Genomic DNA, 57,671 nt, shown 5'->3' with positions numbered 1-57,671 from the left:
ATTGGACGGGCCGTATTGTTTTCCGATTTGGCTGTTGCTTTGTCCTCTGTATTATTATTTGGACCGCAAATTGGCATGTACGCATTCTTCGGTGTCATTTTAAATGGATTAATGATCGATTATACGCTTCAGCAATTTAATGCAAATAAAGAAGTGGTTATCATCAGCCGGGAAAGTGACCTCATCCGTGCCTTTATTGTAGGGGAACTTGGATGCGGTGCAACGATTCATACTGCTAAGGGTGCATTTAATTATGAACAAAAAGAAGTTATCACAACGATTCTTGGCAGAAAAGACTTATCCAAATTAAAAAATTATGTAGGCAGACAAGATGAAAAAGCTTTTATTACTGTCCATAATATGAATGAAATCCTTGGCCAGAATTTCAAACGATTAGCATGACCGTGTTGTCAAAAGACAATACGGTTTTTTTATTTTTTTAATACTCCCTATAGATGATCCGAATAATATATTGTGTTTTATGGGAATATTCATTATAATGAGATCATATTTTAGATGGAACGGAAAGGGAGGTGAAAAGAGATGAGTAATGAGTTGATGTTATTCACAGCATTTTTAACATTTATTACAATTTGCTGTGGGATTTTTCATGCATTTACGCTTAAAGGGATAAGTATGCCCTTTTTTAGCCAATGTACGAATTCAACTTCATTCAGAGATCTCTTATCACCTCAGGAAAGATCAAAATAGTGCAGCAGTATGTCCGAAGCATACTAATTTGCTTGCTCTATTTAAGTAGCTGTAGGGATAATGATTCCCTGCGGCTATTTTTATTGCTGTAAAACAAGAGATCTCTCAACTTATGATTGGGAGGAAAACAATATGATTATTTGTCAATTAAACCAAGTGAAAAAAGAATATAGCGATACAACAATTTTTGATAATATTTCATTTACTATCAAAGAGAATGCACGGATCGGATTAGTAGGAAGAAACGGGAGTGGAAAAACGACTTTATTTAACCTTATCTCCGGTATGGAAGAGCCAACAGAAGGAAACGTTACAAAGCAAAAAAATTGTCAGATTGGTTCACTGGCTCAAATTCCAACGGCAGCAGGACAAACAGCAGGAAAAGAATATTTGGAATCGGCATTTCGCGATCTTTTAGCCATACAGGAAAAGCTCCATTCCATTGAAATAGAGCTGACTAATGAGAAAAATGAATCTGCCCTGTCCCGTTTAGCCGAGGAGTATGGTTTGCTTCAAGAAACATTTGCACAAAGGGGAGGCTATGAAGTTGAGTCAAAGATTAACGCAGTTGTTAACGGCCTTCAAATCGAACATTTGAAAAACCGTACCTTCGAGCAAATGAGCGGAGGAGAGAAAACAAAGCTTGGTCTGGCGCTGCTGCTCTTGCAAAAGCCTTCTTTATTGCTGCTGGATGAGCCAACAAACCATCTTGATTTAGAGTCGATTGAATGGCTGGAACAGTTTATAAAAAACTATTCTGGGGCCCTTGTGGTCATCTCCCATGACCGCTATTTTTTAGATGAGGTTGTTACTGATATCGCAGATTTAGAGGATGGGGAATTAACTGTCTATCCCTGCAGTTACACCGAATATCTCACCAAAAAAGAAGAAAAGCTGATGCAGGAGTTTCATGCATACGAAGAACAGCAGAAAAAAATCAAAAAAATGAAGGAAGCCATCAAACGCTTGAGACAATGGGCAAACGAGGCAAATCCTCCTAATGAAAAGCTATTCCGAAAGGCAAAAAGTATGGAAAAGGCTTTAGCCAGAATTGAAAGATTAAAAAAACCTGTTTTGGAAGCTAAAAAAATGAATCTAGCTTTTGATACAGGCGGCAGAAGCGGGAAAGACGTCGTTGAGTTCAAAGAAGTATCCCAAGGTTTCGAAGATAAATTCCTTTTTCATAATGTTAATTTTCAAGTTTACCATCAGGATCGTTATGCCATAGTAGGAAGCAACGGCTCAGGCAAGACCACTCTTCTTCGGATGATTGTAAAAGAAGTGCTGCCGGATACAGGCACTGTAAAAATTGGCAGCAGCTGCCGGATCGGATATTTAGCTCAGCATGCTCTTGTTTTTAAAGAGGAAGACCGGGTGATTGATTTATTCAGAGATGAAATCGATATGAGTGAAGCAGAAGCAAGATATATATTAGCTAAATTTTTATTTTATGGTGCAAATGTCTTTAATAAAGTTTCAGGACTAAGCGGAGGAGAACGGATGAGACTTCGTCTGGCCGTACTGATGCACCAGACCTGCAATCTGCTTTTGCTGGATGAGCCGACAAACCATTTGGATATAGAAAGTCAGGAAGTGCTGGAAGAAGCATTAGCAGAATTTGAAGGCACCATCCTGGCTATATCGCATGATCGGTATTTTCTAAACAAGCTTTTTAACCGGATCGGCTGGCTCGAAAATGGGTCTATTACAACTTATGAAGGAACATTTAATTGGGCCAATGAAAAAAGACAGCAGCAACAGGTCAAACGTACTTCTGAGTCGGCGAAACCTGACCCTGTAAGAAACAAAAGTAAAAAAACATCAGACCAGAGAAGCACTATTTCCGAGGAAATAAATGAGGAAATATGGCTGGGAAAAGTTGAAGAAATTGAAAGAGAATTGGCTAAAGTAGAGAGGGAACTTTTAGAAGAAAAGAGTGCGGAACACCTGCAGCAGCTGTACAATCAAAAAGTAGCGCTGGAAAGCGAGTACGAAAAAGTATACCGTCTATATTCATAATTGATTTCACATTCTTGTGCCGTCTATATTCATATTAATTGTCGAATCGTGTTATTATATACCCAGAGTCATAATACGCATAAGGAAAAGGACAATTTATATGACACAAGACATATTAATTGAAAAAGCAGAAGAATTTATTCGCCAATTTTATAATGAAACGGGTCTTGATCAAACGTCCTGTGAAAGAAGGATACAGGAAGTAAAACAAAGTATTACTGAACTTGGCAGCTATAATCATACAACAGAAGAGCTTCAATACGGCGCCCGGGCAGCCTGGCGTAACAGCAACCGGTGCATTGGGCGATTGTTCTGGAATAGCCTGCATGTGTTTGACGCGAGAGAGGCGAAAACAGAAAGCAGCGTTGAAGAAGCACTTATAAATCACATAGAATATGCAACAAATGGCGGGAAGATTAGATCAGCGATAACCATCTTTGCTCCTCGCCAGAATAACAGAGATCCGGTGCGAATCTATAATCATCAATTAATCAGGTATGCCGGATACACGGCGGATAATGAAGAAATAATAGGGGATCCACATTCCGTACCTTTTACCCATTATTGCAGGTCATTAGGATGGGAAGGGAAGGGGACAAAATATGATATTCTTCCGCTCGTAGTACAGTTAGAGGGAAAAACGCCATACTATTTTGAACTGCCATCTTCAATTATTAAGGAAGTGCAAATTACCCACCCTGTTTATCCAATAAGCGAGCTGGAATTAAAATGGTATGCAGTGCCAATTATTTCAGAAATGAAGCTTGAAATTGGCGGTATTGAGTATATTGCTGCACCTTTTAATGGCTGGTATATGGAAACAGAGATAGGTGCGCGAAATTTTGCTGATGAAAACCGCTATAATGAGCTTTCAAAGGTAGCAGAAAAGATGGGGTTATCCACTGAGTACCAGTCAACTTTATGGAAGGACCGTGCTTTAATTGAGCTTAATTATGCGGTATTAACTTCATTTAAAGAAGCTGGGGTCAGTATGGTGGATCATCATACAGCAAGTAATCAGTTCTCGTTATTTGAAGAAAAAGAAAAAGTGGAGGGGAGAGAAGTAACCGGAGACTGGACGTGGCTTATCCCGCCATTATCTCCTGCTTCTTCCCATATTTTTCATAACACCTATAACAATACCTGGAAATCACCAAACTTTTTTTATCAGCCTTCATTTTTTCAGAATAATCCAGTGCAATTAAAGGAAGGATCCTGTCCTTTTTTATCTCAGTATTAATAAAAAATCTCTGTGGGAACTGTTAATTGGAAAGAGATCAACAGCCACGTTTAACAAAGCCAATAAAAAAGAAGAACTCAAATTTGAGTTCTTCTTTTTTGTTTAGAGTTCAGAGCTTAACACTACACTTCCTTCAGGTGTCTCACTCGATGCGTCCGGTTCATGGGAAACAGCAATTTGGTTCCATTGATCAGGATTAAAGTTATCGAGAGTAAATACTACGGTGCCTTCACCTGTTTCACTGGATTTAAAGGTACCTGCCCTCTGAGGAGTTTCACCTTCAATTAACCAGACCTGATATACTTCATCTTCATTAAGAGGCCCTAGGGAGGATGCATTAATAACCACATTTACTTCAGAGCCGTTTCGTACAATTGAAGCTGTGCCGGCAGCGTTGCCGCCTTCATCTGCAGGGGTTAATGTGACGAATTGGAGCAGTTCATCAATCGTATCCTGAGACTGTCCTAATTGGGCTGATTGCTCCTGCAATTCATTATATAAAAAGAAGTTGCCACCAAGTGAAAGAAGAAGAGCAGCAGCTGCTGGAACCATCCATTTTGAAGGCCGGCTTTTTTTCTTTACTGTCTTTTTATCCGATTGGATGGGAGCGATCGGTAAAACTGGTTTTTCATTTTTATCGCTATCCTGATCAGAGTCTTCAAATAGATTGCCTAAAATGCGTTCTTTCATGCCTTCTGGCGGGCTTACTGGTTCGGAATCATAAGGAAGTTCATCAATTAATGCATTCCATTCTGCCAGTTCAGCCTGGCATTCTGAACAATTAGCCAGATGCAGCTCAAATGAATCTTTTTCTTCCTCTGTTAAATGACCATTAAAATAATCAATAATTTTATCGCACTGATCCGTATGGTTAGCCACTGACATTTCCTCCTTCCTCATGAATGTGGGTCTTAAGATGCTTGAGTGCCAATCGTATCCTTCCTTTAACCGTTCCGAGAGGAAGCCCGGTCCGATCAGCGATCTTTTCGTGGGTAAGCCCCTGGAAGTAAAATAATTCGATTATATGCTGCTGATCCTTTTTTAGTTTCGTAACAGCTCGCCGAACAAGCCTGGTTTGCTCTTTTTCTTCAAGCATTACTTCAGGCGTTTCAGATGCCTCCTGCAAAGAATCACGCTCTTCATACTCGACTGTAGGCCGCTTTGATTGCTTTCTAATCAAATCCAGGGCCATATTGCGAGTCATTGTCAAAAGCCATGAAGAGAATTTGCCTTTTTCTTCTGAATATACAGCATGGGTTTTCCAGAGCTTCATAAATACTTCCTGGACTACCTCTTCAGCAAGCTTTGGATCTTTTGTCATTCGGTATGAGAAGGAGTAAATCAGTTTTTCATATCGATTATAAAGAGTCTCTAAAGCCATTTTGTCCTGTTGGACCAGTCGTTTATACAATTCGATATCATGAGGTTCCGACATAGCAAACTCCTTTACTGAAAATAAGATACCTCAATCATACTTTACCAAAAGGGCGTTGACAATTTACTTACTTAGTAAACGGAAAAGAAGTGCAGTTAGATCACTTTTTAATTAAAAAATAAACTGTTATACCCTTTGAGAAACTGTGCCAAACTAAAAATAACAGTAAAATTGGTTTTTTTTAGTATCAAATGCCCATCAAGGACTGATTGCTGCAAAGAGTTAACTTCTGACTGATATTCAGAACTGCTTGGCAGGTAACTTTAGCATAAGTAAAGCACTGCCAGCGGCAGTGCTTTGCGTAATCCATTCACATTAATTATCTAGCAGCTTTTTGAAGCTTATTAATAAATGATAATGATTTTCCTGTTCCGATTGCTACAGACTCAAGCGGGTTTGGTGCAATATGCACAGGTACGACGATTTCTTCACTTAACCACTGCTGTAATCCGTTAAGCAGAGCGCCGCCGCCTGTTAGAATAACTCCACGGTCAACAATGTCTCCGCTTAATTCTGGCGGACAATTTTCAAGCGTAGCACGAATCGCTTCTAAAACGCTAAGCAGTGATTCTTGTATGGCAGCTTGAACCTCAGTTGATGTAAGGCTGATGGTTTTTGGCAGACCGGTAACCAAATCACGACCGCGAATATCCATTTCAATGCTTTTGTGTTCAATCGGAGCGTAGCCAACTTCCATTTTGATCTGTTCAGCTGTTCTTTCCCCAATTAGAAGATTATAAGATTTACGGATATATTGAATAATATCTTCATCCATTTTGTCTCCAGCTACACGGATGGTATTGCAAGAAACAACCCCTCCGTAAGAAATGATGGCTACTTCAGTTGTGCCGCCGCCGATGTCCACGATTACGTTTGCAACCGGCTCACCGACAGGAAGATCTGCTCCTATAGCAGCTGCAACCGGCTCTTCAATAAGGTGGACAGTTTTTGCACCGCTGTTTTTAACCGCATCATGAATAGCCCGACGCTCTACAGAAGTAGCTCCCGAAGGAGTGCAGACAACTACACTGGGTTTGCGAAGCGAGAAACCAAGCTTTTTGCCGATTGTTGCCATAATGTGCTTCAGCATATCTGTTGTTACGTCAAAATCTGCAATAACACCGTCTTTAAGAGGTCTGACAGCAATGATATTCCCTGGTGTTTTTCCGATCATATTTTTCGCATCAGTTCCTACAGCCAGGACTTTTTTTGTATTAATGTCAATTGCTACAACAGATGGTTCATTCATAATAATGCCCTTGCTTTTACTGTACACAAGTATATTTGCAGTACCCAAGTCGATACCAATTTCAGCATTTGATAGCATAAGTAATTCCTCCGTTATCATCATATAGTCTGGTAGAGTAAGTATTACAAGCAAGCATGTTTTCCTAAAAATCTAATATTTCAAGTGATAACCAGCCAATTTTGGAATGGCATAGAGAATCAGCAACTATTTTTTGTGATATTTTACATGTTGTTATGCGGTTTCACTTTTAGATTTCAGGGCGAATTAATTGCCCAGTATACTCTTCCGTGTAGTATAGACTATTTTTAAGTAGAGTTGGAGGGGCGAATGTTGGAGTTTTTGTATATTACAGTTAAAAAAGGAATGAAATGAAATCGTAATAATTTTAAAACCCTGCCAGATAAGCAGGTAAGCGCTATCTTGAAAAAATAGTAAACTGTAATTGTAATAAAATAATAATCCTTCTGTAACGTAAATATTGCTCATTGCGTCTGGAGTCGCAGGGGAGTTTACCTAAAAAAGGTTTTATATAAATTTAAATATAAACCTTTTTGTATATGAACGCGTACATCACATAGGAAAAAAGAATTGATTTTGCTCATAAAAAAAATCCTCTAAGCATGTCACTTGAGGATCAAAAATGATTAAAAGTTGGCTTTTGAAAAAAATGCAGCCAATTCCTGGCTATGCAATTTTCTTGCTTTCCGATGGGAGGCTCTGTTACCTGCTGTTTCATTTAACCATTTTTCTTCTTCGGTTTCTGCAACTACTTGAGGCACTTGAGCGGGCCTGTTGTTTTCATCAAGGGCAACAAATGTCAAAAAAGAGATAGCTGCAACGGTTTGTTCTCCGGTTAACAGGTTTTCTGATGTAACGCGCACAAAAACTTCCATTGAACTTTTTCCGGTGTAGGTTACGAAAGATTCTAGCGTTACGGCATCACCTACACGGATTGGCTGCAGGAAGTCTACTGAATCTGTTGATGCTGTTACTACGGATGAGCGGGCTAATTTAGTTGCAGAGATGGAAGCAACATTATCAATGTACCCCATTAATTTTCCTCCAAATAATGTCCCGTGATGATTGGCATCCGGGGGGAGAACATGACTTGTTTGAATGGTACGGGTTTCTTTCATGAATTTTGAAGTCGTCATCTGCTGATGCTCCTTTTTATAAGTGCCTGATGTTTGTTTCTGCTGATCTTTGATAAAAAAACATTGGCACAGGGCCAATGTCTTAAGGTTTTGGATCGATTTTTTCAGCGTCTTTCGAATTTAACGGAATGCGCAGAAAATACATAAACGCTCCGCCCAAAAGTCCGATTAGTGCTACGAATCCTAGCAGGGTCACTGTCATTACTCCCATTAGTCATAGCCCCCTTTCAATAAAATACTCTATTTCTTCTTTTTAGTATAAAGGATTATGAGCGCAATAGTAAAATGTTTTTCAGCCTGCAGTCATTTTTGGTCTAAAAGAGAGCATATTCTGCTCTTTCTGGGTGTGCGTCTCGATCCGTCTTATCGGTGAGCGACCGATAAAGTCAGAAATATGAACGATAAATTTGTAAAAGTGATCGATAAAAAGGAAGATGTGATCGATAAAATCAGTATTTGTTCCAGAATGTTAGTTAAAAGCTAAAAGTTGAACGATAAAATATAAAAAATGTTTGATAAATACTTAAAAGTGATCGATAAAACAAAATTGTTGATCGATAAATGCCCGCGGGACCAAAGACTTTCCAAAGGATAAAAATAGGCGGTGACAGAAGGCTGAATTCAGCCTTCTGTCACCGCCTTGTGCTAGTCGCCCCTAAACGCCAGTTTCCGCTTTTAGTTTATCCAGCTGCAGCGGGCAGCTCCTCGGATCGTAAGTCACGCTGGCATTTAGGCAAAGAGCGCCTAATTGCCACCGCGCCTTACGTCTGTCGGAGCTAAACGCCCGCTTCCGCTTTTAGTTTATCCAGCACCAGGCGCTAGCCCCTCGAGGTCATAAGTCACGCTGCCCCAGTGGACAAAGGGCGTCCACTTGGCCACCGCGCCTTATGCTTGTCGGGGCTGAACGAGCGCCTTCCGCTTTTAGTTTATCCAGCTGCAACTGGCAGGGGCTCGAGGTCACAAGTCAAGCGCTGCCAGAAGGCAAAGGGCAGCCTTCTGGCAGCACTCGCCTTGTGCTAGTCGCCCCTAAACGCCAGTCTCCGCTTTTAGTATTAAAACGCCCAGTCTCCATCTCTGAAGATGGGTTCTTTTGTGCCGTCTGGTGCGATGCCGTCGATGTTCATTTTGTTTGATCCGATCATGAAGTCGACGTGGGTGATGCTGTTGTTCAGTCCGTTTTCTGCGAGCTCGTCTTCTGACATGGTTTTACCGCCTTCGATACAGAAAGCATAGGCGCTTCCGATCGCCAGGTGATTAGATGCATTTTCATCAAATAGTGTGTTAAAAAACAGCACATTTGATTGGGAGATAGGTGATTTATGCGGAACAAGGGCAACTTCTCCAAGACGGTGGGAGCCTTCATCCGTTTCGATCAGCTTTTTAAGGATTTCTTCCCCTTGTTCTGCTTTAACCTCAACAATTCTTCCATTGCTGAATGTTAGGGTAAAGTTATCGATAATGTTTCCGCCATAGCTTAATGGCTTTGTATTGGTCACGTAACCTTCTACACCATTTTTATGTGGAACAGTGAAAACTTCCTCTGTTGGCATATTTGCCATGAAGGTGTGTCCTTTTTCATTAATGCTGCCGGCGCCAGCCCAAAGGTGACCATTAGGCAATTCAATCGTCAAATCTGTTCCAGGTGCAGTGTAATGCAATTTTTGGTAGCGTTTATTGTTGAGGTAATCCGCTTTAACATGAAGTGTTTCATCATGTTCTTTCCATGCAGCGACCGGGTCAGCCTGATCCACTCGAACAGCTTTAAATATAGCATTCCACAATGCATCCACCGCTTCTTCCTCAGCGTGATCTGGAAATACTTTTTTTGCCCACGCTGCAGAAGGAGCCGCAATAACTGTCCAGCTTACTTTATCTGATTGAATGTATTTACGGTATTGAGCAAGCGCTTTACCGGCGGCTTGTTGAAATGCTGAAATTTTTTCCGGGTTTACTCCCTGCAGAAGGTCAGGACTTGCAGAAACAATATTCATGAAGGCAGCGCCTTCTTTCGCCATTTCTTCCCGCTCCATGCGCTTCCAGCTGGGGAATTCGTTAAATGAATCTTCGGGAGCCATATCGTAGCGCATTCTTCCAATTTCATCATCGGACCAGTCAACAAATACTTGTCTTGCGCCATTTTCATATGCTTTTTTAGCAACTAAACGAACGAATGGTGCGTTTTCAATACTCGCGCCGATATAAAGCCATTGATCTGGCTGGATATTAACGCCTACTTTTACAGCTAGATCTGCATACTTTTCTAAAAGCTGTTGATGATTCATTTTTTGGTCTCCTTTGTATGTAGTTTCCTTCTTATTTTATCAATTGATTGGCTAAAATCAAAAAAATAAGAAAACATTTTAAAGCCCTTTCTGATAAATGGCTAAAGGGCTTTTACAATAGACCGATAAACTAGAGGTAAAAGAAAATTTGAATGTAGGTGAAGGCAGTTGGATAAATCCACAGTATTCGGGATTGTTTTTGGATTTTTAGCAATTGGAATAGGAATTGTTTTAAAGGGGGTTGACCCTGCTGCACTGGTAAACGGTCCGGCACTATTGATTATCATATTAGGAACAGCTGCTTCTGTAACGATTGCTTTTCCAACATCTGAGTTAAAAAGGGTACCGCAGCTTTTCGGCATCTTATTTAAGGAAGGTAAAACCATAAATATTAAAGAAACGATACTGTTGTTTAGTGAGTGGGCTGACTTGGCAAGGCGGGAAGGGCTGCTTTCTTTGGAGACTAAAACAAATGAAATAGAAGATCCTTTTTTGCGAAATGGATTTGGGCTTGCGATTGATGGACAAAACGCAGAGTACATAAGGGATGTATTGGGTGAAGAAATCGAGGCAATGGAAGACCGCCATATATCCGGTGCCTCCATTTTTACACAAGCAGGCACTTACGCCCCGACTCTTGGGGTACTGGGGGCGGTTGTTGGTCTTATTGCAGCGCTTGGGGATATGAACGATACGGATGCATTGGGCCATGCTATTTCAGCGGCATTTATTGCAACGCTTCTTGGAATTTTTACGGGGTATGTGCTGTGGCATCCATTTGCCAACAAACTTAAGCGCAAATCAATTCAGGAAGTAAGGGTGAAAAATATGATGATTGAAGGGATAGTAGCCGTACTTGAAGGAGAAGCACCAAGGGTAATTGAACAAAAGCTTGCCGCTTATTTACCAGCTAAAGAGCGCGAGATGCTGAGAGATGAAGGCGGGGAGCTTAAAAATGCCGAGGCGTAGGAAAAAGCATAAACATAAAACGGAGGAACATGTGGATGAATCGTGGCTACTTCCTTATGCTGATCTGCTCACACTGCTGCTGGCAATGTTTATCGTATTATTTGCCAGCAGCAGTGTAAATGATTTTAAATTTCAGCAAATGTCTCAGGTTTTTAACGAAATTTTTTCAGGAGGAGAACAAATTTTGGACTTCCCAGGTTTGATTGAGCAGGACAAACCTGGCAGTCAAATAACTCCCTTGATCAATGAAAAGGAGGCTGAGGAAACAAGGGTGATGCAGGAACTGATGGAGGTTCAAAAGGCCAGGAAAACAGCTGCTGCGGCAGACTTGGAGGAATTGAAAAAAATTCAATCTGCTATTAATTTGTACATTGCAGATAATGGACTGTCTGCACAGTTTGCCACGGAATTGCGCGACGAGGGACTGCTGCTTACGATTAGGGACAGCGCTTTGTTCGATTCTGGCTCTGCATCTGTCAAAGAATCATACAGGGAAATGGCAGATGAAGTCGCTCAACTGCTCAAGTTTGATCCGCCAAGGAGTGTGGTTATTACCGGACATACTGATGATGTACCTATCAGTAATTCAAATTTTAGCTCAAACTGGGAATTAAGCGTGATGAGAGCTGTTAACTTCATGAAAATCGTTATTGATAACCCAGATCTTGATCCCAGATGGTTCAGTGCAAAAGGGTTTGGGGAGTATCAGCCTATTTCTCCAAATGAATCAGTACAGGGAAGAGCCAAAAATAGACGAGTGGAAGTAATGATATTGCCGCGCGTGACAAGTGAAGGGGTGCTGGATGCCTCTGCTGAAAGTCATGAATAAATAAACAGCTGCCTGGAAATGGAAGGCAGCTGTTTTTGTTTACTGATGCGAGTTTACATATCAGTTTAGAAGAAGTCTGCGATTCTAGTATTCTTCCAAAAAAGTGAAAGAATTAGGAAGTTCACCGTTTAGTTTCCATGTTCAAGGGAAAAGGAGGTAATGATATTATACATATTTATTCAGAGGGGGACGATTTAGTTGGATACATTTTTAGAGAGAGTTGCGGTATTTTCCGAGCAGCTTTGGGGTTATCCCTTAATTGCGGTATTGCTATTTGCTGGAATATTTATGACTGTAAAGCTTGGCTTTTTCCAGTTCCGCTATCCGGTATACATATTTAAACAGACTTTTGGCAGCATAAATAAAAAACCAAAAGGAGAAGGAACGGTTACCCCGTTTCAGGCGCTGACATCTGCCCTTTCTTCAACAATCGGTGCGGCAAATATCGTTGGTGTGCCAGCGGCTATTATGTTTGGCGGGCCGGGAGCTGTATTTTGGATGTGGGTTATCGCTTTAATCGGGATGTCACTTAAATTTTCAGAGAGTGCACTGGCTGTTCATTACAGAGAAAAAAATGAGAAGGGTGAGTTTGTCGGCGGACCAATGTACTACATGACAAAGGGTCTTGGCATGAAATGGCTCGGCATTTGGTTTTCATTCGCTTTAATGATTGAATTGATCCCAAGTGTAATGGTACAGGGTAATTCAGTTGCCAACACAGTTGAAGAGTCATTTAATATTCCTGCGCTTTGGACTGGAATTGTCATTGCCGTGCTGATTGGAATTATTGTTTTTGGCGGAATTAAACGGATTGGTAAAGTAACAGAGGTAATCGTACCGTTTATGGCACTGATCTATGTTGGCGGAGCAATTGTCATCCTTGTAATGAATTTAGATTTACTTCCTGATTTCTTCTATTTAATTTTTTCTAATGCGTTTTCTCCTGCTCCTGTTATTGGTGGATTTGCAGGCGCTGCAATTGTCGATGTCATCCGATGGGGATTTGCCAGAGGGCTTTATTCAAATGAAGCAGGTCTTGGTACCGCTCCAATGGCGCATGCAGCAGCACAAACAGATCACCCTGTACGCCAAGCATTCTGGGCAATCGTGGGGATTGTTGTCGATACCCTCGTTATTTGTACAGCAACTGCATTTGTTGTACTCTCATCAGGTGTTTGGACCGGAGAAAATGCAATGGATAATAGCAGTGCGTTAACAACCATTGCTTTTTCAAGTTATTTTGGGGAATTCGGCAGCATTTTAGTAACCGTCTCCTTAATCTTCTTTGTATTATCGACGATTCTGGTTGTTATTTTTTACGGTGCTAAACAAGCAGAGTTTTTATTTGGTTTAAAAGCATCATATATTATTCAATTTGTCTACTTGATCGCCATCGTTTTGGGCGCGGTTGGAGCAGCAGAAGTTATCTGGGGCTTCCTTGACATTATGCTCGCAGCCATACTGATCCCGAATCTTATTGCGATTCTCCTGCTGAGCAATAAAGTTAAAGAATTGAAAACTGAATTTTTCACCTCGGAGGACTATTATTTAAAAGATATACGCAAAAAAAAGAAATAATATCAAAACGTGAGTGCCAATAGGGTTCTCACGTTTTTTTTATGGCTGCAAACGGATTATATACTTTATATTACAAAATTGTTACAATAAATAAAATAGATGAAATGAGAGAGGGTGGGGGCAAATATGAATCTACTTCCTATTCAATATGAAACGTTCGTTCAGCAAACCCCGGCACCGGTTGTAGTGATTGATGAAAGCATGCGCATTGTTGAAATGAATCCAACCTTTTCAGTTTTGTTTAATATTGTTCAGGGGGACCAGGATCATTATTTAACAGATTTTATTTTTTTTCGAAACATTCATTTCTTGTCAATTGTTTCAAATGGATTTAATGAAGATAAACCAGTTGAAAAAAATTGTTCCTTTGAGCTTAAAGAACAATTCATTACTTTGAGCGTCAAGGTCTTTCCATCAGGGTCAGATGAACAAACCAAATTAGCTGGATTAGTTTTTCACGAACAGGTCCCCGAGAACAACAGCAAAGATAAAACCTCAACCCTCGAATCTGAAGAGAACATTGTTACTCAAAATGTCATGATCTTAAAAATCGTTCATAACGGTATTGGCTTTGAAATCGTACACGCGGTGGGGAGCCTGCTATCCAAATTAGGAATCCCCGTTTTTGATATAGAAAATAAGATGATTCATGAGCTCTATTTGCTGGATGACACGGACAAGTATCTATTGATGCTGAATAGGGTCTGGAATTTGCAGCGTGAAGAAACGTATGAAGGAAAGGTATTTGGTCTTGATTTTATCGCCTCGGTAGTTCCAATTTTAAAACGGGGACTAACAATTGAAATTATTTGTACTGTTACCGATATCTCTTTGATGAAGAAAACAAAAAGAGAGCTGTTCAGAAACCAGCAGAAATATCAATCATTAATGTATGATAACTCAGATAATATTTTTCTGATTGACCGCAATTGCAAAATTGCTGAAATAAATCCTGCTGCGGAGAAAAGGATGAAAATGAAACCTAATTCCCTAATTGGCAGAGACTATCGGGATTTTATAAAACCAGAGAGTTTGGAATTGACCAACGCTCACTTTAAAAAAGCAATGAACGGGGAGTCGCAGTATCACGAAACGATTATTTTGAATGAGGATCTTAGTGAAAGTCATATTAGCTGTGCAATGTTTCCGATTTTTATTGATGGAAAAGTAGAAGGAGTTTACGGGGTAGGCAGGGACGTAACTGCATTGGTACGAATGGATAGGAAATTGAAAAAAACCACTACTTTATTGCAAGCCTATTTTAACCATACCAATGATGGTGCATCTTTAGTTGCACAAAATGGGATGCTGCTGACTGTCAATCACCGCTTTGCTGATATGTTCGGATGGGAAAAAGATGACTTGGAAGGTCAGCATATTAATAGTCTGCTTCATCATGAACAGCCGCTAAGCCATAAGCAGCAGATTGAACAAGCGTTAAAAGGAAATGACATAAAACAATTTGAAAGCGTTTTATCTCACAAGGATGGAAGGGAGCTCTCTGTATTAATAAATCTAAGCGCTATCCGTTCTGAACAGGATGTAATTATCGGTATTGCGTTAATCATTCAGGATTTATCAAACAGAAAATTGACTGAAAATCTGTTGAAAAAATCAGAGCAGCTGGCATTAATCGGCCAGCTGGCAGCAGGTGTGGCGCACGAAATCAGAAACCCTCTTACTACATTAAAAGGATTTTTGCAGCTAATGGCAGAGGAGCAGCGGGATTCTCCTTATATTGAAATCCTGCAAAAAGAATTAAACCGAATTGAATTTATAACGGGAGAATTATTAACACTGGCAAAACCTCAGGTTACAGCATTTAAGCAAATGTCACTGGACGAGATCATTTATGACTCTGTTCAATTCATCAGTATGGAGGCAGTCAAACATGCAGTGGACATCGAGCTTGTAACCGAAAAAATAGATATTAGCTGTGAAGGTCATCAGCTAAAACAGGTGTTTTTAAATTTATTTATGAATGCCATCGAAGCCATGCCAAATGGAGGGAACTTGACTGTTGTCCTTAAAAAGGTGAATCAGACAGCCCGTATATTAATTACTGATACTGGAATTGGAATAGAGGAATCCCGCTTAAGAAAATTGGGCGAACCTTTCTACAGCACAAAAGAAAAAGGCACTGGATTAGGACTGATGATATGCAGAAATATCATTGAAAGTCATGAAGGCACATTTGAAATTCAAAGTGGGGTTGGGGTCGGTACAAGCGTTTCCATAACCCTTCCAATTTTAAATAGATGAAGACCCCGCTTGCTGCCAAAGGGTTTTCATTAGTTTGAGAGGACCGGAAATAATAGACGTTTTAAGCACTCTGCACATCGCAGGTGCTTTTTTTTTGGATTTTGCCTATTAATTTGTTTTCTTTTTTGCTGGAAGGGATAGACAGTAGTAAAGGTGGTGTTCACCACAATAAAGCAAAAAGACTGCTACATAAAAATTATCCTTAAAAAGGAGAGGAACTACTATGTTAAACGATTTAAAAAACATGTGGAAAGCAAGAACGTGGATGAAGACGAATGTTCCTTTCCTATATAGCTGGCATGCGTATGTTGGATTTGATTTAGATCTTTTTGAGGCATTTAAACGGCCTGTGAGAGTGTCTGATGTAGCGGATGCCTATGATTTAGAACCAATGCTGTTAGAGCAGTGGGTGGAAGTAGGGATTTCTCTTAAACACTTAAAACGTGATTCTAAGGACCGGATTCAAATCGCACGCTCCTGGAAACTTCCCGGTTCACGCAAAGACAGCCCTTCCTCCGGCGACCTATTAAAAGAGATGATGGAGCTGCATATTCCTTCTCTTTTAACTTATCCCGAATTGATGAAAGAGAAAAAACGCAATCATTTTGATTCTGAGGAACATGGTTCAACAGTTGCCAGAACCTCAACGCTGCTTGAACTGCTGGCTTTCCACCTGATCGACCGGAATGTAAAAAAGCATAAAGTAAAGTCAGTTTTAGATATTGGCTGCGGGGAAGCAGGGTATTTAATCAAATTGGCAAAAAAACATCCGGAATTAGACTTAATTGGAGTTGAGATCAATGAAGAAGTAGCGGAGGCAGCCAAAAAAGCTGCACAGGCTTTTGAGAAAATTGAAATCGTTCATTCTGACATGAACGACTATGAACCGAAAGATCCCGTTGATTATGTCATGATTAATAATCTGCTTCATTATGTTGATCCGGATGATCGCTATGAATTCTTTAAGCGATTATATGAACTGATGGCAGAAAAAGGAGTGGCAACGATTATCAGTCCGCTTCAAAAAGCAAAGCACGGCAAGCAGTTTTCCAGCGCTTTTAACAGCTTTTTTCTTACCTTTGATAATTTATATCCGATTCCTTCAGAGGATGAACTCAGGGATATCACAGAGCAAATAGGGTTCACAATGGAGAAGCCGACAGCCATCATTCGTGAGGGCGGATGGTTCATTTTGAAGCTCCAAAAAAATCCTGCCAATTAGGTTTAATGAAATAGAAAACAGGAAAAATACTGGATATAGCACTTTATAAAAGGAGATGTTTTCATTGGCTAAAATCGCAACGCTTATTACAGATTTATTTGAGGATGTTGAATATACAGATCCGGCTAAATCCTTCAAAGAAGCAGGTCACGAGGTAGTGACGATTGAGAAGGAAGCAGGAACTCAAGTAACCGGTAAACAGGGAAATGAAACCATCACCATTGATAAATCGATTGATGATGTATCACCGGGAGAATTTGACGCGTTATTTATTCCGGGAGGATTCTCACCGGATCAGCTAAGAGGCGATGAACGTTTTGTAGCATTTGCAAAATCCTTTATGGATGATAAAAAACCGGTTTTTGCAATCTGCCACGGTCCCCAGCTGCTTATTACAGCTAAAACGCTCGAAGGACGCACTGCAACCGGCTTTAAATCCATTCAGGTGGATATGGAATATGCCGGCGTAAACTATAAGGATGAAGCAGTGGTAGTATGCGGAGATCAATTAGTGACAAGCCGTACACCGGATGATCTTCCGGCATTTACCCGTGAATCCTTAAACCTGTTATCTTAATAAAAAAAGAAGTCCGATTCGATTGAATCGGACTTCTTTTTTTAATCTATCCTTTTCTCAGGTTTCCTAATTCTTCGGCAATTGCCTGCATTTCACTAGGGCTGAAATTTTCCCGTTTCATCACCATTGTGTAGAGGTCATGAAGCTCTTCGTACATCTCTTCATCAAAATGTGATGCCTTAATTGCACCAGCATTTACGATGCGCAGACGGTCTTTAATTTCGCCAATCATATATTCGGCATTTTCAGTTGATTTTACGGACAAGTTCATCGTTGTTTTCAGTCCCTTCCATGATTCTAATTTATCTTTCCATGATTTGAACATTCTGTCAACCTGAACTTGCCGTTTCGCAGCCTGCTTATGCTGTCGTTCTTTTTGCTTCTTCTTTTTCTTCTTTAATCTTTGCTTTGATTCGTTTTGTTTCATAGATAACAACACCTGATAATCCCAACAGACCTATTAAGTTAGGGAAAGCCATTAAACCATTCATAACATCTGAAAACAGCCAGACAACATCAAGTGAAGCAATTGAGCCGATCATTACGGCAATAACAAATAACGAGCGATAAAGAATGTTTAACTTCTTTGTCCCCACAAGATACTGGAAACATTTTTCTCCGTAATAAGACCAGCCGATAATCGTAGAAGATGCAAAGAAAACTAGTCCAATCGTTACGATAATTGGTCCAACGCCCCCAAGAAAGTGTTCAAATGAGGCTGATGTTAACGCACCGCCCTCTAAAGTGCCGCCGTCGTAAAGACCGGCCATAACAATAACAACACCTGTGATCGAACAAACAATGAGCGTATCCAGAAACACCTGTGTCATTGACACAAGACCCTGGCGTCCAGGCAAGTCAGTTTTAGCTGCTGCAGCAGCAATAGGGGCAGAACCCAGACCAGCTTCATTGGAAAAGACGCCCCGTGCTACTCCGTACCTGATAATGGCACCAATTACACCACCGGCAATGGCCTCATTTCCAAAAGCCAGTGAAAAAATAGTTCCGAAAGCTTCAGGAATCATACCGATGTTTAACACCATAATAATTAATCCGGCAAGCAGATAAAATACGACCATAATGGGAACAAATAGAGCTGTTACTTTACCAATGCTCTTAATGCCGCCTAAAATGACAAGAGCTGTAAATATAGTAAGCACAATTCCAGTGAGCCATGCTGGCACGCCAAAGGTATCATTCATAACACCTGAAACGGAATTTGACTGGACCATGTTGCCGATGCCAAAGGCGGCAATCGCCCCAAATAATGCAAAAAGTATCCCAAGCCATTTTTGCTTTAAGCCTCTCTCCAAATAGTACATAGGTCCGCCGGACATCTCTCCATCTGCGTCCTGCACCCGGTATTTGACGGCCAGTACGGCTTCAGCGTATTTTGTTGCCATGCCGAATACTGCGGACAGCCACATCCAGAAGATGGCGCCTGGCCCCCCAAGAACGACTGCCGTGGCTACCCCGACGATGTTACCGGTTCCCACTGTGGCTGCCATGGCTGTCATGAGTGATTGGAAATGAGAAATATCTCCTTTTGATTTTGTATCCTGATTTTTTGAAAAAGCAAGCTTTAATGAATATCCGGTGAGTCTGAATTGAATCCCGCCAAGACGGAACGTCAGGTAGATACCTGTTCCGACCAACAGGATTAGCAGCGGAGGACCCCAAACGAGTCCGCTGACATACCCCAAAAAATCTGTGATTGCTTCCATCAAACTTCCCCCTTATGTATATACAGGCAAAAAATATGTCTGAAAATGCATGCCATATACTAAATATTCCGAAAGATACCCCGCTATTGTCAAGGTTTTTTTCAGAAAGTTTAGTGAGTAAAGGTTTTAGAAGCACCGGTTAAGGTAAAATATAAAAGGAAGAATGTGGACTGGGGGGATATGCTATTAAGAACGTATTATTCGTTTGTTTAGGAAATATTTGCAGGTCCCCAATGGCAGAAGGAATTTTCAGAGATCTAGTTGAAAAAGAGGGGATGAGCCATCAAATTTCTGCAGACTCAGCAGGAACATCACATTGGCATACTGGAAAACCGCCTCATCAGGGGACGTTGGATCTCCTTAGAGCAAAGGGCATCTCCACTGAAGACCTGACTGCCCGTCAGCTTGTCAGGGAGGACCTGGAATCATTTGATTACATCGTGGGCTTGGATCGCAGCATAATGAAAGACATTGAAAAACTCACTCGTGCAACTTCAAATGAACCGGAATACATTTTGCTTTTGGAACTGATCGATTCGTATACAACTGATGTTCCAGATCCATATTATACAGGTAACTTTGATGAAGTTTACGAACTGCTTTATGATGGATGTACAGCATTATTAAATAAATTAAAACAGACAATTTAATTGGAGGAATGGTTATGGGAAGCAATAAATTTTCAACTGGAATTTTTTTAGGAGCAATTTTGGGCGGAGCGGTGAGTTTGTTAGACCGCGAAACCAGAACACAAACGTTTGCAGCTGCCAGAAAAAGCGGCCAGACGATTTCGTATTATTCGAGCCATACAAGAGAATTAGTCAGTGTCGCTAAAAAGAAAGCGGAACAATTAAAAGCAACTGTTGAACAAATTCAGGACGACTTTGAGTTTCTCACTGAAAAAATCGATGAGGTTAAGGAAATGACGCCTCAGTTAAAAAATATTTTGGTTGAGACGAAAGAAACATTTGAACATTCCGGAGAAACATATAAGCATGCGCTGACGGATGATGAAAAAAATGAGGAAAATCGCACAGACCTTTTTGTTGAGCGCAACCAGCCGGAATAACCGAAACAGTTAAATTAATTATAAGGGAGGCGGTTAAATGAGTGAGCAAAGCAGGAAAACCAAAAATCAACCTCTCAAAAAGACTCGGTCAACCAGGGATAATGCACAATGGAAAGAAGGACAGAAAAACCAGCATTTAGCGGATATGACTGATGCAATACATACAGGCGCCAGGCATGGAAACTATAATACAGTCGGCGGTTTTATTAAGGAAGTAATGCAGCGATTTACAAAAAGCGATACTCCGGGTCTTGGAGCTCAGCTGGCTTATTTCTTCCTTCTCTCGCTTTTTCCGTTATTAATTTTCGCTATGGCCCTTGTACCTTTTCTGCCAATTACCCAGGATCAGCTTCTCGATGTGTTCGCTGAATTTGCCCCGGGAGAAACAATGGCGTTAATTGAATCGACCGTTTCAGAGGTGGCGACAGGACAGAGTTCAAGTATTTTATCTGTGGGTCTGCTTGGTACCCTTTGGTCAGCATCAAACGGCATGAATGCACTAATGCGTTCCTTTAATCATGCATACGAAGTTCAGGAAACCAGGTCGTTCATTGTGGCGCGCAGCATGGCAATTGTCTGGACGATTGCCATGATTGGCGTTGTTGTGACCGCCCTGCTGCTGCCTATTTTCGGGCAGCAAATTGGCCAGGTTGTTTTTTCAGCTTTTGGCCTATCAGATGAATTTTTAACGATCTGGAATGTTTTGCGCTTTGGAGTAACCCCATTTGTTCTTTTAATGGTCTTTATAGGGTTATATACATTTGTACCTAATGTTAAGATCCGCTTTATCAGTGTTATTCCAGGAGCAATCTTTGCCGTAATCGGATGGTCATTAACTTCTTTCCTTTTTGCCTATTATGTTAGCAGCTTTGGAAACTATGCTTCTACTTATGGCAGTGTCGGAGGAATTATCGTACTGATGATCTGGCTTTACCTATCGGGCATTATTATGATGATTGGGGCACAAATCAACGCAACAATGGCAGCCAGAAAGAGGCACAAGCCTTATTCATCTTAAACAGAATAAAAACAGGATTGGCATCTGCCAATCCTCAGCTTGAAGAGAAACCTCCGTGGTTTTTCTCTTCAAGCTTTTTTGTATGAAAAAACATTCAGAATTTATCTTATACTCATTCTCTCCTGGTGGTAAAGAGCAATTGTTTGTTTTGGTTTATCTTGATTTTTTCCCCCTCACTTAAGAACCATATCTTTTAAAAAGATTAATAAATACGGTCGTTCCTAATAATAAGAAGACGAGAACAGATACCACAATCAGATTCCTGAACTGTGCAGTTGTGTCGGCAGTGGAGTTGCCCCCCATCATTCCTTCATGGATTCCCCCAGGCATTCCGCGCTGCATTCCTTCAGGCATATCACCAGGAATCCCCTCCGGCATTCCTCCAGGCACTCCCTCGGGCATCTCACCAGGCATTTCCTCCGGCATTCCACCAGGCATCTGTCCTTCTTCCAATCCTCCGGGTATTCCGCCGCCCATCATTCCACCACCCATCATGCCTCCGAAGCTCAATCCTTCGCCGTTTTTATAGCGGGGTATATCTCCATCCAACTGCTGCTGTACGTTCTCAATCCTTTGGGCTAAGAAGTCCGAAATTCCAGGGATATCATCGACGGCTTTACTTCCTGTATTATCCAGGAATTGGTCATACGAATAAAAAGCCGTTGGATCCTCTCTAACATCATCACCGATCAAATCCTGTAATTCACTTACTCGCTGTTCAAAATTTCCAAGTTCATTGATGGCTTCCTGAAGATATGTGTGATAGGTTTCTTTGTATTCTTCATTAGATAAAACATAGTTTGTTAAAGGGTGTTCATCTACGGTCCCAATGGTAGGTTCATCGATAAGCATTTCGATTTGTTCTTCACCATTTCCCATGCCGCCTATCGACATATTGTGGTCCCAGGGAAGGAAGGTGAAAATTTCATCGTGTTCATATAAATAATAGTTGTGGCTTAAATTTCCCTGATAGCTGTCCATATTTGCCAGGACCGTACTGCATGCAAGATAACGGAGATAGGAATCAACATCAAAATAGTTTTCTACATTTTCCCCCTCATCAAGAGCTTCAATAAGTTGCAGCAGAGAGGTGTTTTGACGCAAACCTAATTTTTGTTCAAGGTTCGTATCGTCCATGCTCATTCCTTCTTCCCAGGCGAGGTTAGCTCCTGTATCTGCTTTAAATAAATTCCCGGTAGTATTGTCGAAATGGCGTTCTAGATAGGGCTCTTCAATATTTTCAACACTTAAATATAACCCGTAAGGCTCTCCGTTCACAGAAACGCGGATATAAGAGTACTCCGGAGTTTTAATACCCATTTTTTCCATGAGTTCATAGGTTAAATATTCCCGCATATAGGAAGGATCGGCGAAGTTATTATTCAAATTAATTTTGGTGAATCCATCAAGGTCCTGTTCTATATATTTGTTAAAATTCAATTTAAAGCTATAGCGATCAGACTCTGAATTCGCTACAGACATTAGAGTGGAATTACCCTTTACTCGTACACCTGTGTTTGAAATTTCAATTCCATTATAATTGACAGTAGCTTGCTTATATTCTTCCTCTAATGGATTCTCAAGCATATCTTCAAAGTCAGATTCATCAATTACAATGTTCACCTCACTAATTTCTTCTTTATTAAAAATGGGCGTCTCCTCTGCATTCGCTGTCAGTGCCCTGACAAATAGTAAGAAGATCATCACAGCACTTGCCATCAGGCTTTTTTTCATTATCGTCAATGTGAATCACCTTTCTTATAAATCAACAGAGTGCTGCCCCCTGTTGAATTTTATTGTACGTAATCGCCGTTATAGCTAAGCAATACGGCATTTTCCACACCCTGGATATTAGTGATGCTGTTCACGAAACCGGGCTCTTTTTCTTTTAATCGGACTTCAAATGTAATTTCTGTTTCTGAGGCGGTGACAGATTTTTGTTTGATGTCATAACGGTTGACCGTTTTTTTAATTTGTTCGTAGATATTTTGTTCTGTAGTTTCTCCGTTAAAGCTTACGATAAATAAGTAAGGTGTCTCGAATTTGGATTTTTTCATAAAGACGAATAAAACCACTCCAACAATAATGGAACCCAAAATAGCTAAAGAATAAAAGCCTGCTCCAGTAATGATTCCACTGGCGAGTGCCCAAAATAAAAATACTAAGTCTGTTGGGTCCTTAATAGGTGTTCTAAAACGGACAATGGAAAGAGCACCAACCATTCCAAGCGATAAGATAAGATTAGATCCAATTGCCATGATGACAAGCGAAGTAATCATCGAAAGGCCGACAAGGGTAATATTGAAGTTCTTTGAATAAAGAACTCCGCTGAATATGCGCTTATATAATGTGTAGATAAACAGTCCAATTAAAAAAGATAGTAGCATCGTAATGCTTATTTGGGTAAGTGATATATCTGTATTGAAGTTGGCTAATATTTCTGTATTCAAAAGATCTGAGAAAGACATTTGATTATTATTTTCGTTTTGCATTATTGATCCTCCCAAGCATTCTTTTTGGTGAATTTACGGCAAATGGTATATTTTGAAGCGGCCTGCCGTTGAAGTCCGTTTAATTGGAGGGCATCCCGTATATAATTGGGAATATACTCATCAAATTTTACTTCCAGGATATAGACCGGTTCGTCCAACGCTTTCACAGGGTACAGATCCTTATCGAAGGGATCGATTTTCTGAAGACCGGTTCGCAAATCCTTATCAAAAGTGATGCGGACATTGCCTTCTTTAGCAATGTAGGCTTCTCTGACATAATCCACAATGACTTTTGGTCTCAAAAGGCGGTTCTTCATTTCATAATGCACCTCTTTTAAGAGTGGAGAAGTGGTATCCTGCAGAACAGTGAAGTCACCCTTGATTAGGCGGTCCAGTGTACTTCTTGAAATTGCTGCTTTTTGCTTAGCGATAAAAGTATTACGTTTAATTTTCTTCTCAAAATGAATGACTGAATCATCCCCATTATAAAACCTGGCTCTATATTTGTTGCGGTTTTCAACACCGGCTTGTTTTTCCTGTAGTGCCTTGTCCTCCATATCATCAAAATAGACGCTTCGAATATGGTATTCTCCTTTGTGATCAGCATGGGAATCCTGATGAAGGAAGTGTTTCAGCCGATGTCTTATCAAATGATACTGATGGTAATTGACATAATATTTCATTTCATGACGGAACTTTAATTTTTTTTGCATGAATCATATCCTCCTTTCACTCACCATACTGTAAATCGGAAATGTGTCAGGAGGATGGCAAGGGAAAAAATAAACAAAACATACTACCTGCAATCGAATAATTTTTGACATCTGTTTGACATGCCCTTATGTTATTCTGATGAAAAATTGTAGCTGGAGAAGGTGGAAAAGATATGGGGAAATTAATGATTGTCGAAGATGAAATGCCCATCAGTCAAGTATTGAAGGCTTATTTAAAAAAGGCGAATTATGAAACCGTGCACGTATATAGAGGAGATGAAGTGCTGGAGCGTTTTCATCAAGAATCCCCATCCCTAGTCATCCTGGATGTTATGCTTCCAGGGAAAAATGGATGGGATGTACTGAAGGAAATACGAAAAATAAGCGACTGTCCTGTCATTATGCTTACCGCTCTGAGCGAAGTGGGTAATCGTTTAAGCGGACTGAATCAAGGGGCGGATGATTACATTGCAAAACCATTCGTAGGAGATGAGGTAGTCGCCCGTGTTAAGGCTGTCTTACGGCGTGCGGGAAAGGAAACCCCGGCTGTTAAACGCTTCGGGAGTTTGCACGTGGATCTCATAGGTCACCGAATAAAAGTAGATGGTGAAGAGATTACGCTGACTCCTCGTGATTTATCTCTGCTGACGTTTTTTGCAGAGCATCCCAATCAGACCTTCACGAGGGACCAACTGATCGAAAGAGTGTGGGGATGGGAATATGAGGGCAGCGATCGGGCTGTCGATGTGAGCATCAAACGCATACGAAATTCGCTTCGGGATTGGCCGGCTTCTCAAGGGGAAATACGTACGCTTCGCGGGTTAGGGTATCAGCTTAGTGTTTACCAATAAGAAAATTCCTTTGCAGCGGTATTGGACAACGAGGTATGTCTGGACCTTAGTTGTTGGACTATTTGTTATTGGGTTGATTTCTGTTACATGGATGCGCTATCAAACACTGGAAAATCGGTTAAGCATGATGGAGTTTGTAGCAGAACAAACAGCAGGGCGTTTGGTTAATGACGGCAGGGTTGTACCGAAGGAAGAAGAAGCTAGGTTCATTCAGAGCCGGGAAGATTTTATGAATATCAACAGCAGACCGAATTTGTACGTCTTGGATCAAGAGGGGAATGTGGTGTTCCAGGATCGTCGGGACGGACAAACCTTATCTAAACAATTTACTGCCTCTATTCTGGATGAGAAAAAGACAATTAATAAAGTTTCCTTCTCAACAGGTACCTTTTATGTCGTAAAAAAACCCATTGACATAAACGATGTGACGGTTGGCTGGGTTATTCTCACTGAATCCGAGGAAAACCTGATCGCCGTCAAACAGGAATACTTGCAGCTATTTTTAATTTTGGTCATGCTCGCTTTACTCGGCTGGATCGCCATTTATTTCTTATCACGGAGGCTGTCAAAACCGATCAAAGAAGTCGCTCAAGCTGCGCGAGAAGTGAAAGAAGGGAATTATGGTTTTGAAATTCAGGATGAGGACGTAAAAGAAGCAGAACTATATGACCTCATTCAATCTTTTCAGGAAATGTCGAATAAATTAGAGCATCTTGAAGAGTTACGGACCCAGTTATTAGCTGGAGTAACCCATGAACTAAAGACACCAGTGACTTCTATTAGCGGAATGCTACGTGCCGTCAAAGATGGAATCGTTGATCAAAAAGAAGCAGCAGAATTTATTAGAATTTCTCTCAAAGAAACAGAAAAATTGGAACGAATGGTTCTCGATCTTCTCGCTTTTAATACCTTTGCTGCCAATTCCATCCCCCTTGCAAAGAAAATGCAATCCATCAACCGCACTGTGAAGGAGGCCGTTCATAATTGGGAGGTAGGTCAGGAGAAAGGGAAGATCCATTTATCTTTACATCTCTTGAAGGAGGATGTTCATCTGCCAGTTGACAACATGCGTTTTCAACAGATCATGACAAACCTTCTTAATAATGCTCTTCATGCTGTGGAGGGAGAAGGGGGTATTGATGTTCAGCTCCATTCAAGTCCAGGGATGATTCACATCAATGTAACAGATACAGGATCAGGCATAAAAGAAGAAGAAAAAGATCTCATATTTGAACGCTTTTATCGTGGAGAAGAGAAAAAATTCAAAGTTGGCGGTCTTGGCCTCGGTCTCCCATTTAGCAAAATGATAGCTCAGTCAATGGGAGGAAACTTGACCTTGCTTAAAAGCTCTTTATTCGGAACGACATTCCAAATTTCATTATCCAATAAAAATGAAAATATTGGAAAATAAAAAAGTCGCTTTGAACCACTAACATTACATCACCAGAACATAAAAGGCTGCGATTTTTGTGTTGTGTGGAAGGCTATTTTCTTCTGCTTAATAAAATAAATGCTGAATGTTTTTTCTTACAAAAAAGCTTGGAGAGAAAAACCAAGGGGGGTTCTCTCCAAACTAAGGATTGGCATCTGCCAATCCTGTTTTTCGTTTTATGTTGCAGCAGCCTGATTTTTATTTTTGCTGACGATAGAAAATACCCACAGGCTCATGAATACGGAAAGCAGCAGCATGCTGATGATGTAAAAGAAGCCTTGAGCGAAAAACTCAATAATTAATCCGCCTGCAGCTGGTCCGCTGACACTTCCGATACTAAAGGCAACTCCGCACATAATATTTCCTGCAGGAAGAAGTGCTTTTGGCAGCAGATCAGTCATGTAGCTGATCCCAAGAGAAAAGGTGGAGCCAACAGCCATTCCTGCAATGAAGAATGAGATAATTAACCATAATGATGAGGTGCCCGAAAGGCCTGAGCCTATAAAGCAGGCAGCTCCGATAAATAAGACGATCATCAGAATGCGATGCCGTCCATATTTGTCACTGAGAATGCCGAGTGGAAGCTGAAATACAATCGCGCCGATAGAAAAAGCAGGAAGAATAAGAGCGATTGCACTTGCTTCAATGCCGTTTCTAAGTGCATAGATCGGGAAATTCCCATGAAGCGATGCTTCTAAAAATCCATAGCAGAGAGGCGGCAGAAAGGCCACCCAAGCATATTTAGCCACCTGCTTAAAACGGTGCAGTGTGCCTGCAATGGAAGTCGTTCCCACTTCTCCATGGTCAGGAAAATCATTTTTTAATAAAAAGACAAATCCCCATGTAGCAAAAGTGAGAAGACCGGAAATAATAAACGGCAGTGACCGGTTAATTTCAACCAATGAACTCATTGCCGGTCCTATAGCAAATCCTAAAGAAAAAAACAGTCCATAAATGGCAATATTACGGCCGCGCCTTTCGACTGTTGAAAACGAAGTGATCCAGGTCTGAGTTGAAAAATGGAGCATCTGATCACCAACACCTATCAATAGACGAAGGACAAACCAAAACCAAAATTGTGGCCATAAAGGAAAGAGAAGAAGTGCCATTCCCACAATAAATCCGCCAAAAAGAATAACAGGTTTATAGCCATACTTTCTGAGCGGTGCTTCCATGAATGGAGAAGCAATTAAAATGCCAATGTAAATTCCTGTAGCATGTATGCCATTCATTGCAGAAGAAAGGCCATCCTGTTCGAAGATAATGGCAATTAAAGGAAGGAGCATTCCCTGCGAAAAACCTGAGATGGCGACAATGCAAACTAAAATCCAAAATCTAACTTTTGTTGATATGTTCATGTGCAAGACCCCTGACTGCGAATACAAACGATAAGCATGATTTTCGTGTATTGAATTGGAAACGTATATAATTTTACTATAGATTTTAAAATTGTTGAAGGAGTGGATAACATGAAGTTTGAAATGAAAGAAGGCGGATTTACTACCCAATTACCTTATGGCACACTGGACGTATCAGGAAATGAAGAATATGGCTTCCGGCCATATCAGCTGCTCACAGCATCTGTGGCGGTTTGCAGTGGTGGAGTATTAAGAAGTGTGTTGGAAAAAATGAGACTGCAGTTCGAAGATATTGAGGTTCTTGCTGAGGTTGAACGAAATGAAGAAAAAGCAAACCGCGTAGAAAAAATTGAAGTTCATTTTAAAATTAAAGCACAAAATCTCGATGAGAGAAAAGTACAAAAGGCGATGGAGCTGACACACAAGAACTGCTCAATGGTTCAATCCGTTAAAGACAGCATAACAATCGTAGAAACGTTTGAAATTATCTAATATAACTAAACGCATAAAAACCCGGTCCAAAGTCTTTCAATGAAAGATTGACACCGGGTTTTTATGTTATAGGGTATGTTGTAATCGTATCGTTCATATAACCGCACTTTTTTCTAATTAAGCGCTCCTCATCACTCTCCTTCTTTATAAATTTTATAAAGAGTTTGTCAGTAATTTGAAGCTACCCTCCTTTAATTAATCTAACCGTAGTATAGCATGAAAATAGAATAGTGTAAATATTCTAAATAAATAATTAAAATTTGCATCGTTTGTCCTATACTTCTGACAAAATAAAACGCTGCGTGTCAAATGACTCGCAGCGTTTTATCATTAAGGTCGGTTCAAGAGCGCTTTTCTTGTTGTAAAATCGGTATCTTTATAATACATATCCTGAACCAGCAGGTTTGGTCCCAGGCACTGAACGGCAGGACAGTGACAGTTCATCTGTCTGGCTTCTTTAGTCTGGAGCCAGCCATCAAAAGCCGCCTGTAAATCAGTTGATTGAATATTACCAAGAGAAGGAGTATCGCCAAAGTCAGTAACAATGACATCACCGGTGAAAATATTTATGTTCAGCCTCGAACGGCCGTCAGGATCATTTCGAACTGTTACTTTTTCTGTATTGTAAAGGCGTGATAAAAGCGCCTGATCTTCTTTGTTTGTATTGCAGGCATAAAAGGGCAGCGTACCAAACAGCATCCATGTATCGGGGTCACGAATGTCCAGCAAATGAGAAATTGCTTCTCTTGTTTCCTTCAGTGACAGTGTTTCAAGAGAGGAAGCAAAGTCGCTTGGATACATGGGATGAATTTCGTGCCTCGCACATTTCATATCGTCTACGATTTCTTTGTGGATTCTTTCAATATAGGGCAGTGTTTTTTTATTAAGCATCGTTTCCGCTGATACCATAACACCAGCTTCACTTAATGCTCTGGAATTTACAATCATCCGGTCAAATAGCTTTTGCCGCTGCTCCCGTGTCGGCTTTCTTTCCATCATCGCAAATCCGGTGTCAATAAATTCATCAACGGTTCCCCAGTTATGTGAGATATGTAGTACATCCAGATACGGAATGATCGGGTCATATCTCTCCAAATCGACGGTTAAATTAGAATTAATCTGCGTCTTTACACCGCGTTCATGGGCATATTTTAATAATGGTGCTACATACTGCTCCACGGATTTACGTGACATCATCGGCTCCCCGCCGGTAATGCTCAAAGATCGTAAATGCTCAATGCCGTCCAAACGATTCAGGATAATGTCTAAAGGCAGTGCCTGAGGATCTTTCGGAGATAAGGTATATCCTACTGCACAATGCGCACACCGCATGTTGCAAAGAGTTGTAGTGGTCAATTCTATATTTGAAAGTGTCAGCTTCCCGTGCTGCTTAATGTCCTCATATGCTTCCCATGGATCGTACTCAGGGGTAATTTTATTCCTGTTTATTACATTCATCAGCAGAATCTCCTTCATCTTTTTCCATCTGCTCATTATCGATAAAACAGAAAGCAGTGTCAATGGATGTTATGTGAAATGATGATTTTATATGTTGTGGGAGAGGGGTAGATTAGGGGTTATGTACGATCGTTATTGATCGAAGATAATGTTAGTTTAAAAATTTATTGGATATAAATGTTAATCTGTTTATCAAGAGGTAAAACAACAAAGCAGATAAGTTTAAGTAAGAATTTAACCATTGTATAAAGGGAGTGTTTGTTTGAAAAAAAAGATATTCATTGTATTTCTCAGCATCGTCATTTTATCCGTGATTGTATATGGTTCGATAAACGTCAGATTAAGCCAGGTGAAGTCAAATGTTAAAGAACACAATCCGGAAATCACAAAAGTAGAATCAATTAATAACCTGGGAGGGTGGGGCGAATGGTTTTTGGATTACTCATTAGTGGTTGTTGTGGACGGGGAAAGATATAGGGTATGGACGAATGGAAACGGGGAACTTACTGATAAGTTGTCTTTGGAATGATTAATAACGGCGCCAAGCTGATACCGCCTGAAATGTTTTTGGTGATCTGGCATGTGGATGACCGATAAAAGTGGTTTGATGTACGATAAAGTGTGGAGGATGATCGATATAACAGAAAAGATGATCGATAAAATGCCTGCCACACCCCACCAGGTCCGATAAACAGCCAAAGGTGATCGATATCCTGTGAAAGATGTGCGATAAAAGCGCAAAAGTGATCGATAAAACGATGGGGCTGAGCGATAAAAGAGTTTTCGCTCAAAGTGACGTTGACCTCCTAAGATGCATAAGCTGATCTGACATGGCCTGACCGATAAAAGTGGTTTGATGTACGATAAAGTGTGGAGGATGATCGATATAATAGAAAAGATGATTGATAAAATGCCTGCCACACCCCACCAGGTCCGATAAACAGCCAAAGGTGATCGATATCCTGTGAAAGATGTGCGATAAAAGCGCAAAAGTGATCGATAAATTGGTTGCACTGATCGATAAAATAAATGCACCAGCCCGTGCCCGCCTGAGTAACACAATATAAAAGTAAAAGCCCTTTACTCAAACAGACAGCCTGTTCCCCCTATAATTGTTGCATGAGAATGGTAAATCCGTTACTATAGTAGCGAGTTTGAAAGGAGCGATACCAATGGGCAATGCAATTCATGATAATGACTCACAAGTGCTTTACCTTAAACAGCGGTTAAATATGTTTTTGGAAGTACTGGAGTCAGTGGACCCTGAAAGTACAGAATTAGAAGATATAGACCGTATGATTGAAATGGTTGACGATCTGGAATTAAAAGTTCAGCAATTTAAAAAACCTGAATAATAATGATTTAAAGGGAGTGCCACAGTATTTTTGGTGCTCCTTTTTTTTTATAAAGAGTAACCGTTTTCAACTTATCTTCATTTTACTCGTGTTAAAAGGTATAATTAAATCGTTGTTTTTAAACGGGATACATACTTACATTGTCTTTTAAAAAGGGAAGGGGCCGATTTGGATGAATAGCACTGCACTTGAAAATAGCTTGTATGAGTTAATTGTGGAAACGTCAACAAATTTACCGAAAGATGTACGGAGAGCAATCCGTGCTGCAAAAGCACAGGAAAACGCTGGAACAAGAGCAGCGATGAGTCTTGCCACGATTACTCAAAATATTCAAATGGCTGACGAAAAGGTATCCCCTATTTGCCAGGATACCGGGCTGCCTACATTTAAAATTAAAACTCCGATTGGTGTAAACCAATTAGTAATTAAAGAAGCTGTACATAAAGCAATGGTCCGGGCTACTAAGGACGGGAAAATGAGACCGAATTCTGTAGATTCGCTAACCGGAGAAAACAGCGGCGACAATTTGGGTCTTGGATTGCCGGTCATTAAGTTTGAGCAATGGGAAAAAGACACAATTGAAATTCGTTTAATACTTAAGGGCGGTGGCTGTGAAAATAAGAATATCCAATACAGTCTGCCATGTGAATTAGATGGGCTTGGGCGCGCTGGCCGTGATTTGGATGGAATTAGAAAATGCGTGATGCACTCTGTTTACCAGGCGCAGGGGCAGGGCTGCAGCGCTGGATTTATCGGAGTTGGCATAGGCGGAGACCGATCTTCTGGCTACGACCTGGCAAAAGAGCAGCTGTTTCGTTCAGCAGATGATGTAAACCCGAATGAAGATTTAAGAAAGCTTGAAGAATATGTGATGGAGCATGCAAATGAGCTTGGAATCGGGACGATGGGATTTGGCGGAGAAACAACCTTGCTTGGCTGTAAAGTCGGCGTTATGCATCGCATCCCTGCAAGCTTTTTTGTGTCAGTTGCCTACAATTGCTGGGCATTCCGCCGTTTAGGAATTTCAATTGAAGCAAACACGGGTGAAATTCAGGAATGGATGTACCAGGAAGGTGAGAGCATCAGTTTTAAAGACGATCAGGAATCTGAACAAACGCCTGATGAAAAACCGGAAGTCATTACCCTTCAGGCACCTATCTCTGAAGAGCAGATTCGCTCGCTGAAGGTTGGAGACGTGGTTCAAATTGACGGAATGATGTACACAGGCCGTGACGCTATTCATAAATACTTGAGCGACAATGACTCGCCTGTAGATTTAAATGGTCAGGTGATCTATCACTGCGGTCCAGTTATGTTAAAGGATGAAGATGGCAACTGGCATGTAAAAGCGGCAGGTCCAACCACCTCTATCCGCGAAGAGCCTTACCAGGGTGATATTATGAAACGCTTTGGCATTCGGGCAGTCATTGGAAAAGGCGGAATGGGGCCAAAAACACTTCAAGCACTAGAAGAGCATGGCGGCGTTTATCTAAATGCCATCGGCGGAGCAGCACAATATTACGCTGACTGCATTCAAAGTGTAGAAGGTGTGGATCTTACTCAATTTGGTATACCTGAAGCCATGTGGCACTTAAAAGTAAAAGGATTCACAGCTGTCGTTACCATGGATTCGCACGGCAACAGCCTTCACCGCGACGTCGACCAATCCTCACTCCAAAAGCTTGCCCAATATAAAGAAAAAGTATTTGTGTAACTAAGTGCTGAAGGCGCTCGTTTAGCTGCGACAAGCATAAGACCCGGTATCCAAGTGGGCGTAATTTGCCCACTGGACGACGGGGCTTATGACCTCGAGCAGCTAGCGCCTGAAGCCGGATAGCCCTAAGTGCTGAGACGGGCGTTTAGATCCGACAAGCATAAGACAGCATGCAATTTTGCATAATTTTTAAGCATTTCAGCACAGTCTGCATGCAGCTCATGCACCCATAAATCCTTATCAAACACTCACTCCTAGTGGGTGTTTTTTCTATGTATGAAGCAACCCTTTTGGAACAGCATAATAAGAAGAAGGGAGGAGTGTGCCGAATGAAAAAAAGCTTTATTTGTACTATCGCTGCTTTGTTATTGTTTTTAACCGCTGCGCCATCGACCACTTTAAGCGAAAGCTTAAGCTGGGGCTTTAAACGGGGCCAAAATGGTGAACAGGCAGAAGCCGGTATTCAGTATGATACGCTATTAAAGAAATATGATTCAGTTTATAAAGGATCTTCAAAAGAAAAAGTCATTTATTTTACTTTTGATAATGGATTTGAAAATGGATACACCGATAAGATTTTAGATATCCTGAAAGAAGAAAAAGTTCCTGCCACATTCTTTTTGACAGGACATTATCTGACAAGTGCAGAACCGCTTGTGAAACGGATGGTAAAGGACGGACACAAAATCGGAAATCATTCATGGGGACATCCGAACTTTTCCAGACTAACGCAGGATCAAATGAAAGAAGAGTGGCGCAAGCTTAAAGATAAGACAGAAGAAATTACGGGTCAAAAAGAAATGCCTTACCTAAGACCGCCGGAAGGTGTTTTTAATGAAGAAAGTCTACGTGTTGCAAAAGGAGAAGGGTATAGTCATGTTTTTTGGTCTGTAGCTTGGGTTGATTGGTATGCGGATAAACCAAAAGGCGGAGATTATGCCTATAGTGAAATTATGAAGCAGGTTCATCCAGGTGCAGTTGTTCTCCTGCACACAGTATCTCCTGATAACGCGGAAGCTCTTCAGCGGGTAATTCAGGACCTGAAAAAGCAAGGTTATAAATTTAAGGATTTGGACCATTTGATGAAAAATCAATCTTAATTTGCATGCAGACGGGCTTTTTGCCCGTCTGCATTTTTTTGTAATCGCCAGGAAAAATGATCAATTTGGCATGGTCATGTTATAATTCAGTTAAAATAAAACAAGGTGGGAAATAGTATGTGGCAGGAACAGATTATGGTTGAAGGACCGTATGCATTCGATCGTGTGCTTCAGCGGCTTTCCATCGATCCTTTGAATTATATAGATCATGACAATGCTGTCGTTAAGCTTCCTTTCGAAGGTACGATCAGGCAGGCCATTACAATACAGGGCATTGGAACAACGGAAAACCCCGTCTTTATCATTACTGGCGAAACCCCAGCGGATAAAGAACATGTTCTCGAATACACCAGGGAAATATTTCACTGGAACAGTTCATTAACCTCAATTGATGAACATTTTTCAGCCACCGATCTATCCAGTATTTTCAATATACATAGAGGAACACCTCTAGTGCGGGAGCCGTCCGTTTACAGCTGTTTGCTTAAAAGCATTATTCACCAGCAGCTGAATATGGCGTTTGCAAGTGTATTAACTCAGCGTTTTGTTACTGCTTATGGTGAACAAGTGGATGATGTATGGTTTTATCCCGCGCCTCAGGTTGTAGCAGCGATACCTGCTGAAGAGCTGAGAGAGCTGCAGTTTAGTCAGCGAAAAGCAGAATATGTTATTGGGGTTGGACAAAAAATAGTGAGCGGGGAGTTAGATCTAACCCGGTTCCCATCCATGAGCGATGAAGAAATTATCGAAGTGCTGGTTAAATTAAGAGGAGTAGGCCCATGGACTGCACAAAATGTGCTATTATTTGGACTTGGCCGAATGGATATTTTCCCATTCGCAGACATTGGGATTCAAAATGCACTAAAAAAGCAATTTAATATGGAGCGAAAGCCCACCATTTTAGAGATGGAAGAATGGACCAAGGCCTGGAAGCCTTATTTAAGTTATGCCTCTCTTTATTTATGGAGGAGCATTGAGACAGGGAAGTGACACAAATGAATATTGCAGATAAATCGAAAGTAAATATAGATCAGGAATTCCCATTAACCATTAAACGCCTTGGCATTAACGGGGAAGGGGTAGGCTATTATAAAAAGCAGGTTGTTTTTGTTCCCGGCGCACTGCCTGAAGAAGAAGTCGTCGTTAAGGTAACGAAAATTCATCCCAAATACGCCCAGGCTGCCATTAAAACGATTCGTAAACAGTCGCCATACCGGGTAACTGCCCCATGCCCTGTTTATGAAGCATGCGGAGGCTGCCAGCTGCAGCATTTGGAGTACAGTCAGCAGCTTGTCCACAAGCGGGATATTTTGATCCAGGCGTTGGAAAGACATACGAAGCTGCCGGTTCACCAGCTTGATATCCGACAAACAATTGGAATGGATGATCCATGGTTTTACCGGAATAAAAGCCAGTTCCAGTTAGGAAAAAAAGGTGAAAAAGTCATTGCGGGCCTTTACGGAATGGATTCTCACCAGCTTGTAGACATCAAGGAATGCATCGTTCAGCGTAAAGAAACAAATAAAGCAACACAGGTTGTGAGAAAACAAATCGATAAGCTGGGCATTCCTGTTTACAACGAACGGACTAAAAAGGGTTCTGTGCGAACAATTGTCTCCAGAGTAGGTGTTGAAACCGGTGAAGTTCAAATTGTCATCGTGACAGCTACAGAAGAACTGCCGCAAAAAGAAAAGTTAATCAGGCAGCTTGAAAATAAAATGCCAGAAATAAAATCAATCATGCAAAATATCAATCCAACCACCACCTCGGTGATCTTTGGAAATAAAACCGTTTTACTTTCAGGGCAAAAAACGATTGAGGATAAACTGGAACAATATACGTATCATTTATCCGCAAGAGCTTTTTTCCAGCTGAATCCAGTTCAAACAAAAAAGCTTTATGATGAGATCAAAAAAGCTGCAGAGCTTACAGGTAAAGAAAAAATTGTTGATGCCTATTGCGGCTCAGGAACAATCGGCCTCTGGCTTTCTCAGGGAGCAGGCGAAATCAGGGGTATGGATGTCATTAAAGAATCGATCCAGGATGCAAGAATGAATGCCAAGCAGCATGGTCTTAAAAATTATAATTATGAAGTCGGCACAGCAGAAGAGTGGATGTTGAAATGGAAGAATGAAGGCTTCAGACCAGATGTGGTCGTTGTGGATCCGCCCCGAACAGGCTGTGACGCATCACTTCTGAAAACAATCCTGACAGTTAAACCAAAACGTTTCATTTACGCATCATGTAACCCGTCTACACTTGCAAAAGATATTATGGAGCTGTCTGGTCAGTATAAAATTGAGTATATCCAGCCATTGGACATGTTTCCGCAGACGAGTCATGTGGAATGTGTGGCACAGCTAATCCTTAAAGAGGATTAATTAAGGTTAAAAAATGATAAGTTATATTAGGTACACCATCCTTGTTAACCTCAATTCGGTCAAAGATGGTGAAGCATTTCTTCAGAAAAATCTGACTCATTAACAAATCGATTTAATGAAGCTTTGATAAACTGTATTTCATCGGCAATATGATTAATTTGGAGTGAAGCGATAAGCTGTGTTTGTATTTTGTTTCTCAGTTTCTACCTCTTATTCTTAAAAACCACATAGCAATTAGAAAGCCAAGGGCCAGTCCCATCTCCCAAACAAGGAGGTGTGGGTTGGCCCTTTTTATAACTATCTGATCTCCTCCGACTTGTGGGATAAATGCAACGGGGCTGCCTTTACAATCTGCAAAATGTATAGGAATAAAGGAATCCCCAAGAGTGAACGGCTCCATTTTTTATAAACATGTTAAATAAGCCGATTCCAAAATCAAAATGATAATAAAAAAAGACAATCTGTGATTTAATGAATGTACATTCCAATTTATAAGCCGTTGATTGGAACTGAAGGTGTGAGACCCCCGATCCGCGGAAAGCGAACACCTTCGTGCTGCAATCGACATTCAAGTTTAATAAATCCAATAAAAAGACGAATAGTACCAGAGGAGGATCACTCAATGAGCATTCAAACGGAACAGGATGTGCTGGACATCATTAAGCATCAAAAAGAGTTTTTCCATAGCGGAATAACGAAGAATATAGATTTTCGTATCAAGCAGCTTAAGAAATTGCAATCAGTCATTAAAGAAAACGAAGAGGACATTTTAAATGCTTTAAAAAGTGATTTAGGTAAAAATCCATTTGAAGCCTATGTCTCAGAGATTGGCATCACTTTGAAAAGTATCCAAACGATGATACAAAATGTAAAACAATGGGCGAAGACGGAGAAAGTAAAAACGCCGCTTTTCCAAATGCCTTCTAAAAGCTTTATTATGAAGGAGCCTTATGGCAGTGTGCTGATTATCGGACCGTTCAATTATCCTTTTCAGCTGGTGATTGAACCGCTGATTGGGGCGATGGCTGCCGGGAATTGTGTGGTGATTAAGCCGTCTGAAAGCACGCCGGAGGTTACGAAGGTGATCTCGAAGATGCTTTCGGCAAACTTTGATCCTGCTTATATTAAGGTGGTGGAAGGGGAGAAGGAAGAAACATCGCGGTTAATCAACGCTCCATTTGATTATTTATTTTTCACCGGAAGTGTGCCTGTCGGAAAAATCGTGATGGAAGCTGCCTCGAAAAACCTGGTTCCCCATACGCTTGAGCTTGGCGGAAAGAGCCCGACGATCGTAGATGAGACAGCGGATCTGAAAAAAGCTGCACAGCGGATTCTTTGGGGCAAGCTGATCAATGCCGGACAGACCTGTATAGCACCTGATTATCTGGTGGTGCATCATTCCGTCAAAGACAAGCTCATTGAACAGCTGAAGGATACAATACGCTCCTTTTACGGAGATGAGATTCAGTCCAATGATCAGTTTGGGCGAATAGTAAATGAACGGCACTTTGACCGTTTGGCGCAAATTCTTGAAAAGGACAAAGAGCATATTATTGTTGGTGGTGAACATGACCGCAACGAAAAATTTATCCCCCCAACCCTTTTAGACGGGGTGACGTGGTCAAATGAGGCGATGCAGGATGAGATCTTTGGCCCAATTCTGCCAATTTTAACCTACGACAATCTGGATGATGCCATCGCCATGATCAATTCACATCCTAAACCGTTGGCTTTATATATTTTCACTGAGAATAAAACCAATGAAGCAAAGGTGCTTGAACGCATTTCATTTGGCGGCGGCTGTGTGAATGATACGCTCAGCCATGTGGCCAATGATCAGCTGCCATTTGGTGGTGTAGGTCATTCAGGAGTCAATGCTTATCACGGAAAACACAGCTTTGAGCTGTTTTCTCACCGAAAAAGCATGATGAAAAAGAGCACGCGCGTTGAACTTAAACTGGCATTTCCGCCGTATAAGACAAGCCTTGATACAATTAAAAAAGTATTAAAATAAATGTGAAATAAAATCGAAAGGGCCTGCTGATGATCCAGCAAGGCCCTTTTGTTAGGAGTAGATATTTTTTAATGCTTCATGCAATGTCGGGTAATGGTAGTCAAATCCCTTTTCTTCCAGAACTTTAGGCAGTACTTTCTGACCTTCCAAAACAAGGGCGCTTTTATCACCGAGTGCCGCTTTTAAAGCAAAGCTTGGAGCGGGAATCCAGTGGGGGCGGTGCAGGACTTTTGCCAATGTTTCCCCAAATTCTTTCATTCGCATCGGATTGGGAGCGGTCACATTATAGGGTCCTTCCATCTGTTCATTTTCAATTGCATATAATACAGCCCGGGCAGCATCCTCATAATGGACCCAGGACAGCCACTGCTTGCCGGTTCCAACCGTGCCGCCGGCCATAAGTTTATACGGAAGTGCCATACTTGGCAGGGCGCCCGATTCCTTGCCTAAAATAATGCCGAACCTGGCGCATGCCACCCTGACACCTTCATCCTGAGCAAGCATTGCTTTCTTTTCCCAGTCAACAACCGTTTTAGAAAGAAAGCCATTGCCGCTTTCCATCGATTGTTCGGTATAAATTTTTGTCTCAGAAGGCGGGTAGTAACCCACCGCACTTGCATTGACTAGAACAGAGGGAGTGGAATCGAGCGTACGGATAATGCGCAGGATTTCATCTGTGGCTTCCATTCTGCTTTCATAAATCCGCTTTTTCTGATCATCATTCCATCTGCCGTTATTAATGGATTCTCCTGCTAAATTTACAACTGCATCAATGGAAGGGAGAGTTTCCTCCGGGGCAGAGGAATCCTTTAGCCATTCCACGTAGTGAACATGCGGCTTGCTTTTATATTTATCTGGGTTTCGTGTAAGTATATACACATCATGCTGCTGCTCGGTTAATAAATTGGTGATGGCTTGACCGGCAAAACCAGTTCCTCCGCTTAAAAGGACTTTCATGTGACATCCCTCCTATTTGTTATAGATACTATTTCCTCTTTTAAAGTGATAAAACCTTTATTGAATGTGTTAAAGTGAAGAAAGAGGTGATAAATGTGCCAATCATAACGAAAATTACTCAGCAGAAAAAAAATACTGAACGCTATAATATCTTTTTAGATGGGAAATACGCTTTTAGCGTGGACGAAGAAGTACTGGCACGTTACCAGCTGGGGAAAAATAAAGAACTAACTGATTTTGATATAGGTGAAATCGAGTATGAGGACGAGATACGAAAGGGTTTTAACAAGGCACTTGTCTACTTAAGTTATCGTATGCGCTCAGAGCATGAAATTGTCCTTTATTTAAGAGAAAATGATATGGGTGAAGCTTCCATAGAAGAAACGATGCATAAGCTGAGAAAATACGGCTATGTAAACGACGAGGAATTTGCTGTTGCGTTTATGAATACACAGCTTCGAACATCTGATAAAGGCCCGCGTCATATTTCAAATGCATTAAAAGAAAAGGGAATAGCGCCGTCCATTATTGCGGATACACTTGGACAAATTCCTGCGGAAGAATGGCTTGAACGAGCGGAACAAGTAATGGAAAAAGTTATTAAAAAAAATAACAAACAATCAAAGCTCCAAATAAAGAAAAAGGGGCAGGACACGCTTTCGCGAAAAGGATATGAAGGGGCAACAACCAGCGCTGTTATTGCCGATATTACGATTGAAAGAGACGATGAGGAGCAATGGCGGGCTATATACTCACAGGCAAAAAAAGCCCATACGAAATATGCCAAAAAGTATGAAGGCTATGAATATGAACAGCGCATTAAGCAGGCATTATTCCGAAAGGGATTTAATATGGAGGAAATTGACCGGGCTATTGAGCATTTAAAAGAAGAGGCTGAGACATAACTCCAAAAGTTATGTGAATTAAGCCTATTTTAATTGCAAACATGAGATGAACGGAGCGGAAGGTGGCGACTCTTGCAGGATTTGACTTCGCTTGAGACCCCGTAAGGCGAAGCCTTAGGAGGCTCAAGCGAAGGTTCCTGCGGAAGCGTCTGCCTAAAGCGCAGTGAACCGGTTAAAAGAGATTGAGACATATTTTTCCCGTTGCATTATTTCCTGGATTCAATCACAATCTCATCTTCACTGTCCATCCTGCTGATGATGATTTCTGCAACTTCACTTGGTGTTCGAAACGCTGCAGCGTTCTCTACATGAGAAGAAGATTCCCAAAAAGGCGTGTTCATTCCACCCATATAGGCGCGAATCACCCGGATTCCATGGGGCTCAACTTCTTTTGCTATACTTTCCGAAAAACCGCGGAAGGCAAACTTACTTGCCACATAACCTGATTCGTTGACCTTTCCGCGGAGTGCGGCGGTTGATAGGATATTGATAAACTTACCTTTGGACTCTTTCATATAGGGCAGGAAGGTTTTTGTTATGAGCATCGGACCATAAACATTTGTCTGAAACATTTGATTCCATTCTTCAATATTGTTCGTTTCAAGTGAACCAAAATGCCCCACACCTGCATTATTTACCACGATATCAACTGGCAGCAAGCTTAAATTCAACAGCTGTTTTTCCAAGCTGGTCACTTGATCCTGCTGTGAAATATCACAGGTGAGCGGAGTAGCGCTGCCGCTGAGATTAATTTCCTCTGCCAGTTCCATTAATTCGGCATCGCGGCGTCCAACTAACACAACATGATGCGTTTTACTGAGCAAACGGGCGAGCTCTTTGCCAAGACCAGTACCTGCTCCGGTGATTAGTGCGATAGGGAGTTTCATTTTATCCCGCCTTTAATTAAAGTAAATAGCTGCAATCTATTGTTCAGTGAAACCATCAAAATGTCAACTGACAAAAGCATTGAGTGTTATTATGGTTGAAAAATTTAAACGTTAATTCGTTTGTTTTCACTCAAGCTTTCCGTATACTAATTACATAGTGAGGTGTTAAAACGTGTCTGCAGAAAAAAGGTACAGCACAATGTCAGAACATGAGCTTCAACAGGAAATTGCGGCGTTAAAGGAAAAAGCCCGTAAAGCAGAACAGCTTGGAATCTTAAATGAATTTGCCGTATTGGAACGCAAGGCGATTATGGCGCAGAGCTATTTATTGGATCCAAAGCAGTTTAAGGCAGGAGAAGTTTATGCGATACATAATGATCCTGGAAGTTATTTTAAAATTGATTATCTAAATGGCGTTTTCGCATGGGGTTATCGATTAAAAGGGGAAAAGCAGCTTGAAGCGCTGCCTATATCAATGCTTGAGCTTTCGGGTAAAGGAGGAGAGTAGCAATGAGTGAAGAAAAACTAGGGCTGGTAACACTTTTATTAGAAAAAAGTCCGGCTTTAACACGGTCAAAGGCTCAAACACTTGTTGAATTATTATGGGAAGATTTTGAGGCCACTTATGCGAAAGCGGGTCATGATTATCAGGGCAGAGAAGTGACAGAAAGGGTCGTTCGGCAGTGGATTCAGAACTATGGCGAACGGCTTCATGAAGTGGCGGCTATGAATCCAAAGTATGCTGCATTATTAAGCAGCGATGAGGATACAAGACATTAAAAAAGCTGAAGACCTGCTTGAGGGTCTTCAGCTTTTTAGTTTATTCATTGGGAAGAACATCGAGCTTTTTCTTAAGTTTTTCTTCACTGAATATCCAGCCGGTATAGGAGCTTTGGATGTTCAGGTCATGATCCATCTGTACAACGGCTACAAATGGATAGTGGTCGTTACTGCGGTATCTGAGATCAATAAAACGCACTTCATATTGATCGTCGCTTTCTGTCAGCTCCCAGCGATAAAGCGGGGAAAAGGATAAGAAAGCTGAAATATTTTTATCCTGCTGTGCTTTTGCGAAAATACTATTATCTGGTACTGATTTCCGTTTGAATTTGTCATAGATCGTAATGGAACGACCGTATGCTCTTCCTACATAAAAATGATCCTTTGTCTGAGCTGCAATTCGCCATTGGTAAAAGCGCATCGTTGGTGCGATAATAACACTATCTGCTTTGGGAATCGTTTTTTTGATCGAATGCCTGACAGCAGCCTGGAGCATAAAGCGGATGATATAGTAGACGATAATGATCGAATACATAATCAAAAATGTAGGGACCGGATCTGCTCCAAATCCCCAGATCATTAAACCAATCACATGGATGCCAAAAATAATCGGGTCAAACGTATTAATGACCCCAAGCGCCACCCAGTGGGAGGAAAATGGCCTCAATGCCTGTGTTCCATAAGAATTAAAAATATCTACAAAAACATGCAGAAAGACTGCCAAAAACGTCCATAACCATAAATGTAAAATATTCGCTTCTGGATAAAATGGAAACAAAGCACCGGTTATTAAGATCGGCCACAACAAAACAGCTGGAATTGAATGGGTGGCGCCGCGATGATGACGAATATACACTGCATTGTTCCGCAGTTTTAAAACGGTATCTGCATCAGGAGCCTGAGAGCCGATCACAGCAGCAACTAATACACTTTGGGCTGTGACGGGATCATTTGCTACGACAGGATCAATCATTGCCAATCCGCCTAATGCAAATCCCATTACAATATGAGTACCTGTATCCAAAATGTATCCTCCTTCCGTAGCGATTTAAATCTTCTTCTTTAAAGAAGATTTGCTTATTAATAAGTATGGTCAGCCTGCTGATCAAATACAACCTAAAAGCGGTTGTTTCTGCAGTATAGGTTAACATAAAAATTAACGTTCTTATTTCTTATTCCCATTCTACATCATGTAGTAACATCCTGGAGGTACAAAGATGAATGAATATTTACAAGATGCGCTTGAAAAAATAGATGAGCAAACATTTCAAAAAAATTTAATAAACTGGTTTGAAAAAGAAATGCGCGATCTGCCCTGGCGTTTAAACAAAGATCCGTACCGAGTATGGGTTTCTGAAATTATGCTTCAGCAAACAAGAGTGGATACCGTAATTCCTTATTACCAGCGTTTTATGGAGCAGTTTCCTACAGTAGAGGCGCTGGCCAATGCACCAGAAGAAAAAGTGTTGAAGGCCTGGGAGGGATTGGGTTATTATTCACGAGCAAGAAACCTCCAGAGTGCTGTAAGGGAAGTGCATGAACAGTACGGAGGAATTGTACCGGATGATCCCAAGGAAATTGCTGGTCTGAAGGGAGTGGGCCCTTATACTGCTGGGGCTATACTTAGCATTGCCTATGGCATTCCACAGCCGGCAGTTGATGGAAATGTCATGCGGGTATTGTCCCGTGTTCTATCCATATGGGATGACATAGCAAAGCCTTCATCAAGAAAAATATTTGAAGAAGCTGTGCGCCATTTGATTTCAAAAGAGAATCCGTCTTATTTTAATCAGGCATTAATGGAGCTGGGGGCGCTGGTTTGTACGCCTACCTCACCTTCTTGTTTATTATGCCCAGTTCAAGAGCATTGCTTAGCATTTTCAGAAGGAATTCAGCGGGATCTTCCTGTAAAAACAAAAAAGAAATCGTCGCGTAATATTGACCTTCTAACTGTTATCGTCCAAAATCAAAAGGGTGAATGGCTGGTTAACCAGCGCCCTTCACAAGGCCTGCTTGCTTATTTGTGGGAATTTCCCAGTCTTGAGCAGCAGGAGGGTGTACCACAGGCACAACAAATTGAAGAATTTCTGCGAACAGACTTTGGTGTTGAAGCTATAGTAGAACCGGAGGCCTGGTTTAGGCAGGACCATATTTTTTCCCACCTTACCTGGAAAATGACTGTCTTTAAAGCAAATTCAGTGGATGGCGATGTCAACACTCAGGACCGGGCAATATGGATGAATCAAGATAAAATTGAGGAAGTAGCCTTGCCAGTTTCCCATCGTAAAATATGGAAACAATACCTACATAATGAAAGACAGGAGAGAGAAATATGACGAACAAAGTAGCATTAGTAACCGGCAGCAGCCGGGGAGTCGGTAAAGCTATCGCCCTTGCTCTGGCAGCAAAAGGATATGACATTGTTATAAATTACGCACGGAGCAAGCAGGCAGCGCTTGATACAGCAGCTGAGATTGAACAATTAGGACAAAAAGCAATGGTGGTTCGTGCGAATGTAGGAGATGTTGAAAAAATAAAAAAAATGTTTGAGGAAATTAAAGAACATTTTGGAAGGTTGGATATTTTTATTAACAATGCCGCATCGGGTGTTCTTCGACCGGCAATGGAACTGGAAGAGTCCCATTGGAATTGGACGATGAATATTAACAGCAAAGCCCTGCTTTTTTGTGCACAGGAAGCCACAAAGCTTATGCCTGAAGAGGGCGGAAAGATTGTAAGTATTTCCTCACTTGGATCAATCCGCTACCTGGATAATTACACAACAGTAGGTGTATCAAAAGCAGCACTAGAAGCCCTTACCCGCTATCTGGCTGTTGAATTATCACCAAAAAATATTGTGGTAAATGCGGTTTCCGGCGGAGCTGTCGATACCGATGCCCTTAAGCACTTCCCGAACCGTGAAGAACTGCTTGAAGACGCAAGAAGTAAGACCCCAGCAGGGAGAATGGTTGAAATTGATGACCTGGTAAAAACGGTATTATTCCTTGTGTCAGAGGATTCTTCCATGATTCGCGGACAAACAATTATTGTCGATGGCGGCCGGTCCCTGCTCGTATAAAAAAGTGTATAGAGTTACCTCCAACTGGTTACATTAACTATCGTGGAGGTGAGAATACAATGAAAAAACAAACAAACAAAACAGCTTCAGGTATGAACGTTGAAAAAGCAAAACAACAAAACGCTCAAGCTGGTGCAAACAATCAGAACTATGGTACTGAATTTGCATCTGAAACAAACGCTGCTGAAGTAAAACGCCAAAACCAACAAGCAGAAGCTAACAAGAAAAACGCTTCTCAAAACAACCAACAAAACCGCTAAGCATATTTAAAAGCCGTTCCTTATTGGAGCGGTTTTTAATTTAGTTGCATTTTAGGTTTTTGTCATATTCTTTGTAGTTTTTTGTTACTGCTAAAACTACAAGGAATGTGACAAATATAGTCAAAGGAAATTCCCCCTCCAAAGGTGAATGTTTAGTTGTCAGGAGGGAATAACGATGATTGGACTAAAAGACAAACTGTATGTGCAAATGGAAATTGCTGAGAAATTACTTTGGCTGTACGCTGAAATTGAAAAAAAGCAACAAATGCAGGAACTTCTTCAATCACTCAGTATTCATGAATCCGCTAATCATATGACTGCACAGCTGCAAGAATTACATATTCAGCTGGAATATGTTCAAGAGCAGTTTGACATCCGGATGAATGAAGTGATTAAAACATTCCAAGACAAAATAGGGTAATCAGTTTACATGAGCTGCCGGTGTGTCTCGGTGGCTCTTTTTCGTAAAAAAGGGTATAATGGTAAAATACACACATGAACGGATGCCTAGTGGATTTTTCAGGCAAATAATTTAGAGGTATAAAGGCAGGCGACGGACGATGACGCTACCAGTTGAAGGGCAAAGTATTCAAATACATAGCTACAAACATGACGGATTAATTCATCGAATCTGGCAGGAAACGACTGTTCTGAAAGGAACAAGAAATATTGTCATTGGTGGAAATGATCGAACCGTTGTAACGGAATCGGATGGAAGGACCTGGTTAACCCGGGAACCGGCCATCTGCTATTTTCATGCAGAACATTGGTTCAATATTATTTGCATGTTGAGAGAAGATGGTGTCTATTACTACTGCAATTTAAGCTCGCCATTTGTATATGATGAAGAAGCTTTAAAATACATTGATTATGACCTGGATATTAAAGTTTATCCAGACATGTCCTATACCCTGCTTGATGAGGATGAATATGAAGACCATCGCAACCAAATGGGTTATCCCAATGTTATTGACCACATTCTGCAGCGAAATGTAGACAAATTGATCCGCTGGATAAAACAGCGCAGAGGTCCATTTGCACCCGATTTTATAGACGTCTGGTACAGCCGTTACTTATTTCAAAAAAGATACCGGCAAAAAGAATAAATCTGATTACCCCTGTTGGTGTATGTACAACAGGTTTTTTCATGCTTATTGCGGATGTAAGGAGGGGTAGGGCGCAACCCGAGAGAGTGCGTTTTGATGAAGTTAATATTTTCTGGTTTGAAAAGGGCATCTAACTGGATTTGAGCTGGGGCTAAGTTAGTTCTGGCAAGTGTGAACGATAAAAGCAGAAAGATGATCGATAAAGTGTGAAAGGTGATCGATAAAAAGGTAAACTTGATCGATATAATCAGATTTCATGCCGGGATGATTGATATATTTTGAAACATGATCGATATATCGTAAATGATGTGAGATAAGTGCAAAGAAGTGATCGATAAAACAAATTTGTTGATTGATAAAAACACTTCTATGTTTACGTCATTGGCTTGTTTCCACTTGGCCACCGCGTCTTATGCTTGTCGGGGCTGGACGAGCGCCTGCCGCTTTTACGTTATCCAGCTGCAGCGGGCAGGGGCTCGAGGTCACAAGTCAAGCACGACCGGAAGGCAAAAGTCGGCCTTCCGTTCGCACTCGCCTTGTGCTTATCGCCCCTAAACGCCCGCTTCCGCTTTTACGTTATCCAGCTGCAGGCGCTAGCCCCTCGAGGTCATAAGTCACGCTGCCCCAGTGGACAAAGGGCGTCCACTTGGCCACCGCGTCTTATGCTTGTCGGGGCTGGACGAGCGCCTTCCGCTTTTACGTTATCCAGCTGCAACTGGCAGCTCCTCGGATCGTAAGTCACGCAGCCATTTAGGCAAAAAGCGCCTAATTGGCTGCGCGCCTTACGTCTGTCGGAGCTAAACGCCAGTTTCCGCTTTTATGTTATCCAGCTGCAGCGGGCAGGGGCTCGAGGTCACAAGTCAAGCGCTGACTGAAGGCAAAAGGCAGCCTTCTGTCAGCACTCGCCTTGTGCTAGTCGCCCCTAAACGTCCGCTTCCGCTTTTAAATAAGAAAGAGAGATGAGTTGTTTTGGATAGTATTAAGCGATATATGAAATTTGTGCATCCTTATAAGTGGCAAATTATATGGACACTTTTGATTGGGATTGTAAAGTTTGCGATTCCTTTGCTGATCCCTGTGCTCATCCAGTATGTAATAGATGACATTATAGGGGGATCCGGTGGAGATGGTGCCAAGCTGACCCAGCTGTTCTGGATCATTGGCATAGCGGTTGTTTTGTTTGTGATTGTCCGTCCGCCGGTAGAGTATTATCGTCAGTATTTTGCGCAATGGACTAGCAATAAAATATTATTTGACATCCGGGATCAGCTGTTTTCCCATATGCAGAAGCTCAGTTTTAAATATTATGCGAATAACAGGGCCGGGGAAGTGATTTCCCGTGTGATCAATGATGTGGAACAGACGAAGAATTTTGTGATGACAGGATTAATGAATTTATGGCTGGACGTCGCAACGATCCTCATAGCCATTACCATTATGCTTACGTACGATGTGAAATTAACGCTTGTTGCCATTATTGTTTTTCCTTTATATGCTTTTTCAGTTCAATATTTTTTTGGCAGGCTCAGAATGCTGACGAGAAATCGCTCGCAGGCGCTCGCTGAGGTTCAGGGATATCTGCATGAGCGGGTGCAGGGAATGAGTGTCATTAAAAGTTTTGCGATTGAAGATCATGAACAGAAACAATTTGATGGAAAAAACGGTAATTTTTTAGACAAAGCAATTGATCAGACAAAATGGAATGCAAAAGCTTTTGCTGTGGTGAATACCATAACGGATATCGCCCCTCTGATCGTGATTGGCTACGCAGGCTACAGAGTCATAGAAGGAAGTTTAACCCTTGGTGTCATGGTTGCATTTATCGCATATGTGGAAAGGCTTTATAATCCGCTCAGAAGACTTGTGAACAGTTCCACTACACTCACGCAGTCAATTGCGTCAATGGACCGTGTGTTTGAGTTAATTGATGAAAAATATGATGTAGATGACAAGCCGGCAGCTAAAGAGGTTACCGATGTCAGAGGAGATATTGTTTTTGATCATGTATCGTTTAGGTATGATGAAAAAGAAGACGATGTACTGGATGATGTCCATCTTCATGTGAAGCAGGGGGAAACGATCGCTTTTGTTGGAATGAGCGGAGGCGGAAAATCGACAATCGTCAGTTTGATTCCGCGCTTCTATGATGTAACAAAAGGCAGAATTGTACTTGATGGAACGGACATAAGGGATTTTAAGGTTCGCAGCCTTCGGAATAAAATTGGAATGGTATTACAGGATAATATTTTATTTAGTGAATCGGTTATGATGAATATTAAAATGGGTGATCCTGAAGCGTCGGATGAAGCGGCTATTGAAGCCGCAAAAGCAGCCAATGCTCATGAATTTATTCTTGGATTGCCTGAGGGCTATCATACGAAAGTGGGAGAACGGGGAGTGAAGCTGTCTGGCGGCCAGAAGCAGCGGGTGGCGATTGCCAGGGTATTTTTGAAAAACCCGCCGATCCTGATAATGGATGAGGCAACTTCAGCACTTGATCTTGAAAGCGAGCATCTGATTCAAGAATCAATTGAGCTTTTGGCTAAAGAACGGACAACCTTTATTGTTGCCCACAGACTTTCAACTATCACACATGCAGACCGGATCATCGTTATCGATCACGGTAAAATAGCGGAAAGCGGGTCCCATCAGCAGCTTATGAAACAAAAAGGACTGTATTACAATTTGTTCCAGGTACAGCAGTTGGATGATTAGAAAAAACACAGGGCTTAGAGGAAGCAATCACCTCTAAGCCCATTTTTCTTTTAAGGATTTAAATTTAAAATCATTTTGAGATCACTTTAAACATTCCTGTCATAGAAGGGGAGAAATCCTTAAAATCATATTTTTCATAAAAATCTCCTTTTCCTTCAGAAGCAAATAAACCGATGAACGCCTTATCCGGGGCATTTTCTTCAAGATACATCAGTAAAGCGCTCATAATTTTTTTGCCAATCCCTTTTCCTTGATAATCAGGGTGAACGACTATGTCCTGTATATAGAAATAAATAGCATGATCCCCCACAATTCTTCCCATACCCATAATGGTGTTATGATCCTTTACAACAACGGAATAGACAGAATTTCGGATAGAAGTCTCTGCAGCATCAAAATTCATAAATTCTTTCCAACCAACACTTGAGCATAAATAGATGTATTCTTCTAATGTTGGGGATGTGTTTGTTAAAATTTTATAAGTCATATTTCACCTCATACAATAGAATGATAAACGTATTCACTAATTATTAACGCTAAAAGTTAAAAAAGTAACATTATAAAAAAACGCACTGAATTTACTTTGTGAAATTCAGTGCGTTTTTCTTTGTTTTTGTGAAGGAATTGATTAATCAAGATCGCGTTCAGGAAGTGAAACATCATTATCATCCTGGTGGCATTGAATGCTTGCAATCAGCGTATCCAGATGAACCAGATGTTCTTCGTATTCAAGCATGGAAGAGAGTACATGGAGCAAATGATAGCTGTTATTTTCTTCTTCGTCGCGTGCTTTATTTACTTCCACCATAAATATATCCGTTACTTCTTTATGGTTCATGCATGTATGATTAATTTGGTCATGTTCATTGGTGGATTTGATTTTCCCAACAAATCGCAATAGCAGCTGCTCATGGTAGCTCATCAGGCAATCAAGCTGTTCCTGAATAATCAGCTGAAGTGATTCCGGCACCTGATTTAGCTCGTTTTCAAAGCGGTGCAGCCGTTTCAGAATTTCAAAGCTTCTTCTTACTGTTGAAATCATTTGACGGTAGACGACAAGCTTTCGCGTTTTTGAAACGGAATTTCGCTTGAAATAGCCGCGTTCTTCTTTATACATTAAATATGTCTGGTCAATTTTTATCAGACGTTCTTTGAATTTTTCAATATCTTTTTTTAACAGCTGATGTTCTGTGGCGCGGCGTGTACTTAATCGAATCCATTTAACCATATCATCTGTTGTCGTAGAGATTTTATAAAACAGCTTTGTCTCGTATTTAGGCGGCAGGAAAATAAGGTTTACGACAAATGACGATAAAACACCCAGCATAATCGTTGCAAACCGCAGCAGGGCAAACGTAACAAACGCTTCGTTTTGTACTTCCATTATGGCGATTAACGTAACGAGGGCTAAACCAATCGTTGATTCAATCCTAAGCTTTAAGATAATCGTAATCGTGATTACTGCTGCAAATCCAATAACAACCACATGATTCCCAAATACTAAAACGAACAAAACGGCTACAATGGCACCAATTAAATTGGCCTGGATATGTTCTAAAATAGAAACGAATGACCGGTAAATGGTCGGCTGTACAACAAACGCTGCAGCGATCCCGGCAAATATAGGGGATGGAAGCTGCAGTAACTCAGCTAAATATAAGGCCAGGACAATTGCAATTCCCGTCTTTAACACTCGGGCTCCGAGCTTCATGGATAAAATAAATCCTTTCTTGACGTTATAATTTCACGTTATTCATTGCCGCAGTGAATTTTGATTTCAGCTGGACAATAGTAGTAATATACCTCGGTTCAGGGTCTACTGCAAGAGAAAAGAAGGAGAATTTGTGTCTATAAAAGGCGAATGTAAAAGTTCAGAAAAATGAATTTTTTATCAAAGGCGACTAGAGCAGAGAATAAAACGCATTCATAAAAAAGTACAAACCCAATTAAGGGTTCGTACCGATAAACTTATAGTTGTTTAAAAGCTTGATCTACCGCTTCAAGTGTTTTATGAATATCTTCTTCTGTATGAGCGGTAGTTAAAAACCAGGCTTCATATTTTGATGGAGCAAGGTTAATTCCCTGTGCAAGCATCAGTTTAAAGAAACGCGCAAAGACTTCTCCATCTGTAGCTTCTGCCTGGTCGTAGTTGTAGATTTTCTGGTCAGTAAAATAAATGGTCAGAGCGCCTTTTAAACGATTAATTGTAATCGTCACATCATGCTTTTGAGCCGATTCAAGAATGCCTTTTTCTAAAATAGCGCCTAAACGGTCGAGTTCTTCATAAACGCCCTGTTCTTTTAATACTTCCAAACAAGCAATACCGGCTTGAATGGAAGCAGGGTTTCCAGCCATTGTACCGGCTTGATAGGCAGGGCCGAGTGGAGCGATTTTTTCCATAATATCTACTCGTCCACCGTACGCGCCAATTGGAAGACCGCCTCCAATAATTTTACCCATTGCAGTTAAATCGGGCTTCACATTCAACAAATCCTGGGCACCGCCATACATAAAACGGAACGCAGTAATAACTTCATCATAAATCACTAATGCCCCTGCTTCATGTGAAAGCTTATTTACTTCCTCCAGAAAACCGGGAAGCGGCTCAACGATTCCAAAGTTGCCTACAATCGGTTCGACAAGTACCCCTGCAATTTCATCGCCCCATTTTTCTAAAGCTTCTTTAAAGGGTTCGATTTCATTAAATGGGACTGTAATGACTTCACTCGCGATGTTTTTTGTTACACCGGCTGAATCCGGTGTTCCAAGAGTAGCAGGTCCCGAACCGGCAGCAACGAGCACAAGATCTGAATGCCCATGGTAGCAGCCGGCAAATTTAATGATTTTATCCCGGCCGGTATAAGCACGTGCCACACGAATGGTTGTCATGACAGCCTCAGTTCCTGAGTTTGTAAAACGAACTTTTTCCATTGCCGGCATAGCCTCTTTCAGCATCTTCGCAAATGTTACTTCATGTTTTGTTGGGGTGCCATATAAAATACCTGTTTCAGCTGCGTGCTGAATGGCTTTTGTGATATGTGGATGAGCATGTCCGGTAATAATAGGGCCGTAGGCAGCCAGGTAGTCAATATACTGATTTCCGTCTACATCCCAAAAGTAAGCACCTTTTCCTCGCTCCATGGCAACAGGTGATCCGCCGCCCACTGCTTTAAATGAGCGGGAAGGGCTGTTAACTCCTCCTACTATATGTTCCAGGGCTTCTTCATGAAGCCGCTCAGAATTTGAATAATTCATTATGTCTCCTCCCAGTCATTGCGTCATAGGTATTGTAATATGATGAACTTGATTGCGCAAATGAGGAGGATTCTGATGGGATGGCTCATTTTAGCTTGTGTAGTAATAATGACTGGCTATGCGATTAAGCGGCTTCTGACCACATCCTGGGATGGCCAGGTATTTTCTTTAAGGAATTTTCTGCTGCTGACCGTTACATATGCTGTACTGCTTACCGGCTTTGCCACAATATATACAGTGATGACGCTGGAAGGGATCACTGTTATGATGCAGCGACATCCAATTACATCCTTTTGGTCATTATTTGAAACGGCTATTTATTTTAGCGGAATGATGCTATTTTCTGTTGGCAATGGTGAAATTATTCCAGTTGGGTGGGGCAGAGCAATTTCCCTGGTGGCTAGTTATTTGGGACATGCGCTGCCCGTAACAGTCGTTTGGACATTAATTTTTAACAGATCACCCAAAAACGATAACCGTTAATCATTGAAATTAAAATTTTCATTATGTAGTCTTAGATGTAAGAAAGCAATGGAGGGGGAGTTGCAATGAAGATTGAAGTAGGAGAGAAGGCACCTGATTTTACGCTGGAAACACAATCAGGTGAAACAGTTTCGTTAAGCGATTATGTCGGAAAAAAGAATGTGGTTTTATATTTTTATCCTAAGGATATGACACCTGGATGTACCACACAAGCGTGTGATTTTCGTGATCATCATGCATCATTTGAAGGTGTGGATGCTGTAATTCTTGGGGTTAGCCCGGATCCAAAAGAAAAGCATAAACGATTTATTGACAAGCATGATCTGCCTTTTGAACTATTGGTCGACCAGGAGCATGAAGCTGCTGAGAAGTACGGTGTATGGAAACTGAAAAAGACATTTGGTAAGGAATATATGGGAATTGAACGCTCCACCTTCGCCATTGATAAAGAAGGACGTCTGGCAAAAGAATGGCGGGGAGTTCGTGTGAAAGGTCATGTGGAGGATACACTGAAGTTCGTTCAAAACGAATTAAATCATTAAATGAAATACGCGCAGAAATTTTGTGCGTATTTTATTTTTGTAATCATGTGAATATTGTTTGTATTTCGGATTTTGCCATAGGTCTTTTTTTCTACGCGTTATATCTTTATAATGGCACTACCTGTTTATCGCAGAGTTGTTAGAAAATTTAATATTATAAGAGTCTAGGAGGATTTTATGGAGAAAATAAAAAAGCGAGGGTTTTTTACCAAAGGGCTCGATGGAATCGAACGCGTTGGTAATAAGCTTCCTCATCCGGTTACCCTGTTTTTTATTTTTGCAGCCTTAGTTGTGCTGGTTTCGGCTTTAGGGTCGGCGCTTGGCTGGTCTGTTGAAGATAGCGAAGGGGAAACAATTAATGTATTTAATCTTCTGAGTTCAGATGGAATTTTATACATGTTTGAAACGGCAGTAACCAACTTCACTGGTTTTGCACCTCTTGGAACTGTATTAGTCACGATGCTTGGTATCGGAATTGCTGAACGCTCAGGACTTATATCAGCTGCACTTAAAGCACTGGTAACTTCTGTGCCAAAGCAGCTGCTGACTGCAGCGCTGGTTTTTGGCGGAATCATGTCTTCTATGGCTGCAGATGCCGGTTATGTTGTACTTACTCCGCTTGGAGCCGTTTTATTCGCAGGGCTTGGGCGCCACCCTTTGGCTGGTCTTGCCGCAGCTTTCGCTGGTGTATCGGCCGGTTTCAGTGCAAACCTGCTCGTTACTTCTCTTGATCCCTTATTAGGAGAATTAACCATCGCCGCAGCTGCCGCTTTTGATCCAGGGTATGCTGACGGCATGAATATTCTGATGAACTACTACTTTATGATTGCATCAGTTTTCCTTCTGACGATCGCTGGTACGTTTGTCACTGAGAAAATTGTCGAGCCTCGTTTAGGATCCTACAAAGGAAATGTAGATGCGGCTGAAACGGAAGATATGAAAAATGTATCTTCTATTGAGAAAAAAGGACTTTGGATGGCCCTTCTTTCAATTATTATTACCAGCAGTTTAATAGCACTTTTAGTAGTTCCGAGCTGGGGACCGCTGCGGGCAGGACTTCCAAATGACGAGATTCTGGCAGCTCCGTTCTTCCAAACGCTGGTGCCGATCCTGTTTATCTTTTTCTTAATCCCTGGTTTTGTATACGGATTAGTTACTAAATCGATACGCAGTGATAAAGACATTGCAAATCAAATGTCTGACACGATGGCTACAATGGGCATGTACATTGTTCTTGCTTTTGTTGCAGGACAGTTCATTGCCTACTTTAATACAAGTAATCTCGGACAAATTTTCGCATACAATGCAGCAGACTGGCTGAGTGAAGCAGGTCTGGAAGGGATTTTACTCGTTCTTGGATTTATGTTTGTTGTAGGGGTAATTAATTTATTCATTGGAAGCTCATCTGCTAAGTGGGCTTTTATGGCACCGGTTTTTGTGCCAATTATGATGCAGCTTGGATATGCACCTGAATTTACACAGGTCTTATATCGAATTGCAGATTCAACAACGAATATTATCTCTCCATTAATGCCTTATTTTGCGATAGTAATTGCATTTGCTCAAAAATACGATAAGAATGTAGGAATCGGTACGTTAATTTCCACAATGATTCCTTACACAATTGTTTTTTCAATCGTCTGGACTCTTATGCTCCTAGTCTTTATGTACACGGGAATTGATCTGGGTCCCGGATCAAATGTGTTCTACTCCAGATAATTTACTATTGAACTCCTGCTCTGTTTTATGGGCAGGGGTTTTTACTATTTTTAGGATGATCATTTGGTGAACCGTTTGACAAATCCTATTATAGGCGAGTACACTATTTATAAAGATTATAAAGAAAGACTTTTTATAGAAAGAGGTGCATGGCGGTGTCAGAAATGCAGCTGCGCGAGGCATTAGATTCACTAAAAGGTACTGGGGTGCGTATTACTCCTCAACGTCATGCGATTCTGGAATATCTGGTAGGGTCCATGTCACACCCGACTGCTGATGATATTTACAAGGCACTTGAAGGGAAATTCCCTAATATGAGTGTGGCCACAGTATATAACAACCTTCGTGTTTTTAGAGAAGTTGGTCTTGTGAAAGAATTAACCTATGGAGATTCTTCAAGTCGCTTTGATTTTGTGACAACGGATCACTACCATGCTATATGCCAGGAATGCGGAAAAATTGTGGATTTTCATTATCCTGGTTTAGATGAAGTAGAGCATTTAGCTTCGCATGTTACCGGATTTAAAGTAAATAACCACCGAATGGAAGTATACGGCACCTGTCAGGATTGTTCCGTAAAAAAAGAAGCCCACTGATGTGAGCTTCTTTTTTTATTTGTTTACAGGTTCATTGTCACTTTTGTTTTTCTTCTTATTATAGTCCTCGCTGAATTCCCTGCCTTCTAGGTCAGGATCCAGTGTTAAAGGTTCACGGCAGTGCATGCACATATCCACCCGGCCGAGGATTTTCGTCGGCTTTTCACAATTTGGGCAATTTACTATGACCGCCTTCGTAGACAGCATGCCGATCCAAAAATATACGACCATACTGAACATTAAAGCAATCATCCCAAGTGAGATGAAAATTAACATGACGATTGGATTTTCACGGAAGAAAATACCCGCATACATAATGACAAACCCGACAAATATAAGAGCAAGCGCGAATGAACGGATTTTATTAATTTTATTTGAATATGCTTTAGCCATTATTGTCCCCCCTGAGCTTTTACTATATCATAGAACCTTGTGAACGATAGATCAATTTAGTGACGGATTATTTACGAAAGATAAAGCAGGAAAATGACTGTCCTTGTCGAATAACTACATAAAGCATTTTATAGCGAAGGAGTTACTATTATGGAAGACATTCTGCGTCCCATTTATCAGGAGAGAGCAAGCCAGCCGAATACGCTCGGAATTTTAATTGTTCAAAAGAAAGATAGACAGAGTACACTGACCGATACGTTTGACACAATACTACTTATAGTTGTTAAAGAAGCTGAGGCACCTGTTTTTATGAAGCATTATACATACGAAGACAGTAAGGCCGCGATGCATATTATTACAGAGGATCAAATCAAAGAATGGCTTTTACTCGGAAGCAACCGGAAAATTACAGAATGGCTGTTAACGGGAAGAATCGTATTTGATCGAAATGAATATATCGAAAATATGCGAACGGAGCTTCGGGATTTTCCTTTCTATGGAAGGAAAATTAAAATGGGCGTCGAATTCGCCAAATTAATTCGGCGTTACATGGACGGCAAGGCTTTTTTTGAATCCCGCCACTTTCTTGATGCCTATAATCATGTCGTTCATTCCTTGCACCATTTGGCAAGGCTTGCCGTCATTGAAAATGGATTTCATCCTGAAGTGACAGTATGGAATCAGGTGAAGCAGATTGAACCGGAAATTTTCAAACTGTATGAAGAACTGGTTAACAGTGAAGAGACCCTGGAAAAAAGACTTGAATTGTTATTTCTGGCAAGTGAGTTTCTAATTCACTCCCGCATTCAAGTTGGTTCCAGCCATTTAATTGAAATCTTAAGTGAAAAGAGTGAATGGAATTTTCAAGAGCTGCTTGCTCATGAAGAACTTTCATACTATACGGTAGATCTGACCGTTATGATCGAATTTTTAATCGAGAAAAACCTGATTTCAACTATATCAGTAGAAACAAAAGGAAAAGGAATCTACCATAGATATTATTCTGTAAAAAAAGATTTTAAAAACCCTTGATCTTTAGTTGAACTCTTGTTATGATATTAAACGTCGCTGCTGAGCGATTTAATCGAATGAAAGCAGCGACAAAATATATGTTGACATAACATTTAATATTATGTTAATATAAGAAAGTCGCCCGAGCAGCACAGGCGCAAACGAAACACCTTGAACCTTGAAAACTAAACAACCAAAAACGTCAACGTTAATACAAGTTTTAAATGAAACAAATGAGCTTTATCAAACACTTTACGGAGAGTTTGATCCTGGCTCAGGACGAAC

Annotated in this window: 59 protein-coding genes (1 of these 59 running past the window's edge); 37 read left to right on the top strand and 22 right to left on the bottom strand. The window is 41.0% G+C overall.

All coding sequences use genetic code 11. The features are described 5' to 3' along the window. The 4 genes from E2R51_RS17030 to E2R51_RS17020 all read left to right on the top strand — a co-directional run. A protein-coding gene (locus E2R51_RS17030) for a YitT family protein (RefSeq protein ID WP_133378300.1) crosses the window boundary here: on the top strand, positions 1 to 402 show its 3' end. Its footprint begins 444 nt before the window's first position; only the last 402 of its 846 coding nucleotides appear in the window; its start codon lies beyond the left edge, outside the window; the stop codon is at positions 400 to 402. 141 nt (positions 403 to 543) lie between these two features. Continuing rightward, entirely contained in the window at positions 544 to 711 is a 168-nt protein-coding gene (locus E2R51_RS20100) for an RAxF-45 family protein (protein WP_306462132.1), read from the top strand. A 132-nt stretch (positions 712 to 843) separates the two neighbouring features. Beyond that, the gene (abc-f, locus tag E2R51_RS17025) at positions 844 to 2,730 is read left to right on the top strand and encodes a ribosomal protection-like ABC-F family protein (RefSeq protein ID WP_133378299.1); all 1,887 of its coding nucleotides are present in this window, start codon (positions 844 to 846) and stop codon (positions 2,728 to 2,730) included. A 100-nt stretch (positions 2,731 to 2,830) separates the two neighbouring features. Further along, positions 2,831 to 3,970, top strand: a complete 1,140-nt coding sequence (locus E2R51_RS17020; protein ID WP_133378298.1) for a nitric oxide synthase oxygenase — start codon at positions 2,831 to 2,833, stop codon at positions 3,968 to 3,970. A 102-nt stretch (positions 3,971 to 4,072) separates the two neighbouring features. Here the strand turns inward: E2R51_RS17020 and E2R51_RS17015 are convergent, their stop codons facing one another. From E2R51_RS17015 to E2R51_RS16995, 6 genes are all read right to left on the bottom strand, one after another. Continuing rightward, positions 4,073 to 4,849, bottom strand: a complete 777-nt coding sequence (locus E2R51_RS17015; protein ID WP_240733127.1) for an anti-sigma factor — start codon at positions 4,847 to 4,849, stop codon at positions 4,073 to 4,075. After that, positions 4,842 to 5,405, bottom strand: a complete 564-nt coding sequence (locus E2R51_RS17010; protein WP_133378296.1) for an RNA polymerase sigma factor — start codon at positions 5,403 to 5,405, stop codon at positions 4,842 to 4,844. The genes E2R51_RS17015 and E2R51_RS17010 overlap by 8 nt, the downstream gene beginning before the upstream one ends. Before the next feature lie 319 nt (positions 5,406 to 5,724). After that, entirely contained in the window at positions 5,725 to 6,732 is a 1,008-nt protein-coding gene (mreBH, locus tag E2R51_RS17005) for a rod-share determining protein MreBH (RefSeq protein ID WP_133378295.1), read from the bottom strand. 566 nt (positions 6,733 to 7,298) lie between these two features. Beyond that, entirely contained in the window at positions 7,299 to 7,808 is a 510-nt protein-coding gene (locus E2R51_RS17000; protein WP_133378294.1) for an acyl-CoA thioesterase, read from the bottom strand. Between the two features lie 82 nt (positions 7,809 to 7,890). Beyond that, positions 7,891 to 8,019 (bottom strand): hypothetical protein, encoded by a 129-nt coding sequence (locus E2R51_RS20085; RefSeq protein ID WP_255509760.1) that lies wholly within the window; start codon positions 8,017 to 8,019, stop codon positions 7,891 to 7,893. Between the two features lie 841 nt (positions 8,020 to 8,860). Further along, entirely contained in the window at positions 8,861 to 10,090 is a 1,230-nt protein-coding gene (locus E2R51_RS16995) for an aminopeptidase (RefSeq protein ID WP_133378293.1), read from the bottom strand. A gap of 168 nt (positions 10,091 to 10,258) precedes the next feature. Between E2R51_RS16995 and motA the strand changes: the two genes are divergently transcribed. The 6 genes from motA to E2R51_RS16965 all read left to right on the top strand — a co-directional run bounded on the left by motA (position 10,259) and on the right by E2R51_RS16965 (position 17,527). Then, positions 10,259 to 11,059, top strand: coding sequence for a flagellar motor stator protein MotA (gene motA, locus E2R51_RS16990; protein WP_133378292.1), 801 nt, complete (start codon positions 10,259 to 10,261; stop codon positions 11,057 to 11,059). After that, a complete protein-coding gene (gene motB, locus E2R51_RS16985; RefSeq protein WP_133378291.1) occupies positions 11,046 to 11,888 on the top strand; it encodes a flagellar motor protein MotB in 843 nt (280 codons plus the stop codon). The genes motA and motB overlap by 14 nt, the downstream gene beginning before the upstream one ends. A gap of 198 nt (positions 11,889 to 12,086) precedes the next feature. Next, on the top strand, positions 12,087 to 13,466 hold the full coding sequence (locus E2R51_RS16980; protein ID WP_133378290.1) for an alanine/glycine:cation symporter family protein: 1,380 nt from the start codon (positions 12,087 to 12,089) through the stop codon (positions 13,464 to 13,466). 126 nt (positions 13,467 to 13,592) lie between these two features. After that, positions 13,593 to 15,728, top strand: a complete 2,136-nt coding sequence (locus tag E2R51_RS16975) for a PAS domain S-box protein (RefSeq protein ID WP_133378289.1) — start codon at positions 13,593 to 13,595, stop codon at positions 15,726 to 15,728. A 223-nt stretch (positions 15,729 to 15,951) separates the two neighbouring features. Continuing rightward, positions 15,952 to 16,950, top strand: coding sequence for an SAM-dependent methyltransferase (locus tag E2R51_RS16970; RefSeq protein WP_133378288.1), 999 nt, complete (start codon positions 15,952 to 15,954; stop codon positions 16,948 to 16,950). 55 nt (positions 16,951 to 17,005) lie between these two features. Next, the gene (locus E2R51_RS16965; protein WP_133378287.1) at positions 17,006 to 17,527 is read left to right on the top strand and encodes a type 1 glutamine amidotransferase domain-containing protein; all 522 of its coding nucleotides are present in this window, start codon (positions 17,006 to 17,008) and stop codon (positions 17,525 to 17,527) included. Between the two features lie 46 nt (positions 17,528 to 17,573). On the opposite strand, the gene E2R51_RS16960 is transcribed toward E2R51_RS16965, so the two are convergent. Continuing rightward, positions 17,574 to 17,798: a DUF1128 domain-containing protein gene (locus tag E2R51_RS16960; protein ID WP_133378379.1), complete on the bottom strand. Its 225-nt coding sequence runs from the start codon at positions 17,796 to 17,798 to the stop codon at positions 17,574 to 17,576. 88 nt (positions 17,799 to 17,886) lie between these two features. Further along, complete coding sequence (locus E2R51_RS16955) at positions 17,887 to 19,251, bottom strand: alanine/glycine:cation symporter family protein (protein WP_133378286.1); 1,365 nt, start codon at positions 19,249 to 19,251, stop codon at positions 17,887 to 17,889. 233 nt (positions 19,252 to 19,484) lie between these two features. On the opposite strand from E2R51_RS16955, the gene E2R51_RS16950 reads away from it, so the two are divergent. From E2R51_RS16950 to E2R51_RS16940, 3 genes are read left to right on the top strand one after another with little or no spacing between them, the layout of a single operon-like run. Next, the gene (locus tag E2R51_RS16950; RefSeq protein WP_483299957.1) at positions 19,485 to 19,901 is read left to right on the top strand and encodes a low molecular weight protein-tyrosine-phosphatase; all 417 of its coding nucleotides are present in this window, start codon (positions 19,485 to 19,487) and stop codon (positions 19,899 to 19,901) included. Positions 19,902 to 19,915: 14 nt separating this feature from the next. Beyond that, positions 19,916 to 20,320, top strand: coding sequence for a YtxH domain-containing protein (locus tag E2R51_RS16945; RefSeq protein ID WP_133378284.1), 405 nt, complete (start codon positions 19,916 to 19,918; stop codon positions 20,318 to 20,320). Positions 20,321 to 20,357: 37 nt separating this feature from the next. Beyond that, complete coding sequence (locus E2R51_RS16940) at positions 20,358 to 21,338, top strand: YihY/virulence factor BrkB family protein (RefSeq protein WP_240733126.1); 981 nt, start codon at positions 20,358 to 20,360, stop codon at positions 21,336 to 21,338. A 177-nt stretch (positions 21,339 to 21,515) separates the two neighbouring features. Here the strand turns inward: E2R51_RS16940 and E2R51_RS16935 are convergent, their stop codons facing one another. Genes E2R51_RS16935 through E2R51_RS16925 form a run of 3 tightly spaced genes read right to left on the bottom strand, consistent with a single transcriptional unit; the run spans position 21,516 to position 24,543 of the window. Continuing rightward, on the bottom strand, positions 21,516 to 23,072 hold the full coding sequence (locus E2R51_RS16935; RefSeq protein WP_240733132.1) for a CotH kinase family protein: 1,557 nt from the start codon (positions 23,070 to 23,072) through the stop codon (positions 21,516 to 21,518). Positions 23,073 to 23,131: 59 nt separating this feature from the next. Beyond that, positions 23,132 to 23,830: a DUF4956 domain-containing protein gene (locus E2R51_RS16930; protein WP_133378282.1), complete on the bottom strand. Its 699-nt coding sequence runs from the start codon at positions 23,828 to 23,830 to the stop codon at positions 23,132 to 23,134. Continuing rightward, the gene (locus tag E2R51_RS16925) at positions 23,830 to 24,543 is read right to left on the bottom strand and encodes a polyphosphate polymerase domain-containing protein (protein ID WP_133378281.1); all 714 of its coding nucleotides are present in this window, start codon (positions 24,541 to 24,543) and stop codon (positions 23,830 to 23,832) included. Before E2R51_RS16925 ends, E2R51_RS16930 begins: the two co-directional genes overlap by 1 nt. A 173-nt stretch (positions 24,544 to 24,716) precedes the next feature. Here E2R51_RS16925 and E2R51_RS16920 point away from each other — a divergent pair, with 173 nt between their 5' ends. Together E2R51_RS16920 and E2R51_RS16915 are read left to right on the top strand one after the other, a co-directional pair. Beyond that, the gene (locus E2R51_RS16920; RefSeq protein ID WP_133378280.1) at positions 24,717 to 25,394 is read left to right on the top strand and encodes a response regulator transcription factor; all 678 of its coding nucleotides are present in this window, start codon (positions 24,717 to 24,719) and stop codon (positions 25,392 to 25,394) included. Continuing rightward, positions 25,381 to 26,805, top strand: coding sequence for a sensor histidine kinase (locus tag E2R51_RS16915; RefSeq protein ID WP_133378279.1), 1,425 nt, complete (start codon positions 25,381 to 25,383; stop codon positions 26,803 to 26,805). Before E2R51_RS16920 ends, E2R51_RS16915 begins: the two co-directional genes overlap by 14 nt. A gap of 197 nt (positions 26,806 to 27,002) precedes the next feature. On the opposite strand, the gene E2R51_RS16910 is transcribed toward E2R51_RS16915, so the two are convergent. Beyond that, on the bottom strand, positions 27,003 to 28,334 hold the full coding sequence (locus E2R51_RS16910; protein ID WP_483299956.1) for an MFS transporter: 1,332 nt from the start codon (positions 28,332 to 28,334) through the stop codon (positions 27,003 to 27,005). Here E2R51_RS16910 and E2R51_RS16905 point away from each other — a divergent pair. Continuing rightward, complete coding sequence (locus E2R51_RS16905) at positions 28,296 to 28,676, top strand: OsmC family protein (protein ID WP_133378278.1); 381 nt, start codon at positions 28,296 to 28,298, stop codon at positions 28,674 to 28,676. The two genes, E2R51_RS16910 and E2R51_RS16905, sit on opposite strands and share 39 nt — an antisense overlap. A 330-nt stretch (positions 28,677 to 29,006) precedes the next feature. Here the strand turns inward: E2R51_RS16905 and yfkAB are convergent, their stop codons facing one another. Further along, positions 29,007 to 30,134, bottom strand: coding sequence for a radical SAM/CxCxxxxC motif protein YfkAB (yfkAB, locus tag E2R51_RS16900; RefSeq protein WP_133378277.1), 1,128 nt, complete (start codon positions 30,132 to 30,134; stop codon positions 29,007 to 29,009). A 262-nt stretch (positions 30,135 to 30,396) separates the two neighbouring features. On the opposite strand from yfkAB, the gene E2R51_RS16895 reads away from it, so the two are divergent. Beyond that, complete coding sequence (locus tag E2R51_RS16895) at positions 30,397 to 30,663, top strand: hypothetical protein (RefSeq protein WP_133378276.1); 267 nt, start codon at positions 30,397 to 30,399, stop codon at positions 30,661 to 30,663. On the opposite strand, the gene E2R51_RS16890 is transcribed toward E2R51_RS16895, so the two are convergent. Together E2R51_RS16890 and E2R51_RS16885 are read right to left on the bottom strand one after the other, a co-directional pair. Continuing rightward, positions 30,638 to 30,925: a hypothetical protein gene (locus E2R51_RS16890; protein ID WP_133378275.1), complete on the bottom strand. Its 288-nt coding sequence runs from the start codon at positions 30,923 to 30,925 to the stop codon at positions 30,638 to 30,640. The genes E2R51_RS16895 and E2R51_RS16890 overlap by 26 nt on opposite strands. Before the next feature lie 15 nt (positions 30,926 to 30,940). Then, positions 30,941 to 31,222 (bottom strand): hypothetical protein, encoded by a 282-nt coding sequence (locus tag E2R51_RS16885; protein ID WP_133378274.1) that lies wholly within the window; start codon positions 31,220 to 31,222, stop codon positions 30,941 to 30,943. An 84-nt stretch (positions 31,223 to 31,306) separates the two neighbouring features. On the opposite strand from E2R51_RS16885, the gene E2R51_RS16880 reads away from it, so the two are divergent. The 6 genes from E2R51_RS16880 to E2R51_RS16855 all read left to right on the top strand — a co-directional run bounded on the left by E2R51_RS16880 (position 31,307) and on the right by E2R51_RS16855 (position 38,698). After that, positions 31,307 to 31,489 (top strand): SE1561 family protein, encoded by a 183-nt coding sequence (locus tag E2R51_RS16880; protein WP_133378273.1) that lies wholly within the window; start codon positions 31,307 to 31,309, stop codon positions 31,487 to 31,489. Positions 31,490 to 31,661: 172 nt separating this feature from the next. Next, positions 31,662 to 33,203 carry a fumarate hydratase gene (locus E2R51_RS16875; RefSeq protein ID WP_133378272.1) on the top strand — a complete coding sequence of 514 codons (1,542 nt, stop codon included), beginning with the start codon at positions 31,662 to 31,664 and terminating at the stop codon, positions 33,201 to 33,203. Positions 33,204 to 33,532: 329 nt separating this feature from the next. Further along, positions 33,533 to 34,303 (top strand): delta-lactam-biosynthetic de-N-acetylase, encoded by a 771-nt coding sequence (pdaA, locus tag E2R51_RS16870; protein ID WP_133378271.1) that lies wholly within the window; start codon positions 33,533 to 33,535, stop codon positions 34,301 to 34,303. A gap of 117 nt (positions 34,304 to 34,420) precedes the next feature. Continuing rightward, complete coding sequence (locus tag E2R51_RS16865) at positions 34,421 to 35,293, top strand: DNA-3-methyladenine glycosylase family protein (protein WP_133378270.1); 873 nt, start codon at positions 34,421 to 34,423, stop codon at positions 35,291 to 35,293. Positions 35,294 to 35,298: 5 nt separating this feature from the next. Further along, the gene (gene rlmD / locus E2R51_RS16860) at positions 35,299 to 36,684 is read left to right on the top strand and encodes a 23S rRNA (uracil(1939)-C(5))-methyltransferase RlmD (protein ID WP_133378269.1); all 1,386 of its coding nucleotides are present in this window, start codon (positions 35,299 to 35,301) and stop codon (positions 36,682 to 36,684) included. A gap of 622 nt (positions 36,685 to 37,306) precedes the next feature. Beyond that, positions 37,307 to 38,698, top strand: coding sequence for an aldehyde dehydrogenase (locus E2R51_RS16855; protein WP_133378268.1), 1,392 nt, complete (start codon positions 37,307 to 37,309; stop codon positions 38,696 to 38,698). Between the two features lie 51 nt (positions 38,699 to 38,749). Here the strand turns inward: E2R51_RS16855 and E2R51_RS16850 are convergent, their stop codons facing one another. Further along, positions 38,750 to 39,655, bottom strand: coding sequence for a TIGR01777 family oxidoreductase (locus tag E2R51_RS16850; RefSeq protein WP_133378267.1), 906 nt, complete (start codon positions 39,653 to 39,655; stop codon positions 38,750 to 38,752). 95 nt (positions 39,656 to 39,750) lie between these two features. On the opposite strand from E2R51_RS16850, the gene recX reads away from it, so the two are divergent. Continuing rightward, the gene (gene recX, locus E2R51_RS16845) at positions 39,751 to 40,560 is read left to right on the top strand and encodes a recombination regulator RecX (protein WP_165967255.1); all 810 of its coding nucleotides are present in this window, start codon (positions 39,751 to 39,753) and stop codon (positions 40,558 to 40,560) included. Positions 40,561 to 40,766: 206 nt separating this feature from the next. Here recX and E2R51_RS16840 read toward each other — a convergent pair whose 3' ends face one another. After that, positions 40,767 to 41,447 (bottom strand): SDR family NAD(P)-dependent oxidoreductase, encoded by a 681-nt coding sequence (locus E2R51_RS16840; protein WP_133378265.1) that lies wholly within the window; start codon positions 41,445 to 41,447, stop codon positions 40,767 to 40,769. A gap of 172 nt (positions 41,448 to 41,619) precedes the next feature. Here E2R51_RS16840 and E2R51_RS16835 point away from each other — a divergent pair, with 172 nt between their 5' ends. Both E2R51_RS16835 and E2R51_RS16830 read left to right on the top strand, forming a co-directional pair. Continuing rightward, positions 41,620 to 41,955, top strand: a complete 336-nt coding sequence (locus E2R51_RS16835) for a YfhH family protein (protein ID WP_255509758.1) — start codon at positions 41,620 to 41,622, stop codon at positions 41,953 to 41,955. Between the two features lie 2 nt (positions 41,956 to 41,957). Then, positions 41,958 to 42,227, top strand: coding sequence for a YfhJ family protein (locus tag E2R51_RS16830; protein WP_133378264.1), 270 nt, complete (start codon positions 41,958 to 41,960; stop codon positions 42,225 to 42,227). Between the two features lie 40 nt (positions 42,228 to 42,267). Here the strand turns inward: E2R51_RS16830 and E2R51_RS16825 are convergent, their stop codons facing one another. Continuing rightward, positions 42,268 to 43,251 carry a metal-dependent hydrolase gene (locus E2R51_RS16825; RefSeq protein WP_133378263.1) on the bottom strand — a complete coding sequence of 328 codons (984 nt, stop codon included), beginning with the start codon at positions 43,249 to 43,251 and terminating at the stop codon, positions 42,268 to 42,270. Between the two features lie 193 nt (positions 43,252 to 43,444). Here E2R51_RS16825 and mutY point away from each other — a divergent pair, with 193 nt between their 5' ends. The 6 genes from mutY to E2R51_RS16795 all read left to right on the top strand — a co-directional run bounded on the left by mutY (position 43,445) and on the right by E2R51_RS16795 (position 49,387). Then, positions 43,445 to 44,563, top strand: a complete 1,119-nt coding sequence (gene mutY / locus E2R51_RS16820) for an A/G-specific adenine glycosylase (RefSeq protein ID WP_133378262.1) — start codon at positions 43,445 to 43,447, stop codon at positions 44,561 to 44,563. Continuing rightward, the gene (gene fabL / locus E2R51_RS16815) at positions 44,560 to 45,306 is read left to right on the top strand and encodes an enoyl-[acyl-carrier-protein] reductase FabL (RefSeq protein WP_133378261.1); all 747 of its coding nucleotides are present in this window, start codon (positions 44,560 to 44,562) and stop codon (positions 45,304 to 45,306) included. Before mutY ends, fabL begins: the two co-directional genes overlap by 4 nt. Before the next feature lie 59 nt (positions 45,307 to 45,365). Next, positions 45,366 to 45,566 (top strand): gamma-type small acid-soluble spore protein, encoded by a 201-nt coding sequence (locus E2R51_RS16810; RefSeq protein ID WP_133378260.1) that lies wholly within the window; start codon positions 45,366 to 45,368, stop codon positions 45,564 to 45,566. A gap of 175 nt (positions 45,567 to 45,741) precedes the next feature. Next, positions 45,742 to 45,987, top strand: a complete 246-nt coding sequence (locus tag E2R51_RS16805; protein WP_165967254.1) for a hypothetical protein — start codon at positions 45,742 to 45,744, stop codon at positions 45,985 to 45,987. 139 nt (positions 45,988 to 46,126) lie between these two features. Beyond that, positions 46,127 to 46,672 carry a nucleoside tri-diphosphate phosphatase gene (ntdP, locus tag E2R51_RS16800; RefSeq protein WP_133378258.1) on the top strand — a complete coding sequence of 182 codons (546 nt, stop codon included), beginning with the start codon at positions 46,127 to 46,129 and terminating at the stop codon, positions 46,670 to 46,672. A gap of 969 nt (positions 46,673 to 47,641) precedes the next feature. Continuing rightward, positions 47,642 to 49,387, top strand: a complete 1,746-nt coding sequence (locus tag E2R51_RS16795) for an ABC transporter ATP-binding protein (protein ID WP_133378257.1) — start codon at positions 47,642 to 47,644, stop codon at positions 49,385 to 49,387. 70 nt (positions 49,388 to 49,457) lie between these two features. Here E2R51_RS16795 and E2R51_RS16790 read toward each other — a convergent pair whose 3' ends face one another. From E2R51_RS16790 to E2R51_RS16780, 3 genes are all read right to left on the bottom strand, one after another. Next, positions 49,458 to 49,874 (bottom strand): GNAT family N-acetyltransferase, encoded by a 417-nt coding sequence (locus tag E2R51_RS16790; protein ID WP_133378256.1) that lies wholly within the window; start codon positions 49,872 to 49,874, stop codon positions 49,458 to 49,460. A gap of 141 nt (positions 49,875 to 50,015) precedes the next feature. Then, entirely contained in the window at positions 50,016 to 51,098 is a 1,083-nt protein-coding gene (locus E2R51_RS16785) for an FUSC family protein (RefSeq protein WP_133378255.1), read from the bottom strand. Positions 51,099 to 51,355: 257 nt separating this feature from the next. Further along, positions 51,356 to 52,642 carry a glutamate-1-semialdehyde 2,1-aminomutase gene (locus E2R51_RS16780; protein WP_133378254.1) on the bottom strand — a complete coding sequence of 429 codons (1,287 nt, stop codon included), beginning with the start codon at positions 52,640 to 52,642 and terminating at the stop codon, positions 51,356 to 51,358. A gap of 75 nt (positions 52,643 to 52,717) precedes the next feature. Here E2R51_RS16780 and E2R51_RS16775 point away from each other — a divergent pair, with 75 nt between their 5' ends. The 4 genes from E2R51_RS16775 (at position 52,718) to perR (ending at position 55,982) form a co-directional block, all read left to right on the top strand. After that, positions 52,718 to 53,125, top strand: coding sequence for an ion channel (locus E2R51_RS16775; protein ID WP_165967253.1), 408 nt, complete (start codon positions 52,718 to 52,720; stop codon positions 53,123 to 53,125). 65 nt (positions 53,126 to 53,190) lie between these two features. After that, entirely contained in the window at positions 53,191 to 53,667 is a 477-nt protein-coding gene (gene bcp, locus E2R51_RS16770) for a thioredoxin-dependent thiol peroxidase (protein ID WP_133378252.1), read from the top strand. 177 nt (positions 53,668 to 53,844) lie between these two features. Continuing rightward, positions 53,845 to 55,386, top strand: coding sequence for an AbgT family transporter (locus E2R51_RS16765; RefSeq protein ID WP_133378251.1), 1,542 nt, complete (start codon positions 53,845 to 53,847; stop codon positions 55,384 to 55,386). A gap of 164 nt (positions 55,387 to 55,550) precedes the next feature. Continuing rightward, entirely contained in the window at positions 55,551 to 55,982 is a 432-nt protein-coding gene (perR, locus tag E2R51_RS16760) for a peroxide-responsive transcriptional repressor PerR (protein WP_483299960.1), read from the top strand. Between the two features lie 15 nt (positions 55,983 to 55,997). On the opposite strand, the gene E2R51_RS16755 is transcribed toward perR, so the two are convergent. Beyond that, positions 55,998 to 56,375, bottom strand: a complete 378-nt coding sequence (locus tag E2R51_RS16755) for a YgzB family protein (protein WP_133378249.1) — start codon at positions 56,373 to 56,375, stop codon at positions 55,998 to 56,000. Positions 56,376 to 56,525: 150 nt separating this feature from the next. Between E2R51_RS16755 and E2R51_RS16750 the strand changes: the two genes are divergently transcribed. Beyond that, a complete protein-coding gene (locus tag E2R51_RS16750; RefSeq protein ID WP_133378248.1) occupies positions 56,526 to 57,407 on the top strand; it encodes a nucleotidyltransferase-like protein in 882 nt (293 codons plus the stop codon). Positions 57,408 to 57,671: the final 264 nt, after the last annotated feature.

Source organism: Jeotgalibacillus sp. S-D1, assembly GCF_004358665.1.
In the GTDB taxonomy this organism is placed as follows: domain Bacteria; phylum Bacillota; class Bacilli; order Bacillales; family Jeotgalibacillaceae; genus Jeotgalibacillus.
The sequence above is the reverse complement of the archived record's forward strand: the minus strand, read 5'-3'. Positions and strand labels throughout refer to the sequence as shown.

Coding starts and splice junctions, on each gene's coding strand:
- E2R51_RS20100 (WP_306462132.1), top strand. CDS start 544: ATGAGTAATGAGTTGATGTTATTCACAGCATTTTTAACATTTATTACA.
- abc-f (WP_133378299.1), top strand. CDS start 844: ATGATTATTTGTCAATTAAACCAAGTGAAAAAAGAATATAGCGATACA.
- E2R51_RS17020 (WP_133378298.1), top strand. CDS start 2,831: ATGACACAAGACATATTAATTGAAAAAGCAGAAGAATTTATTCGCCAA.
- E2R51_RS17010 (WP_133378296.1), bottom strand. CDS start 5,405: ATGTCGGAACCTCATGATATCGAATTGTATAAACGACTGGTCCAACAG.
- mreBH (WP_133378295.1), bottom strand. CDS start 6,732: ATGCTATCAAATGCTGAAATTGGTATCGACTTGGGTACTGCAAATATA.
- E2R51_RS17000 (WP_133378294.1), bottom strand. CDS start 7,808: ATGACGACTTCAAAATTCATGAAAGAAACCCGTACCATTCAAACAAGT.
- E2R51_RS20085 (WP_255509760.1), bottom strand. CDS start 8,019: ATGGGAGTAATGACAGTGACCCTGCTAGGATTCGTAGCACTAATCGGA.
- E2R51_RS16995 (WP_133378293.1), bottom strand. CDS start 10,090: ATGAATCATCAACAGCTTTTAGAAAAGTATGCAGATCTAGCTGTAAAA.
- motB (WP_133378291.1), top strand. CDS start 11,046: ATGCCGAGGCGTAGGAAAAAGCATAAACATAAAACGGAGGAACATGTG.
- E2R51_RS16975 (WP_133378289.1), top strand. CDS start 13,593: ATGAATCTACTTCCTATTCAATATGAAACGTTCGTTCAGCAAACCCCG.
- E2R51_RS16970 (WP_133378288.1), top strand. CDS start 15,952: ATGTTAAACGATTTAAAAAACATGTGGAAAGCAAGAACGTGGATGAAG.
- E2R51_RS16965 (WP_133378287.1), top strand. CDS start 17,006: ATGTTTTCATTGGCTAAAATCGCAACGCTTATTACAGATTTATTTGAG.
- E2R51_RS16960 (WP_133378379.1), bottom strand. CDS start 17,798: ATGAACTTGTCCGTAAAATCAACTGAAAATGCCGAATATATGATTGGC.
- E2R51_RS16955 (WP_133378286.1), bottom strand. CDS start 19,251: ATGGAAGCAATCACAGATTTTTTGGGGTATGTCAGCGGACTCGTTTGG.
- E2R51_RS16950 (WP_483299957.1), top strand. CDS start 19,485: ATGGCAGAAGGAATTTTCAGAGATCTAGTTGAAAAAGAGGGGATGAGC.
- E2R51_RS16945 (WP_133378284.1), top strand. CDS start 19,916: ATGGGAAGCAATAAATTTTCAACTGGAATTTTTTTAGGAGCAATTTTG.
- E2R51_RS16940 (WP_240733126.1), top strand. CDS start 20,358: ATGAGTGAGCAAAGCAGGAAAACCAAAAATCAACCTCTCAAAAAGACT.
- E2R51_RS16935 (WP_240733132.1), bottom strand. CDS start 23,072: ATGAAAAAAAGCCTGATGGCAAGTGCTGTGATGATCTTCTTACTATTT.
- E2R51_RS16930 (WP_133378282.1), bottom strand. CDS start 23,830: ATGCAAAACGAAAATAATAATCAAATGTCTTTCTCAGATCTTTTGAAT.
- E2R51_RS16925 (WP_133378281.1), bottom strand. CDS start 24,543: ATGCAAAAAAAATTAAAGTTCCGTCATGAAATGAAATATTATGTCAAT.
- E2R51_RS16920 (WP_133378280.1), top strand. CDS start 24,717: ATGGGGAAATTAATGATTGTCGAAGATGAAATGCCCATCAGTCAAGTA.
- E2R51_RS16905 (WP_133378278.1), top strand. CDS start 28,296: ATGAAGTTTGAAATGAAAGAAGGCGGATTTACTACCCAATTACCTTAT.
- yfkAB (WP_133378277.1), bottom strand. CDS start 30,134: ATGAATGTAATAAACAGGAATAAAATTACCCCTGAGTACGATCCATGG.
- E2R51_RS16880 (WP_133378273.1), top strand. CDS start 31,307: ATGGGCAATGCAATTCATGATAATGACTCACAAGTGCTTTACCTTAAA.
- E2R51_RS16875 (WP_133378272.1), top strand. CDS start 31,662: ATGAATAGCACTGCACTTGAAAATAGCTTGTATGAGTTAATTGTGGAA.
- pdaA (WP_133378271.1), top strand. CDS start 33,533: ATGAAAAAAAGCTTTATTTGTACTATCGCTGCTTTGTTATTGTTTTTA.
- E2R51_RS16865 (WP_133378270.1), top strand. CDS start 34,421: ATGTGGCAGGAACAGATTATGGTTGAAGGACCGTATGCATTCGATCGT.
- rlmD (WP_133378269.1), top strand. CDS start 35,299: ATGAATATTGCAGATAAATCGAAAGTAAATATAGATCAGGAATTCCCA.
- E2R51_RS16855 (WP_133378268.1), top strand. CDS start 37,307: ATGAGCATTCAAACGGAACAGGATGTGCTGGACATCATTAAGCATCAA.
- E2R51_RS16850 (WP_133378267.1), bottom strand. CDS start 39,655: ATGAAAGTCCTTTTAAGCGGAGGAACTGGTTTTGCCGGTCAAGCCATC.
- E2R51_RS16840 (WP_133378265.1), bottom strand. CDS start 41,447: ATGAAACTCCCTATCGCACTAATCACCGGAGCAGGTACTGGTCTTGGC.
- E2R51_RS16830 (WP_133378264.1), top strand. CDS start 41,958: ATGAGTGAAGAAAAACTAGGGCTGGTAACACTTTTATTAGAAAAAAGT.
- mutY (WP_133378262.1), top strand. CDS start 43,445: ATGAATGAATATTTACAAGATGCGCTTGAAAAAATAGATGAGCAAACA.
- fabL (WP_133378261.1), top strand. CDS start 44,560: ATGACGAACAAAGTAGCATTAGTAACCGGCAGCAGCCGGGGAGTCGGT.
- E2R51_RS16810 (WP_133378260.1), top strand. CDS start 45,366: ATGAAAAAACAAACAAACAAAACAGCTTCAGGTATGAACGTTGAAAAA.
- E2R51_RS16805 (WP_165967254.1), top strand. CDS start 45,742: ATGATTGGACTAAAAGACAAACTGTATGTGCAAATGGAAATTGCTGAG.
- ntdP (WP_133378258.1), top strand. CDS start 46,127: ATGACGCTACCAGTTGAAGGGCAAAGTATTCAAATACATAGCTACAAA.
- E2R51_RS16790 (WP_133378256.1), bottom strand. CDS start 49,874: ATGACTTATAAAATTTTAACAAACACATCCCCAACATTAGAAGAATAC.
- E2R51_RS16785 (WP_133378255.1), bottom strand. CDS start 51,098: ATGAAGCTCGGAGCCCGAGTGTTAAAGACGGGAATTGCAATTGTCCTG.
- E2R51_RS16780 (WP_133378254.1), bottom strand. CDS start 52,642: ATGAATTATTCAAATTCTGAGCGGCTTCATGAAGAAGCCCTGGAACAT.
- E2R51_RS16775 (WP_165967253.1), top strand. CDS start 52,718: ATGGGATGGCTCATTTTAGCTTGTGTAGTAATAATGACTGGCTATGCG.
- bcp (WP_133378252.1), top strand. CDS start 53,191: ATGAAGATTGAAGTAGGAGAGAAGGCACCTGATTTTACGCTGGAAACA.
- E2R51_RS16765 (WP_133378251.1), top strand. CDS start 53,845: ATGGAGAAAATAAAAAAGCGAGGGTTTTTTACCAAAGGGCTCGATGGA.
- perR (WP_483299960.1), top strand. CDS start 55,551: ATGCAGCTGCGCGAGGCATTAGATTCACTAAAAGGTACTGGGGTGCGT.
- E2R51_RS16755 (WP_133378249.1), bottom strand. CDS start 56,375: ATGGCTAAAGCATATTCAAATAAAATTAATAAAATCCGTTCATTCGCG.
- E2R51_RS16750 (WP_133378248.1), top strand. CDS start 56,526: ATGGAAGACATTCTGCGTCCCATTTATCAGGAGAGAGCAAGCCAGCCG.